48 protein-coding genes and 1 tRNA gene (1 of these 49 running past the window's edge) are annotated in these 57,671 nt (G+C 48.4%); 13 read left to right on the top strand and 36 right to left on the bottom strand.

The window, feature by feature from the left end:
• Nucleotides 1-68: 68 nt before the first annotated feature.
• The 6 genes from G8759_RS01680 to G8759_RS01655 all read right to left on the bottom strand — a co-directional run bounded on the left by G8759_RS01680 (nt 69) and on the right by G8759_RS01655 (nt 4,899).
• Nucleotides 69-488, bottom strand: coding sequence for a hypothetical protein (locus tag G8759_RS01680; protein WP_167204624.1), 420 nt, complete (start codon nt 486-488; stop codon nt 69-71).
• Nucleotides 485-934: an META domain-containing protein gene (locus G8759_RS01675; protein ID WP_167204622.1), complete on the bottom strand. Its 450-nt coding sequence runs from the start codon at nt 932-934 to the stop codon at nt 485-487. Before G8759_RS01675 ends, G8759_RS01680 begins: the two co-directional genes overlap by 4 nt.
• The gene (locus tag G8759_RS01670; RefSeq protein WP_167204619.1) at nt 931-2,172 is read right to left on the bottom strand and encodes a serpin family protein; all 1,242 of its coding nucleotides are present in this window, start codon (nt 2,170-2,172) and stop codon (nt 931-933) included. Before G8759_RS01670 ends, G8759_RS01675 begins: the two co-directional genes overlap by 4 nt.
• Before the next feature lie 77 nt (nt 2,173-2,249).
• Complete coding sequence (locus tag G8759_RS01665; RefSeq protein ID WP_167204617.1) at nt 2,250-2,720, bottom strand: hypothetical protein; 471 nt, start codon at nt 2,718-2,720, stop codon at nt 2,250-2,252.
• A gap of 11 nt (nt 2,721-2,731) precedes the next feature.
• Nucleotides 2,732-4,348 (bottom strand): hypothetical protein, encoded by a 1,617-nt coding sequence (locus tag G8759_RS01660; protein WP_167204615.1) that lies wholly within the window; start codon nt 4,346-4,348, stop codon nt 2,732-2,734.
• Nucleotides 4,348-4,899 (bottom strand): RNA polymerase sigma factor, encoded by a 552-nt coding sequence (locus G8759_RS01655; protein ID WP_167204613.1) that lies wholly within the window; start codon nt 4,897-4,899, stop codon nt 4,348-4,350. The genes G8759_RS01660 and G8759_RS01655 overlap by 1 nt, the downstream gene beginning before the upstream one ends.
• Nucleotides 4,900-5,063: 164 nt before the next feature.
• Here G8759_RS01655 and G8759_RS01650 point away from each other — a divergent pair, with 164 nt between their 5' ends.
• Nucleotides 5,064-5,921 carry a sugar phosphate isomerase/epimerase family protein gene (locus tag G8759_RS01650; protein WP_167204611.1) on the top strand — a complete coding sequence of 286 codons (858 nt, stop codon included), beginning with the start codon at nt 5,064-5,066 and terminating at the stop codon, nt 5,919-5,921.
• Nucleotides 5,922-5,929: 8 nt separating this feature from the next.
• The gene (locus G8759_RS01645) at nt 5,930-9,028 is read left to right on the top strand and encodes a PVC-type heme-binding CxxCH protein (RefSeq protein ID WP_167204609.1); all 3,099 of its coding nucleotides are present in this window, start codon (nt 5,930-5,932) and stop codon (nt 9,026-9,028) included.
• Nucleotides 9,029-9,096: 68 nt separating this feature from the next.
• On the opposite strand, the gene G8759_RS01640 is transcribed toward G8759_RS01645, so the two are convergent.
• Entirely contained in the window at nt 9,097-9,678 is a 582-nt protein-coding gene (locus tag G8759_RS01640) for a peptidylprolyl isomerase (protein ID WP_167204607.1), read from the bottom strand.
• 172 nt (nt 9,679-9,850) lie between these two features.
• Here G8759_RS01640 and G8759_RS36270 point away from each other — a divergent pair, with 172 nt between their 5' ends.
• Both G8759_RS36270 and G8759_RS36265 read left to right on the top strand, forming a co-directional pair.
• The gene (locus G8759_RS36270; RefSeq protein WP_317166751.1) at nt 9,851-13,975 is read left to right on the top strand and encodes an MG2 domain-containing protein; all 4,125 of its coding nucleotides are present in this window, start codon (nt 9,851-9,853) and stop codon (nt 13,973-13,975) included.
• Complete coding sequence (locus G8759_RS36265; RefSeq protein WP_167204603.1) at nt 13,870-16,287, top strand: alpha-2-macroglobulin family protein; 2,418 nt, start codon at nt 13,870-13,872, stop codon at nt 16,285-16,287. The genes G8759_RS36270 and G8759_RS36265 overlap by 106 nt, the downstream gene beginning before the upstream one ends.
• Nucleotides 16,288-16,307: 20 nt before the next feature.
• Here the strand turns inward: G8759_RS36265 and G8759_RS01625 are convergent, their stop codons facing one another.
• The 22 genes from G8759_RS01625 to G8759_RS01520 all read right to left on the bottom strand — a co-directional run bounded on the left by G8759_RS01625 (nt 16,308) and on the right by G8759_RS01520 (nt 36,954).
• On the bottom strand, nt 16,308-16,682 hold the full coding sequence (locus G8759_RS01625) for a RidA family protein (RefSeq protein WP_167204601.1): 375 nt from the start codon (nt 16,680-16,682) through the stop codon (nt 16,308-16,310).
• Nucleotides 16,683-16,897: 215 nt separating this feature from the next.
• Nucleotides 16,898-17,233 (bottom strand): phage holin family protein, encoded by a 336-nt coding sequence (locus G8759_RS01620; protein ID WP_162385846.1) that lies wholly within the window; start codon nt 17,231-17,233, stop codon nt 16,898-16,900.
• 87 nt (nt 17,234-17,320) lie between these two features.
• Nucleotides 17,321-17,929 carry a bifunctional phosphoribosyl-AMP cyclohydrolase/phosphoribosyl-ATP diphosphatase HisIE gene (gene hisIE, locus G8759_RS01615; protein WP_167204599.1) on the bottom strand — a complete coding sequence of 203 codons (609 nt, stop codon included), beginning with the start codon at nt 17,927-17,929 and terminating at the stop codon, nt 17,321-17,323.
• A 17-nt stretch (nt 17,930-17,946) separates the two neighbouring features.
• On the bottom strand, nt 17,947-18,738 hold the full coding sequence (gene trpA / locus G8759_RS01610) for a tryptophan synthase subunit alpha (RefSeq protein ID WP_167204597.1): 792 nt from the start codon (nt 18,736-18,738) through the stop codon (nt 17,947-17,949).
• 72 nt (nt 18,739-18,810) lie between these two features.
• A complete protein-coding gene (trpB, locus tag G8759_RS01605; RefSeq protein WP_167204595.1) occupies nt 18,811-20,010 on the bottom strand; it encodes a tryptophan synthase subunit beta in 1,200 nt (399 codons plus the stop codon).
• A gap of 5 nt (nt 20,011-20,015) precedes the next feature.
• A complete protein-coding gene (locus G8759_RS01600) occupies nt 20,016-20,423 on the bottom strand; it encodes a type II toxin-antitoxin system VapC family toxin (RefSeq protein WP_167204593.1) in 408 nt (135 codons plus the stop codon).
• Nucleotides 20,424-20,539: 116 nt separating this feature from the next.
• Nucleotides 20,540-20,755 (bottom strand): hypothetical protein, encoded by a 216-nt coding sequence (locus tag G8759_RS01595; protein WP_167204590.1) that lies wholly within the window; start codon nt 20,753-20,755, stop codon nt 20,540-20,542.
• A 57-nt stretch (nt 20,756-20,812) separates the two neighbouring features.
• A complete protein-coding gene (locus tag G8759_RS01590) occupies nt 20,813-21,457 on the bottom strand; it encodes a phosphoribosylanthranilate isomerase (RefSeq protein ID WP_167204588.1) in 645 nt (214 codons plus the stop codon).
• Nucleotides 21,454-22,278, bottom strand: a complete 825-nt coding sequence (gene trpC / locus G8759_RS01585; protein WP_167204586.1) for an indole-3-glycerol phosphate synthase TrpC — start codon at nt 22,276-22,278, stop codon at nt 21,454-21,456. The genes G8759_RS01590 and trpC overlap by 4 nt, the downstream gene beginning before the upstream one ends.
• 80 nt (nt 22,279-22,358) lie before the next feature.
• The gene (gene trpD, locus G8759_RS01580; protein WP_167204583.1) at nt 22,359-23,345 is read right to left on the bottom strand and encodes an anthranilate phosphoribosyltransferase; all 987 of its coding nucleotides are present in this window, start codon (nt 23,343-23,345) and stop codon (nt 22,359-22,361) included.
• A 26-nt stretch (nt 23,346-23,371) separates the two neighbouring features.
• Nucleotides 23,372-24,055, bottom strand: coding sequence for an SAM-dependent methyltransferase (locus G8759_RS01575; protein ID WP_167204581.1), 684 nt, complete (start codon nt 24,053-24,055; stop codon nt 23,372-23,374).
• Nucleotides 24,052-24,618, bottom strand: a complete 567-nt coding sequence (locus G8759_RS01570; RefSeq protein WP_167204579.1) for an anthranilate synthase component II — start codon at nt 24,616-24,618, stop codon at nt 24,052-24,054. The genes G8759_RS01575 and G8759_RS01570 overlap by 4 nt, the downstream gene beginning before the upstream one ends.
• A 58-nt stretch (nt 24,619-24,676) precedes the next feature.
• Nucleotides 24,677-26,113 carry an anthranilate synthase component I family protein gene (locus G8759_RS01565; RefSeq protein ID WP_167204577.1) on the bottom strand — a complete coding sequence of 479 codons (1,437 nt, stop codon included), beginning with the start codon at nt 26,111-26,113 and terminating at the stop codon, nt 24,677-24,679.
• Between the two features lie 219 nt (nt 26,114-26,332).
• Nucleotides 26,333-26,406: transfer RNA gene (locus G8759_RS01560), tRNA-Pro, on the bottom strand.
• 33 nt (nt 26,407-26,439) lie between these two features.
• Complete coding sequence (locus G8759_RS01555; RefSeq protein ID WP_167204575.1) at nt 26,440-27,219, bottom strand: alpha/beta fold hydrolase; 780 nt, start codon at nt 27,217-27,219, stop codon at nt 26,440-26,442.
• 22 nt (nt 27,220-27,241) lie between these two features.
• Nucleotides 27,242-28,582: a family 1 glycosylhydrolase gene (locus G8759_RS01550; protein WP_167204573.1), complete on the bottom strand. Its 1,341-nt coding sequence runs from the start codon at nt 28,580-28,582 to the stop codon at nt 27,242-27,244.
• Between the two features lie 62 nt (nt 28,583-28,644).
• Nucleotides 28,645-30,186, bottom strand: a complete 1,542-nt coding sequence (locus G8759_RS01545) for a GMC family oxidoreductase (protein WP_167204571.1) — start codon at nt 30,184-30,186, stop codon at nt 28,645-28,647.
• A 71-nt stretch (nt 30,187-30,257) separates the two neighbouring features.
• Complete coding sequence (locus G8759_RS01540) at nt 30,258-30,866, bottom strand: gluconate 2-dehydrogenase subunit 3 family protein (RefSeq protein ID WP_232074098.1); 609 nt, start codon at nt 30,864-30,866, stop codon at nt 30,258-30,260.
• 88 nt (nt 30,867-30,954) lie between these two features.
• Nucleotides 30,955-31,821: a glucose 1-dehydrogenase gene (locus G8759_RS01535; RefSeq protein WP_167218621.1), complete on the bottom strand. Its 867-nt coding sequence runs from the start codon at nt 31,819-31,821 to the stop codon at nt 30,955-30,957.
• A gap of 145 nt (nt 31,822-31,966) precedes the next feature.
• On the bottom strand, nt 31,967-34,369 hold the full coding sequence (locus G8759_RS01530) for an outer membrane beta-barrel protein (RefSeq protein ID WP_167204569.1): 2,403 nt from the start codon (nt 34,367-34,369) through the stop codon (nt 31,967-31,969).
• Between the two features lie 76 nt (nt 34,370-34,445).
• Nucleotides 34,446-34,901 carry a DUF2141 domain-containing protein gene (locus G8759_RS01525; RefSeq protein ID WP_167204567.1) on the bottom strand — a complete coding sequence of 152 codons (456 nt, stop codon included), beginning with the start codon at nt 34,899-34,901 and terminating at the stop codon, nt 34,446-34,448.
• Between the two features lie 175 nt (nt 34,902-35,076).
• Nucleotides 35,077-36,954, bottom strand: coding sequence for a RecQ family ATP-dependent DNA helicase (locus G8759_RS01520; RefSeq protein WP_232074097.1), 1,878 nt, complete (start codon nt 36,952-36,954; stop codon nt 35,077-35,079).
• 236 nt (nt 36,955-37,190) lie between these two features.
• Between G8759_RS01520 and msrB the strand changes: the two genes are divergently transcribed.
• The 3 genes from msrB to G8759_RS01505 all read left to right on the top strand — a co-directional run bounded on the left by msrB (nt 37,191) and on the right by G8759_RS01505 (nt 41,800).
• On the top strand, nt 37,191-37,598 hold the full coding sequence (gene msrB, locus G8759_RS01515) for a peptide-methionine (R)-S-oxide reductase MsrB (protein WP_167204563.1): 408 nt from the start codon (nt 37,191-37,193) through the stop codon (nt 37,596-37,598).
• Between the two features lie 172 nt (nt 37,599-37,770).
• Nucleotides 37,771-40,449 carry a T9SS type A sorting domain-containing protein gene (locus tag G8759_RS01510; RefSeq protein ID WP_167204561.1) on the top strand — a complete coding sequence of 893 codons (2,679 nt, stop codon included), beginning with the start codon at nt 37,771-37,773 and terminating at the stop codon, nt 40,447-40,449.
• Between the two features lie 67 nt (nt 40,450-40,516).
• A complete protein-coding gene (locus tag G8759_RS01505) occupies nt 40,517-41,800 on the top strand; it encodes a D-alanyl-D-alanine carboxypeptidase/D-alanyl-D-alanine-endopeptidase (RefSeq protein ID WP_317166750.1) in 1,284 nt (427 codons plus the stop codon).
• Nucleotides 41,801-41,848: 48 nt separating this feature from the next.
• Here the strand turns inward: G8759_RS01505 and G8759_RS01500 are convergent, their stop codons facing one another.
• The gene (locus tag G8759_RS01500; protein ID WP_167204559.1) at nt 41,849-43,153 is read right to left on the bottom strand and encodes an APC family permease; all 1,305 of its coding nucleotides are present in this window, start codon (nt 43,151-43,153) and stop codon (nt 41,849-41,851) included.
• Nucleotides 43,154-43,302: 149 nt separating this feature from the next.
• Between G8759_RS01500 and crcB the strand changes: the two genes are divergently transcribed.
• The 5 genes from crcB (at nt 43,303) to G8759_RS01475 (ending at nt 51,175) form a co-directional block, all read left to right on the top strand.
• Nucleotides 43,303-43,692, top strand: coding sequence for a fluoride efflux transporter CrcB (crcB, locus tag G8759_RS01495; RefSeq protein WP_167204557.1), 390 nt, complete (start codon nt 43,303-43,305; stop codon nt 43,690-43,692).
• Between the two features lie 100 nt (nt 43,693-43,792).
• Nucleotides 43,793-45,223 carry a M14 family zinc carboxypeptidase gene (locus G8759_RS01490; protein WP_167204555.1) on the top strand — a complete coding sequence of 477 codons (1,431 nt, stop codon included), beginning with the start codon at nt 43,793-43,795 and terminating at the stop codon, nt 45,221-45,223.
• 213 nt (nt 45,224-45,436) lie between these two features.
• The gene (locus G8759_RS01485; RefSeq protein ID WP_167204553.1) at nt 45,437-48,304 is read left to right on the top strand and encodes a TonB-dependent receptor; all 2,868 of its coding nucleotides are present in this window, start codon (nt 45,437-45,439) and stop codon (nt 48,302-48,304) included.
• A gap of 47 nt (nt 48,305-48,351) precedes the next feature.
• Entirely contained in the window at nt 48,352-50,028 is a 1,677-nt protein-coding gene (locus G8759_RS01480) for an IPT/TIG domain-containing protein (protein ID WP_167204551.1), read from the top strand.
• A gap of 652 nt (nt 50,029-50,680) precedes the next feature.
• Nucleotides 50,681-51,175 (top strand): RrF2 family transcriptional regulator, encoded by a 495-nt coding sequence (locus G8759_RS01475; protein ID WP_167204549.1) that lies wholly within the window; start codon nt 50,681-50,683, stop codon nt 51,173-51,175.
• An 87-nt stretch (nt 51,176-51,262) separates the two neighbouring features.
• Here the strand turns inward: G8759_RS01475 and G8759_RS01470 are convergent, their stop codons facing one another.
• The gene (locus G8759_RS01470) at nt 51,263-52,780 is read right to left on the bottom strand and encodes a DUF4301 family protein (protein ID WP_167204547.1); all 1,518 of its coding nucleotides are present in this window, start codon (nt 52,778-52,780) and stop codon (nt 51,263-51,265) included.
• A gap of 210 nt (nt 52,781-52,990) precedes the next feature.
• Between G8759_RS01470 and G8759_RS01465 the strand changes: the two genes are divergently transcribed.
• Nucleotides 52,991-53,698, top strand: a complete 708-nt coding sequence (locus G8759_RS01465) for an HAD family hydrolase (protein ID WP_167204545.1) — start codon at nt 52,991-52,993, stop codon at nt 53,696-53,698.
• On the opposite strand, the gene G8759_RS01460 is transcribed toward G8759_RS01465, so the two are convergent.
• The 5 genes from G8759_RS01460 to G8759_RS01440 form a co-directional block, all read right to left on the bottom strand.
• Nucleotides 53,682-54,467: an amidohydrolase gene (locus tag G8759_RS01460; protein WP_167204543.1), complete on the bottom strand. Its 786-nt coding sequence runs from the start codon at nt 54,465-54,467 to the stop codon at nt 53,682-53,684. The two genes, G8759_RS01465 and G8759_RS01460, sit on opposite strands and share 17 nt — an antisense overlap.
• A gap of 71 nt (nt 54,468-54,538) precedes the next feature.
• A complete protein-coding gene (gene def / locus G8759_RS01455; protein ID WP_162385818.1) occupies nt 54,539-55,111 on the bottom strand; it encodes a peptide deformylase in 573 nt (190 codons plus the stop codon).
• Between the two features lie 70 nt (nt 55,112-55,181).
• The gene (gene ruvX, locus G8759_RS01450) at nt 55,182-55,595 is read right to left on the bottom strand and encodes a Holliday junction resolvase RuvX (RefSeq protein ID WP_167204540.1); all 414 of its coding nucleotides are present in this window, start codon (nt 55,593-55,595) and stop codon (nt 55,182-55,184) included.
• Nucleotides 55,596-55,810: 215 nt separating this feature from the next.
• Nucleotides 55,811-56,980 carry an XdhC family protein gene (locus G8759_RS01445; protein ID WP_167204538.1) on the bottom strand — a complete coding sequence of 390 codons (1,170 nt, stop codon included), beginning with the start codon at nt 56,978-56,980 and terminating at the stop codon, nt 55,811-55,813.
• A 118-nt stretch (nt 56,981-57,098) separates the two neighbouring features.
• Nucleotides 57,099-57,671 carry the 3' portion of a xanthine dehydrogenase family protein molybdopterin-binding subunit gene (locus tag G8759_RS01440; RefSeq protein ID WP_167204536.1) on the bottom strand. It continues 1,647 nt past the right edge of the window, so the window shows 573 of its 2,220 coding nt (coding positions 1,648-2,220); its start codon lies off the right edge, out of view — the gene reads right to left on this strand; it ends in the stop codon at nt 57,099-57,101.

The following is a 57,671-nucleotide window of genomic DNA, read 5'->3' as shown; positions in this document are numbered from 1 at the left end:
TACTTAGTCAAGATTTGCCAGTTAGAAATTGCTATAAATCATGGATATTATCGGCTACTGGCCACCGATTATCGACTATATTCATACGTTGCTCCGTCAGCAATGACAACGCCCTTTGGGCTGCGTTCCGACAGAAATAATTTGTTTTCCGATAACCGAAAAGCTTGCTGTGTTGTATCGATCTGATAATAAATCAAGCCATCACTAATGCCACCATTCGGAAATGCATACGTATAAGAACTGGTTTGAACAGGAATCCCATTTCTGCTCTGCTTATAGCTACCATTAACAAACGAAATCGTTTCGGTATAACCCGCTTCGGCTGGTGTGACTGTCTTCTGGGTTAGTCCATACGTTATTTTTGTCAGGCTCCAGTCGCCTTTTAATGGCGATTCTGGAAACACGCATCCACAGACGGGTTGCTCCGAACAACTGAATACCAGCGCTATGACAACAAGCGAAGAAAAGACAAATCGTAAGCGATTCATGGGGTCAGGACTTTTTTATAGACTAAAACACCCGGCTTCGGTCCTCCGTGATAAAGACGAAGCTGCGTTTCGGTTGGTGACTCGAAACGAGCAACCGTCTTTAGGTTAGCAAAGTAGTCCTGCTCGAACTGCATCGCTGCGGGCGAACCAGCCTTTTCCGTACTTACCACTTCATTGATCTGCATGGTGCCATCAATGGTGGCAAACATGCGTGCTGAATACTCATTGACCGATGATTTTCCGCTTGCTAAATAAGGTGTAATATCAATGGGCGGGTTTCTCGTATCATAAGCAAACTGCAACGTGATGGCGTAGGAAGAATCGGGTTCGATCAGCTTCCAGGTGCCAACCAAATTTGCCAATAATGGAGCAACTTCAGTCTCCCGTTTGCCACATCCAATGGTTATGACAAGAATGAGCAGGGAGATGATCAAGCCGTTTTTCATGAATTCGTTTTTGTTGGATCCGCAATTTTTCCAACAAATAACACAGTTCCTGAGGTTTTTTCATGAATAACAAACACAAATGGTCGATCACAGAGCTTTGGCATTGGCATTGACGTTGTTGAAATGCCTCCTGTTGTAACGGCAGCCGCTTCCGTACCTTTCTCATCAACAGCAACAAACGTATTCTGCTTCACAAAGCTGAGCGTTAAGCCACCGTTTGCGTTCATTTTTGTAAAATCAGCATGATCGGTGAAGGCCGTAGGCATTCCCATACCACTCAGAACACTGTTTAATTTGACTTCATAGGTCAGCGTAAACTTTGGTAGTCCCAAATCCAGCACGCCTGCCGCCATATCCTTCTGGAGCTGAGTCCAATCTGAGCCGCTGAAATTTTGCAATAAATTATCCGCAGTACTGGATTCGGCAGGTAGCAGAACCGTCATGGCGTATTTATCATCGCCATAAGGCAGTTCAAACGCCGAATACGATTGTCGAAAAGCCTGACGTATTGTGCTGTTCAGCCGCATCATGCGTACTGTTGTTTCGCCACCCGACGCCAGCTTGAAAGGCGCATCGATAGTCTGTTCGGGCTTAAACTGAGTTTTCCAGTCACCTTTAAAATAAAGCGCATTCAGCAGAAACATAACGTTATCAGGCTGAATCTGATCAATCACTTTAGGAATTCGACCATTCGTTTTCTCGCTGGCCCAGGCATTGATTTTACCAACTGTACCCGGATCATCAAAATTCTGCGCCGAAACTTCAGCCTTAAATTCCTGTTTCAGTACATCCTGAAAAGAGGTTGCTACCTGAAACGTATTTCTATACCAGACGGAGTTCGCTAGGGAAACGGTTACTTTCGGATCGACAATGGGCAGATTTTCCATTAAATTCTGATACGTTTTGTTGGCTTCTGCCAATGTCTGCGCATCCAGATTCAAGGTTTTCTGAATCTCCTGGGCTGTCTGCCCATTCGCACCGTTCAAAATCATGCCGAGTGCGATATGAAGGCTTAGTGGAGAGATAAAAACGTTTTTAGTCTGTCCTTCCTGTGTATTTACCCGTTTCGCCAGATCGAAAGCAAACTGCGTAGTCTGATTGGCGAAAGGAGCTGATACGCGCAGATCGCCAGTTGGTGCATCAGGCGAAGGAGAAACAACGCTGTTCGTGCAACTAACGGCCGTTACTAAAACACCAGTTATAACGGTAGCCAAACTTGAAAAAAGGGTCGTTTTCATAACACATAATGATTGGTTTAAGGAATGCGTTTTTGCCCTACAGTGGCCAGTTGTAAAGCAAAATCCGCCTTTGATTATTAGTTACACTCTTTAAATGCATTTCGCTGGGCTCTTAAAGCCTCCACAAGCGGTTCAAACCCCGGAATTGTACTGTTATACTCAAATGTAACCCGGTGTTTCGAATCGCCAACCTGAAGTTCTATGTACTCGGCTCCCCCATCAGCGCAGTCGGGGCACCCAATTCGTTCGGGCTGTTTATTGAAGTTATCCACATTTGCCAGCGCTTTCAGGGCATTCCAGTCAGCCTGACTAATTGTAGTCTGACAGGTTTTGGCTGGATTTTTCGGTACCCTGCTCGATTCTTTGCGCGTTAGTGTGACTGATGTGCCACTGAGATCATAATCAGATACGCAATAGCCCACACACATCCCGAATGATGTTCCCGTACGAATCGTCAGGTCATCGGCTACCTGCTCCGTTTGCGGAGAAATGCTCGTACAACCGCCGAGAACCGCCAAGAGCACTATGTTGATGATGCGAAGTTTCATAGTCGTATGCTTTAGAAATGATAATTAAGACCAAAACTCATTCCTGCCGAAGTTGGAGAGCTCTGCACCTGTGACTGTGGTCGGGTAGCCTCTCCTAACGTGGGCTGATACATACCGGCCAGCGATGCCGACCAGCGACCTGATGGCCGGTATCGGAACCGGGCTCCCATGGATGCAGCCCAGGATACCGGTCGATAAACGCCGTCTTTCCCGGTTATAACAAGATCATCGCCAATCGTGTTGCGCATAAAAATATTGGTTAACAAACCACCCAGTAATGCCATGCTCAGGCGTTTGTGTGGGCGTAACTGGTAACCCAACTGGATCGGTAGCTGAACGAATTCAAAATTGTTGGCTAACTCTTGCTGGTATGGATTGCTATAATTCTGAAAACCGTTAGCAGCTGCCAGGTTGTCGTAATTGGCTTTGGGTACATTACTAACCGATGCACTGCTAAGCATTCCATTACTGACACTATTTCGAACCGCGTTTGCATAGAGATTACCTGCTGACGAAGCCCGGTCGGTGGCAGTTGTTACTAAACTTATAGCCGATCCGCCGGATTGACTCGGGCTTTCAACGGTTGAATGACCGGACAGATAACCAATGCCCGACTCTAGCGACCAGCGGTCCGATAGTTGAACACCTGCACCAGCCTGATAGGCTACAGAGAAGTTAGCCCGGTTGTTAATGGTAGGCTGACTGCTTTTGGCTGCATTTGAAAAAGCGGCTGTTTGCGTCGAACGAAGCCCAACCGATGGATTGAATGATCCCGGCATCATACTAACCGAAGCCCACACTTCCCGGGATTCACGCTTTGACTTGGTTTCTTCTGGCTCTAGTGGCAGTTCGGCTGGCCGGAACCACACGATCCGTTGAATTCCCGCTAACGACCGCAACTTCATGGGGCGCAGGGCGAGTTTTTCGATCATTAGCCGCTGCGCCTGATCAGCCTCGCTGACACTCATGATATTTGCCGGAGCTGACGTCGTAAAAGCCACAGAAGCAGCCTCCTGTCCCGATTGTTGGATGAAACCATTATTAATTCGGCCTGATCCCTTCGGAATAGCTCTGGAACTAAACCGTTGCTCTGGAGCTGGATTGTATGACCGATTCGATCGATTGATATGCTGAGCCACCAACGGCTGATCCGCAGCCGATTTTGTTAAGGATGGGGCCTTTTGTTGAATTGCTTGCTGATTACTTGCTCTTTCTGAATTATTCGAGCGTTTTTCTAGGGAGGCAAGCGCTCTCGCTGGTTGATCGGTAGACTTATTTACTGGTGATTTGGCCAGGTGATCAGGAGCCGTTTGCGGTTGTGCCTGCTGGATAGACCGTTGAGACCGAGCAACGGGTTGGTTCACGGGTTGGGTACCAGCCAGCCACCAGCCAACTAAAAGTACAGCCACAGCAGCCGCAACACCAAGGCCCCAGGTAAATGGTTTTGATGATAGTAAACTGCCCCCCCAGAGTGGTAGGATTCGGGAGTCTTCTGATTCATCTAACCGACGTTCGATGGCGTTCCACACACGGGGTGGTGGTGATTCGGAGGCTTCGTCGAAAGCCTTTCGCCAAAAATCGTCCGGTATGTTTTTATCTAATTCATCCATCTCATTAGTATTAGTCACTAGGGTCGACCCAATGCAGGATGCCCATCTGATTGTAGTTTCTGTTGTAGAAGACCCCGAGCGCGGGCATATTGCGACTTCGACGTTCCTTCAGCAATGTCGAGCATTTCAGCAATTTCGGGGTGGTTGTAGCCTTCAATAGCATATAAATTAAACACCGTTCGGCAACCGGGTGGCAGCTCCTGAATGAGTTGTAGCAAATACTGGTAATTCAGGGTTGGCAAACTTTCATCAGCCTGAGGAAGTACCGGAGCCAGGTCCTGCACATCAGCGGTGTTTTCCCAGGGCTTTAGCTTTCTTAGTTGCTTAAGGGCAGTATTAATAACTATACGTTTCAACCATGCTTCCAGCGGACATTCGAATCGGAATGAATCAATGTATCGGTAAATCTTTACAAACGAATCCTGCAAAACATCTTCTGCTTCATCGGGATCACGGATATACCGTTTGCAAACGACAAAGAGCTTCCCTGCGAATCGCTCATAAAGCTGTCGCTGCACAATCCGGTCCTGTCGTCGGCATCCTTCGACTAATGCGTATTCATCCTGCATATCCTGTTGACAAACCTAATGACCTCCCTCTCAATGAAACAGTTGGAATGGGAGAAAAATTTTTCCAGAATTTGAGAAAAATGACAGTAAAAACTAAAATAGGATAATTTTTACCGGATAAGTTAATAAACGTATCTTTGAAAAATCCTTACTATTGAGCCACTATGAATCGTCGCAACGCCATCCGATACTCGTTGGGTGCTGGTTTAGTGGGGCTTTCTTTCCCCTCCTGGTCAACGGATACCGCCCAAAAGAGCCGTTTCAGAATTGGTGCCTGCGACTGGTCGATTGGTCCGGCCGGTGATTCAAATTCATTTGCGATGGCCAAAAAAATTGGCCTTGATGGGGTTCAGGTTAGCTTAAACACAAAGGCTGATTATGAGCATCTTCGTCGCCCCGATGTACTGCAAGCCCATAAAGAAGCCGCTCGTCAGGCAGGCGTAGACTTCAGTGGTTTGGCTATAGGTTTGCTTAACGAAATTCCGTACAAGTCAGATCCCCGAACCGAAGCCTGGGTGCAGGATAGCATAGACGTGGCCAAATCGTTAGGGGTGAAAAATATCCTACTGGCATTTTTTTCGAATAATGACCTCAAAAACGATTCGAAAGGCACGAAAGTTGCCATTGAGCGATTGAAAGCCGTTGCGCCAAAAGCCGAAAAAGCGGGTATTGTGCTGGGTATTGAATCGTGGTTATCGGCTCCGGAGCACCTGGCCATTCTGGAGGCTGTAGGTTCTCCAGCCGTAAAAGTCTACTACGACGTTTGTAATTCATCGGTGATGGGCTACGATATTTTCAAAGAGATTAGGGATCTTGGAAAAGACCAGATCTGCGAATTTCATTTGAAAGAAAATGGCTACCTGCTCGGCAAGGGTAAAGTAGACCTGATGAAAGTCAGACAAGCGCTGGACGACATTGATTACTCGGGCTGGCTTCAACTGGAAGGGGCTGTGCCGCCGGGGAAACCAATGCTGGAAAGCTATATCGAAAATAATAAGACCGTGCGATCGCTGTTTGTGTAGAGAGTATTATGAGAACAACCTTTTCCTTTTCGGCTGGCCCACTTTTCCTGTCAACCGCTTGTTTGCTTTGTCTGGCTGGTCAATTAATTCGGAAGCCGGACTTCACAGGAGCGTCTTCGCCCGCGAGCGAACCAATTCGGCAACGTAGTATTGTTATCGCTGCCGATTCGAATACATTGTATGTACCCGATGACCTGGAAGCCACCTTGTGGGCTGAGGCTCCAATGTTCTATAATCCGACAAATATGGATATTGATGCCAGAGGCCGGGTTTGGATTACAGAGGCCGTGAATTACCGGAAATTCAATAATAAGCCGGAAAAAAGGCTCGATCACCCTGAAGGTGAGCGTGTCATGATTCTGGAAGATACCAATGGTGATGGCAAAGCGGATGCCAGTAAGGTGTTTGTGCAAGACCCGGATCTGGTATCACCGCTTGGTATTGCCATCGTTGGCAATAAAGTTATCGTATCGTGTTCGCCGAATGTAGTGGTTTACACCGATGAAAACGGAGACGACAAGCCCGATCGGAAAGAAATCTTGTTAACGGGTTTTGGCGGTTTAGATCATGACCACTCGCTTCATGCCGTAGTAGCTGGGCCCGATGGTAAATATTATTTCAATACAGGAAATGCGGGCCCGCACGTGGTAACCGACAAAGACGGATGGACACTTCGATCCGGTAGTTTATACGTCGGCGGAACGCCTTATAATAAGATCAACCATGGCAATCAGGTCAGTGATGATGGCCGTGTTTGGACGGGTGGTATGGCGCTACGCGTTAATCCCGACGGCTCTGGCCTGAAAGTTATGGCGCACAATTTCCGGAATAACTACGAAACGGCGCTCGACTCGTATGGCAACATGTGGCAGAACGATAACGACGATCAGGTGGTTGCCTGTCGCACGAGCTGGCTTATGGAAGGGGCCAATGCAGGCTATTTTAGCAGTGATGGCACTCGTTATTGGCAGGCTGACCAGCGGCCCGGCCAAACGATTCCGACAGCTCACTGGCATCAGGAAGATCCAGGTGTTATGCCTGCGGGCGACATTAGCGGGGCCGGATCACCTACCGGCGTGGTTGTTTATGAAGGCGACGAACTTGGTGCCCAATACCGGGGTATGCTGCTGAGCGCTGAAGCTGGCCGAAATGTTATTTTTGGCTATAAGCCCGAACCGTGGGGAGCCGGTTTTCGACTGCCGCGCACAGACTTTATCAGTACATTTCCCAAAGTCGACGATAATTATAAGTGGAATGATGTTGAGAAAGACACGCGTAAGTGGTTCCGACCAAGCGACGTGTCTGTTGGGCCTGATGGAGCCATCTACATTGCCGATTGGTATGATCCCATTGTGGGGGGGCACCAGATGCAGGATTCTAAAGGCTACGGGCGTATTTATCGAATTACACCCAGAGGAAAGAATCTAAAGACGCCAAAAATCGACCTCAAAACGACGCAGGGGCAAATTGCGGCATTGCTCAGTCCTGCCGTTAATGTTCGGATGCTGGGTTTTGAAGCACTTCAGGAACAAGGCGACAAAGTTGTCGAGCCAGTAATGGCCCTGTTGTCATCGCCCAATCCCTACCATCGGGCGCGGGCAATTTTCTTATTGGCTCATCTCGGCTCTGAGGGGCAATTTGAAGTTGAGCGGCTGCTAAAGGCTGTTGATGCGCCCGTTCGGCTGATAGCATTGCGGGCCTTACGCAGTATTACCCCGGAAAATTCGAAGAGTAATCCGGCATTAACGGCATCGCAACGGGCTCTCCTACCCTTGCTCGGAAACCTTTCCCGCGACCCAAGTGCCGCCGTTCGGCGTGAAGTAGCAATTGCGCTACGAGATATTCCGTATTTCGATTGTCGACTTATGTTGCTGAATCTGGTCAAAGGCTACGACGGGCAGGATCGTTGGTATCTGAATGCCTTAAGTCAGGCGGCCGATGGAAAGGAAGAAGCCCTCATGGCCGATCTGCGGCAGACCATGCCTGAGAATCCTGTTGAATGGGATCAGCGCACGGCTAATCTGGTTTGGGAACTGCACCCCGCTTCGATGGTTTCATCGCTGAAAAAACGAGCCGAAACACAAACTCTCACCGCTGATGCGCGTCGTCAGGCCATAGTCGCGTTGGGCTTCATCAAAAGCCTGCCAGCCGCCAAAGCAATGGTCGATTTAACGAAATCGGCGGATAAAGATATCGCTGATCAGGCAAACTACTGGGCTGGTTTCAGACGGGGAAACGATTGGGCTAAGCTCCTGAACTGGGATGAAGTCATGCCTATAAAAGTAGCGGCTGAGGAACAAAAGATGCTGGATAAACGGCAGCAACTACTCGATGAACATGTGACAGACGCTGAAAAGCGAAAACTCGCGATAGAAATGTCACGCGATGCAGAAGGTGCTAAGGTCCTGATTGGCCTGGCGGCCGATAATAAATTGTCGTATGACTTAATCAAAGCTGCCGGACCTGGTATTCGTACGAATAGAGACCCGTCGGTTCGTACAATGGGTAAAGAATATTTCCCCTGGAAACAGCAATCGCCAACTGCAACTGCTTCGGCCACAGCCGCCGTTGCCACCCCTTCTACACCTGTGATTTCGGCCCAGAACGAACCAGCCAAAACAACGGTAAGTGAGCCCACTGTCTCTAAAACAGCCAATGGATCAGAGCCAGATTCGCCGATTGGTAAAGTAGCCATGCTAACGGGTGACGAACGGGCAGGCCGGACGGTCTTTAGAACGAATTGTATCACCTGCCATCGGCATGGCCAGCAAGGGAATGATATTGGGCCTGACCTAACGCAGATTCACCAGAAATTCGATAAAAATGGGCTGCTGGATGCCATTATCAACCCAAGCGCTGGTATTGCATTTGGTTACGAACCCTGGCTCATTACTACTAAAGGTGGGCAAACCTACTACGGTTTTCTGGTTAGCGATGGAGAGCAGTCCGTTGTCATAAAGGGTCTTAAAGGCCAGAAACATTCGATTCCAACAAATCAGGTTTTTTCGCGTCGGCAATACAAGACCAGTCTCATGCCTGACCCTACAGCAATGGGTCTGACTAACCAGCAATTAGCTGATTTGACGGCGTTTCTATTAAAGCAATAAGTATCAGAGGCTAAAAAAGGTGATTGAAGAATTGATGATCCCAATTCTCCGATCACCTTTTTTCCTAATCACTTAACTATATAACCAAGCTTTGCCAGTTCCGGAGCGGTGAGGTTAATGACGTTGACATCCAGCTTGACCGGCGATAAAGGCGTATCGGTAGTATCGGTTTTAACCGCAACTATCGCATCGATCACCTCCATTCCTTTAAAGACCTGTCCGAATACCGTAAATTTATCATCGAGTCGGTGTTCGCCTTTTTTGTTTTGTACGATGTAAAACTGACATCCTGCCGAAAGCATTTGCGGATTGTTGTCGCGGCCAGCGCCAACGGCTCCGTAGATGTGCCGAATCGTGGGTCTGAATTCTGGCTTCAATAAATAAGGGGAGTCGGCAAAGCCAGCCGGTGTATCCGGGCAGCCACCCTGAGCCACAAAATTTTTGATTACGCGGTTAAACGTTAGTGTGTCCCAATAATTCTGATTGGCAAGCTTCATGAAACTGGCCTTATGGCTGGGGGTTTCGTCGTAAAGCCAGAATAGCACCTCGCCCATGTTGGTTTTTATCTGCCCAATCGGGTAAGTTTTGGGTGGCTTTGACGGTGTCGCCAAAGAAATGATGTAGACGAGAAGAAGCAGAACATTTGGCATAGCAAGTAAAGTTAGTGAAGCGAATTATACAGACTTTAAATATAACCAGGGAAAAGCAGGATATTAAACCCTCTCCCTCAAATCAGAATCATAGTGGCAAGCGTTGTGGAAAAACAACTGTACTTTCATCTTTCCCAACGACCTACCTTCGCTGTAAGCTATGAATCCTATTATGACTTTATTTTTTGTTCTGCTAGCACTGGCTGCTTCGGCCCAGAAAAATCAGAACACTCCGGCAAATCAGCCTGATTATGCGCGTGACTGGAAACGGGCTGATTCGCTGGCGGCTAAAGGCTTGCCCAAATCAGCGCTCGATATAGCAAACCGGATTTATAAGGAAGCTAAAGCTACCCACAATTATCCGCAAGTGGCCAAAGCGGCCATGCACCGGATGATTTTCCGGAGTTATTCCGACGAAGATGCTTACGTGGAGCTTGTACGATCACTTCAGAACGATATTCAGGATACACCCGAGCCATCGAAGTCGGTCCTGCAATCGGTGCTGGCCGACATCTATTGGCAGTATTTTCAGCAAAATCGCTACAAATTTTATGATCGTGCCACGGTAGGCCGGGCCACGACTGGCCGTACTACCAAAGGTTCAGGTAATGCTGTTTCGGATAAGCCCGAAAAAACGACTGACTCTACCGCTGATTTCAGAACATGGGATGCACAACGGCTCGTTGGCGCTGTAACGACGGCTTATCTGGCTTCCGTTCGGGCAAAAGACCTACTACAAAAAACACCGCTTGCCGAGTTTGACGCGCTTCTGGAAAAAGGCGATGCAGACGCTCGCCCACTTCGGCCAACACTTTACGACCTATTGGCGCACCGGGCTATCAGCTTCTTCCAGAATACCGAGCCTGATTTGTTGAAGCCTGTTTTCAAATTTGACCTTGATAAACCTGATTACCTGGCCGGACCAGATGTATTTGCGAAGCTGATTATTCAGAGTCAGGACTCCTTGTCTGGGCGTTATCAGGCCCTGCTCTTATACCAGCAACTCGTAGTGTTTCACTTACCGGATAGCAATCCATCCGCGCTGGCCGATGCTGATGCATTACGATTGGCGTTCGTGCACCAGCATAGTGTTGTGCCCAATAAGGATTCATTATATCGTCAAGCGCTCGAAAAACAGGTTGCCCAGTATAAAAATCAACCTGCTGAAGCTATTTATGCGTATCAATTGGCGGAGTTTTTAGCAAATTTTGGCAGCCCTATCCGGCCACTGGACAGTGAAGATGATTTAACCACTGAATCCGTCGATCCTGGCCCTTCTCGTTGGAACAATAAACACGCTTCAGACATCTGCCGGGATCTCGTCAGGCGATTTCCTAAAACATTAGCTGGGCAGCAGGCTTTTCAGTTGTTAAACCGGCTCCTTACATCTTCGTATACCGTACTGGTAGAGCGCGTAAATGCGCCGGACCAGCCATTCAGAGCCTTGGTAAATTACCAGAATGTAAGCAAAATCACCTACCGGATTATTAAGTTGTCGGTGTCCGAACTGGGTACGTATCGCATTAATAATGGGGAGGATGAGCAACGAAAAAAATTTAGTAGCTGGTTAAAGCGTCGCGTTATCGCTGAAAAATCAGTGACGTTGCCCGATGATGGAGACCTCAATCGTCATTCCGTTGAAATGCCAGTGACAGGGCTACCTGTTGGGCACTATTTACTGTTGGCTATAACCAACGAAAAGTTTCAGGAGAAAGCAGAATCGGTTCAATATTCGACCTTTTCGGTCTCCCGACTTAGTTACCTACTTCAGCCAATGAACAATGCTGAGGCATCGCAAAAACTAATTGTAACGAATCGTTTGACGGGTGCTCCGTTGCCGAACGTGTCTGTCGCCGTAGTGGAATCGGCTAAAATAGCGGCATCTGGTCAGAAACAGGTTCGAACAGATGCGAATGGCCAGGTTAGAATTTCAGTAAGTGATATGCCGGCACAAACGGCATTCTCATACCTGATAGCCGAGGGTAATGACACGCTTCTTTCAGACCAGCAATATCATTATAGTTACAATAATCGCCAGAATGGCGAGCAGCCACGTATCCAGGCGCACCTGTTCACCGATCGGGCCATCTACCGGCCAGGTCAGCTTATTTATGTGAAGGGACTATTGTATGAAGGCCAGATGAATCAATACGCTGTCGTGATGAATCGGGATGTAAAGCTTGAATTGATCGATCATAATGGCGAACGGGTAACTCAACAGACGCTGAAAACGAACGAATTTGGCACGTTCAATTCCAGTTTTACAGCTCCCGTCGGCAAATTAACGGGCACAATGACCATTCAGACTCCTTTTGGGGCGGCCAGCATTCGGGTTGAAGAATACAAACGACCAACGTTTGAGGTCAAGATTAAGCCGATCAAACAATCGTTTAAGCTCGAACAGACGGTTATCCTTACAGCAGAAGCCAAAACATTTTCCGGGGCCGTTGTCGATGGGGCCAATGTGCGCTATCGAATTGTCCGGAAACTTCGGGAACGCTGGTATTGGTGGTATCATACCCGGAGCGGAGGCTCTCGTACTACAAATCAGGCCGAAATTGCGAATGGGGTGGCTCAAACGGATGGAAAAGGTAATGTTGTCATTGTCTTCACGGCGGTGCCTGACCGACAAAAGGCGCGTCAGGATAATCCCGTTTTTGAGTTTGAGGTAACGATTGACGTAACCGACCGCGCTGGCGAAACCCGAAGCACTACCCAAACGCTTCAAATCGGTTATTCGGCTTTACAGGCAGAATTAACGATTCCGGAGCAGGTGGAGAAAGATAAGCCCGCTGCTTTTCCGGTAAAAATCACGAATCAGTCGGGCGAGAAAGTATCTGCGAAAGGGCAACTCACAGTTTACAAACTTCAGGCGCCAACGCGTCCTCTACGGAATCGGCTCTGGGCGCGTCCCGACCGTCAGTTGCTGAGTCGTGAAGAGTTTGAACGGCTCTTCCCTAATGACCTTTACGCTAATGAAAACGATCCCCGTTCGTGGCCTAAAGGCGAAGCTGTGCTGCAACAAACCATTACAACCCCGGCCGATTCACTAATTAAGCCCGATTTGAGTCGCTATGCAGTCGGAGACTATGTAGCAGAACTGACCATTAACGATTCGGCAGGGGAGACAACGAAAGAACGTGTGTTTTTTGCAGTAGTAGACGATAAGCAACCGATCGCATCGGCACGTACGGATGGATGGGTACAGGCGCGTAAAGCTACTGTTGAGCCCGGCGAGGAAGCGATCTTTCTCGTTGGTACGAATCAACCCGGTTGGGTGCTGATGACTGTCGAAGAAAATCATGTCATTGTGAGGGAGGAGTGGTTTAAAACAGATGGCCGTCCCCGGCGTGTAACCCTGCCTGTTACCGAAAAACAACGGGGTGGATTTGGCGTCTATTTTTCTATGGTACAGAACGGACGCTTATATCAGAAATCACAACCGATAACCGTTCCGTTTACCAACAAGCAACTCACCATCGAAACCCAGACATTCCGGAATAAACTTAAACCTGGCCAGCAGGAGGAGTGGATACTAACTATTGGTGGTCTTAATGGTGTGCCGGCTGAGATGGTGGCTACTCTTTATGATGCATCATTGGATGCATTCGATGTGCTTAACTGGCCAACATCAGTTTATCATTCCTATTTTCCTACGTTTTATGGCTGGCAGTCGGGAAGTTTCAGCGTACAATCAAGTGGCATCCTTATCGACACTTACCAACCGCAATCACCTGCTCCGGTCCGCCACTACGATCAGTTAGGATGGATGGGATACCAGTTTGCGCCCTATGGCAATCGGCCATTCGTTCGCAATCCTGCCGGCCCTATTGGCGTGTCAGACGATGCAATTCGGGTAACAGTTCGACGCGCTGGGAAGGCTATCAGCGGGACAATGAAACAAAAAAATGGGACGGCAGTAGAAGGGGTCAACATTTTGATCCTCGGTACGGTTAATGGGGCTGTATCCGATGCAAATGGGAATTTTGCGTTAACTGCTGACTCTGAAACGAGCGAGATCAGATTGTTATTTTCGAGGCTCGGTTATATGACCAATGAAGTGGCAATCAAGCAAAAAGCGATATCATTGCAATTGATGCCCGATGCCCGTTCGCTGAATGAAGTCGTTGTGGTGGGTTATGGAGCTCAGAAAAGAATGGAGGCTGCGGGGGAGGGCCAACTTTACGGGCCATGGCTGCTCCCGCAGCAGCTTCAATGGCCGATGGATTTGCTCCGGGGAAAGCTTTGGCAAAAGAGGCTGCTACTGAAGAAGCGCCTAAAAAGCAAACGGAGCTAATCAACCCCCGCAAGAATTTCAACGAAACAGCCTACTTCATCCCTGAAATCAAAACGGATGCTCAGGGGAGGGTTGTTCTGAAATTTACGATGCCCGAAGCACTAACCCGCTGGCGTTTGCTGGCCTTTGCTCATACGAAAGAGTTGAAGATAGGGACGCTGGAACGTGAGATCGTAACGCAGAAAGAGCTGATGATTACGGCAAATTCCCCCCGTTTCCTGCGCGAAGGCGACACTATTCGCATAACGGCCCGCATCAATAACCTAACCGGAAAGGCCATGCCTGTGTTGGCGAACCTTAGCTTGTCTGACGCATTGACGGGTGAGCCTATTGATCAGAAACTGGCGCGTACAAGCCTGCAAACGTCAGCTACGGTAGCCGCCGGGCAAGGGCAAGCCGTCGGTTGGACGCTCGTTATTCCTGCGGGACTGGAAACTGTGACCTGCCGATTGACTGCCCAATCGGGTACGTTCACTGACGGTGAGGAATTTACTGTGCCTGTATTACCCAATCGGATGCTCGTAACCGATACGCAGCCATTTTGGGTAAATGGCCGGGAAACGAAAGAATTCAAGCTAAAAGGGCTGACAAACTTAAATCCAGAATTACCCGTCCAGCATGAACGGCTAACGGTTGAGGTGACGAGCAATCCAACGTGGTATGCCCTGCAGTCGCTGCCATATCTGATGGAATACCGTTACGAATGTGCCGAACAATTGTTCAGCCGTTTATATGCTAATAGCCTGGCGGCTCATATTGTTGGTAGCAAACCGGCCTTTAAACAGGTCATTGCCGAATGGCAGAAAAATCCGCCTAAAAGCCCACTCCAATCGAATGAGGAACTCAGAGCCGTTGCCCTCGAAAATTCACCCTGGCTGGCCGACGCCCGATCAGAATCGGCTCGACAAGCGCAATTAGGCCAATTGCTCGATCAAAACCGGATGGCGGCTGAGCAGGAAAGGGCTTTCGAGAAACTGCAACAATTACAGACGTCTGGCGGAGGTTTTCGGTGGTTTGGTGGTATGGAGCCAAACCTTACTATGACCTTGCATGTTCTGGGTGGATTCGGGCATTTGCAGAAGCTGGGCGTTCATTTCCCAGACGAAATGCAGACTGACCTGAGCGAGATGCAAACGAATGCTATTCACTATGCGGATGCTGAAATGAAGCGATGGGTTCAGGAGCAGAGGAAAGACAAAGCAACCCCATTGCGGTATTTTTCGGCCATTCAGTACCTCTACGCCCGCAGTTTTTATCTCGACAAGCCAGTGGATAAAGATATGCTTGCCTTTCTGAAGCAGCGCGTGGCCGACGATTGGCTGAAGCAAAGCCTACAGGGGCAGGCGCTTTCGGCAATGGCGCTGCATCGGTTTGGTGATAAAGTGACACCGATCGCTATTTTACGATCACTGCTCGAACGGACGCGGCAATCGGAGGAGTTGGGTACCTATTGGCCCGATAATACCAGCGGATTGTACTGGTATCAGACGCCTATCGAAACACAGGCGTACCTGATCGAAGCGTTTGATGAGATCAAACAGGATCGCGCCATGGTCGATAACATGAAGCGTTGGCTCCTCCGTCAGAAACAAACGCAGTCATGGTCATCGACCAAAGCCACCACGGAGGCTATTTATGCGTTGTTGCTCCGGGGAAGCGACTGGCTCGATACAAAGCCGAATACGCAGGTAAGCCTTGGCGGACAGTCCATTGAAAGTCGGGTAACAAAAACCGAGACGATCACAGGATACCAGAAAGTGACATACGCTGCGTCTGAAATCAAACCGGAGATGGGCGTTATTCAAATCACCAAAAAGGCTGATGGTCCAGCCTGGGGTGCTTTGTATTGGCAACATTTCGAACCGCTCGATCGGGTTATGCCCGGAAGTGCCGGGCTATCGGTTCAGAAGACACTTTATGTGCAGCACGATTCACCGAAAGGCCCGGTGATAACGCCGGTAACCCCGCAAACAGCACTCAAGCCCGGCGATCTGATCAAAGTTCGGTTAATTCTAAAGACGGATCGGGCAATGGAATACGTTCACCTGAAAGATGGCAGGGCGTCTGGGTTTGAGCCTGTTGCCGCATTATCGGGCTATAAGTATCAGAATGGGTTGGGTTATTACGAATCTCCGCGTGATGCCAGTACCGATTTTTTCATGAGTCACCTTCCCGTAGGAACGCATGTGTTTGAATATGATCTTCGGGTAGCCCAAACGGGTGACTTTTCGGCGGGTGTTGCTACCGTTCAGTGTTTCTATGCGCCGGAATTTGCGGCTCATTCCGCTGGTGAACGGGTGAACGTGAAGTAACGCGTGGAAGCCATTGCTCTCTAAAGGGCGGCAATGGCTTCTAGCTCGATACCAAATCCATAATGGAGCGGTAGGACGGGCACAACCGAGCGAGCTGGCCGATGATCGCCAAAAAATTGGGTATACACCTGGTTGACGGTTCCCCAGGCGCTGATATCGGCAATAAATACGGTTACTTTTATCACTTTATCGCGGGTACTTCCAGCAGCTTGCAGAATGGCGTCCAGATTTTTCAGGATCTGCTCTGTTTGTTCCGAAAAAGTGGCGTCAGTAAGTTTTTCGCCGGAGGGCGTAATGGGTAAAATACCGGATAAATACACTAAATCACCGTGTACAACCGCCTGTGAATAGTGACCGCCTGGTTTAGGCGCATTGGGTGTTTCAATGAAGGTCATGATGAGCAGACTACGTTGTAAAAAGAGTTTGAATGTAAAAAAGCAATCCGGGCAAATTGGTTCGTTTGATACCTGTTTGCCCGGATTGCTTTTTTACTGATAGTTAGGTCTTTCGCTTCAAGCCGTGCCACGGTTGTTAATAATGCATAAAAAAACACCGTCCGCGGTTGCGGTGTCATGGCTCGAAGCGAAAGACCTAACTGTATATTTCTTGCTTAAATAATGGCATCAAGTAAGGCTGTTACCAGCGAAACAACAATACTGAAGAGTAAAGCAGCAATGAAACCGCTTACATGAAATCCACTAACGAGTGAATCAGTCAGATACACCATTAGCACATTGATAACGATCAAAAATAAGCCGAGCGTTATAATCGTAATGGGAATGGTCAAAACGGTTAAGATCGGCTTGACAAAGGCATTCAATAAGCCGAGAACGATTGCTACGACTAAATACGTGCTGGCTCCGCCCGTTACCGAGATGCCTGGAATGAATAAACTGGCGACATAAACGGCCACCGCGCTGATGAGAATACGAATAATCAGTCCCATGAAAAGAAGCTTGTGTTTGGTGAGCAACGTTGCTCAATCACCGCTCTGATGCGTGACAACGTCGAACAACAAACCGTAAACCCGAATCTATTGTTTTTGATGGCGAGACTGCAATACGGCAACAATGTCGTCTAAATGCATATTTTTCTGTTCCAGAAGAACCAGAAAATGAAACAGCAAGTCGGCTGCCTCGCCTTTAAACAAATCGTCGTTGTCGTCTTTCGCTTCAATGACCAGCTCAACAGCTTCTTCCCCTACTTTCTGAGCAATCTTATTAACTCCCCGGTTAAATAGGGTTGTTGTATACGATTTATCGGACGGATTAACCTTCCGGTCGTGAATGATGCTTTGCAAGTAGTTCAGAAACTGGCCTTTGCCTTGATTCTCTTCGTCAAAACACGTGTCGGCGCCCGTATGGCAAACGGGTCCGGCCGGGTTGGCTTTGATTAATAACGTATCACCATCGCAGTCTACCAGAATTTCGCGAACGTGTAGAAAATTGTTCGATGTTTCGCCTTTTGTCCAAAGCCGCTGTTTGCTTCGACTAAAAAAAGTTACAATCTTATCGGTAACGGTTTTATCGTATGCTTCCCGATTCATGTAGCCCAGCATCAGCACTTTGCCGGTTTCGGCATCCTGAATTACAGCGGGAAGGAGACCGTCGGACGATTTATCAAAATTTATATCAGCATTCATGCTACAAAGGTAAGGCGCTAGGCGCGAATCGTCTGCACAAAGGCCCGAATGCTCTCCGCCGAAGTACCTTTTTCTTCCAGATGTCGGATAAAAGCGCTGCCAACAATGGCACCATTGGCATATTGGCTGGCCGTATCAAAGGTTTCGTGGTTATTGATACCAAAACCGATCAGGCGCGGATTTCGTAGATTCATGGCCTGAATTCGCTCGAAATACCCCTTCATGGAGTCGCTAACACCTTTTACGGAGCCGGTAATGCTGGCCGATGAAACCATATAAATAAACCCGTCCGACTCTTCATCAATGTGCCGGATGCGGCTTTCGGAGGTTTGGGGTGTAATCAGGTTCACATTCAGAATCCCATATTCGCGGAAAATCGGTGCATACTCCGCCAGGTAAAGATCAAGCGGAAGATCAGGCAGAATAACGCCATCTACGCCAACTTCCTGGCATTTTTGGCAGAAGTTTTCCACACCAAATTGCAGAACAGGATTGATATACCCCATTAGCAGAATCGGTACGGTTATTTCGCTTCTACAACCGGCTAACTGTGTAAACAGCGTTTTTAGCGACATGCCATTATGCAGTGCTTTTCCATTGCTTTGCTGAATGGTTTCGCCATCGGCAACGGGGTCCGAATAGGGCATTCCTATTTCGACAATATCTACGCCAGCTTCCTGTAAGCCGCGTAGAACGGTTACTGTATCAGCAAGTTCCGGGAATCCGGCTGTGAAATATACATTCAACAACCGTTCGCTTTTCTGCGTAAACAGTTCGATGATGCGGTTTTGAGTCAATTCTTGTGTCATCGTAACGCGGGTGAAAACCCGTAGTTATAGGCAATTACTAACCATTGCAGATTTTCGCCCGCCCGTCAGTGGCTATAAATATTTTGAATACGTACTTAAATCTTTATCACCCCGGCCCGACAGGCAAACAACCACGACATCTGTCTGCTTTAGTCCCATTTTAGACAGGGCCGCCAGCGCATGGGCTGATTCCAGTGCGGGAATAATCCCCTCGAGCTTACTCAGTTCAAACCCAGCCTGTAGGGCTTCGTCGTCCGTGATCGCGTAAAAATCACCCCGGCCAGAATCAAACAGATGAGCATGAAGAGGGCCAATTCCGGGATAATCCAATCCGGCCGAAATGGAATATGGTTCAATAACCTGACCATCTTCGGTTTGCATCAATATCGTGCGACTTCCGTGCAGCACCCCCGGTTTACCGAGAGCTGTTGTTGCGGCCGAATGCCCCGAAGTAACACCCTGCCCTGCCGCTTCCGCTGCAACCAGACGAACCGACGGTTCATTCAGATAGTGGAAAAACGTACCGGCAGCATTACTGCCGCCACCAACACAGGCGACGACATAATCCGGATTTTCGCTACCCGTCTTGGCAAGCAGTTGTTTCTTGATTTCCTGTGATATAACCGACTGGAATCGCGCGACCATGTCAGGATAAGGGTGCGGCCCAACGACCGAGCCAATGATGTAATGCGTATCGACCGGGTTGTTGATCCAGTGCCGCATGGCTTCGTTGGTCGCATCTTTCAAAGTCTGGCTACCCGATGTGGCTGGCACAACAGTAGCGCCCAGCATCCGCATCCGGTCAACATTGGGCTTCTGGCGTTCCATATCAATGCTGCCCATGTAAACAATGCATTCCAGACCCATCAGAGCGCAAACGGTTGCCGTAGCGACACCATGCTGACCAGCGCCCGTTTCGGCCACAATTCGTTTCTTACCAAGCCGTTGTGCCACCAGAATCTGGCCGATCGTATTATTGACTTTATGCGCTCCCGTATGACACAAATCCTCACGCTTGAGGTAAATCGTTGCGCCAAGTTTCTCGGAAAGTCGTTTGGCCAGAAACAGCGGGGTTGGCCGTCCGACATAATCTTCCAGCAATTGCCAGAACTCAGCCTGAAATGCAGGATCTGCTATAATCTGAAGGTAGTTCTGCCGTAGTTCTTCGACATTTGGATAGAGCATTTCAGGAATGAATGCTCCGCCGAAATGGCCATAAAAGCCTTTCTCGGTAACCTCGAAAGAGGTTGTTGATTCAAGAGTGGTTTGCATGATAATCAATGCTTTACTAAACGCAATCCCAGAGCTGGGAGGTGATTGAAGTCATTATCGGTTGTGTGTAGTTCCAAATCCAGATAGAGCGCAGTAGCAGCAATCCAGATGTCGTTTTTGCCCATGTTGCGGGGCGACATACTAAGCTGTTTGTCTTTTAATTTTCCTTGACTAAAAGCATCTATTTGTCCATAGACCTCAGTAATGGGGAGTGTAATATCAGCAATTGGGTAGGTATTGAGCAGAAATTTCATCCGATACACTTTCTGAATGCCCCAATCTGATTTCAACGCCAGTGTTTCGAGCTCACCAGCTACTACAATTGAATGATTAGTCTGTTGGGTACAGTAAGCCCCTTCCGGATCGCTTGTAGTAAGAGATTGGTGTCGTAAACCATGGATGGATGTATTCATTTGTCGGCACAAACTTAAAGAGACTGAAATTCAGTCATGTCTACACCGATAAATTTTTCCAGGTACTATAGCCTTCAAGATAAGTAATGAACAATTATTACAAATCTCAATGTATATCATTTACGGTTTTTTTCTTCCTCCAAAATCTCATCCGTTCGCTGGTTTTCGTCCTCAGAAAAGTCAATGCCAAAGTGAAAGGGCTCCTCGGGTGAAATCTCATTTAAAAACCGCTCAACGCCCCAGCGTTTAATATCTTCTGGTTTATAGACATTTGAACCCTGCTCCTTTATGGTAGGAATGTGTTCTAATTGCTGCTTGTTCGTCGTTTCCATCGGCGTTGTTGTTTAGGCATTTGACACGAGAAACTAACTAACAGTTGCCCGTTCCGCTTAGACTGTTTCCTCCTCCTCGATTGGGCGAAGGCGGGTAATAAGTTCTTTCACTTTGGCGACATCTTTTACGCCTGGTGAGATTTCGACCTGGCTATTAACGTCTACTCCATAGAGCTTCATCCCTTTCAGAGCCGCCAACTGATCAAGATTGTCCAGACCAATGCCGCCACTAATGAAAAAGGGTTTTTCGTTGTCGTAACGGTTCAGGATACTCCAGTCGAACGTGACGCCGTTACCGCCCGGCTGATCTCCTTTGGCATCGAACAGAAAAAAGTCGCAGTGGGCTTTATAGTTATTCAGCATCGAAAAGTTGAACGACTCATCGACTCGAAACGCTTTAATGAGACTCAATCCCCGATTCCGCAGGCTGCGGCAATATTCCGGATTTTCGTTGCCGTGGAGTTGAACGTACTGAAAATCATACTTCTTAACGCTTCGAAGAATATAATCGGGACTAGCGTTCACAAACACGCCTACTTTCCGAATCGAACGGGGTAAGGCTTTCACCACTTCTTCGTTCAGATCATCACCTACGAAGCGGGGCGACTGATCGTAGAAAATAAATCCGACAAAATCAGGGCCAAGGGCGGCAATCTCTTTCAGGTTCTCAGCGTCTCTCAGACCGCACACTTTTATTTTCATGACGTAAACGAGTTTGCAAAGGTGGGCATGCGTGAAGTAAAATCGGTTACTAGCGATCGTAAAGCAGCGGCAGGGTCGGCGGTTTTCATAAATGCTTCGCCAATCAGAAACCCGTCGAAACCTGCACGAAATAATGTGTACATGGTTTCTGCGTCGTGCAGACCGCTTTCTGTTATCTTTCCAAACGTGTCTGGAATCCGCTCAACCAATCGTAATGACGTATCGATGGACGTAGTAAACGTCTTGAGATTACGATTATTTACGCCAACCAGATCGACACTGACACACAGCGTCTGGTCGAGTTCGTCCTCATCGTGAACTTCGAGTAGTACCTGCAACCCGAGATCCTGTGCCTGCTGGCTAAACTCCAATACATCAGCAGGCGTCAGACAGGCAGCAATCAATAATATAAGATCGGCTCCCCAGGCTTTGGCTTCGAGAAGTTGATACGGATCAATAATAAAGTCTTTCCGAAGAATTGGCGTCAATGGATTAGCCAGTCGGGCGGCTTGCAGATCGGCAGGAGTGCCACCGAAAAAAGGTTCGTCGGTCAAGACCGATAACACGGCAGCACCCGCCTGTATGTAACCCTGAGTCGTAATGGCTACGTCGGCCTGATCGTTAATAATGCCTTTAGAAGGAGATTTACGCTTAAATTCGGCAATGATACCCGTAGAATGCAAACCCTGAATCGCTTCACGCGCTGATAGGGGCTGCCGTTTGAAGTCGGGCATCTGTTCCAGCACAGAGGCTGGAGTGGTAGCTTTACGCTGCTCTACTTCGATTCGCTTTTGGGCAATGATTTTGTCAAGAATCGTCATATGGAGTAAGAGGGCGTAAGACGCTGGACGAAAAGCTTGCTTATCTGTCGGTTGTCTTTGTGCTTTTCTCTTGCGTCTAATTAGTTTATCAATTTCTTAAAACATGCCAACGCCCGTTTACTTTCCAGCGATTCGCGAGCCATAGCTACCGCATCTTCCCGCGTAGTAACCTGGCCAGCCGCCAGCAGTGCCATCGCCGAATTAGCCAGAACAGCCTGTTTCTGAGCTATTGTCGCTTCATCGTTAAGCACATTCATAAATATCTGTGCCGACTCATCGAGTGTTTGCCCACCTGCCAGCAATTCAGGCGATAATGTGCTCATTCCCAGGTGATCAGGCATAAGAACCTGCTCTGTCTGATTGCTGATGACCTTAAACGGACCTGTCAGCGAAATCTCATCGTAACCGTCGAGCGCATGGAGTATCATAAAGCGCTTATCGGTTTGCTGATAAAGGTACGCATATAATCGCGCCAATTCAAGGTTAAACACGCCAACGAGCTGTTTTTGAGGCCTTGCAGGGTTAATCATTGGACCCAGCACATTGAAAAATGTCTTCACTCCCAGATCCCGCCGAATAGGAGCCACGTTTTTCATCGCCGGGTGAAACAGGGGCGCATGGAGAAAACAAATACCGGCTGTTTCCATCTTACGCTGCAACTCACCCACATCATTGGTAAACTGATAGCCGAGCCGTTCCATAACAGTTGATGAGCCAACTAGCGATGATACGCCATGATTGCCATGCTTCGCCACACATTGACCGGCGCCTGCAACCACAAAAGACGATAAGGTCGATATGTTGAACGTGTCCTTGCCATCGCCCCCTGTTCCGCAAAGATCCATGGGATCATAGGCCGCAAGGTCGACCGGAAGGCAGAGTTCAAGCATGGCGTCCCGAAAACCTTCCAGCTCTTCCAGACGAAGGCTTCGCATCATATAAACAGTCAGAAACGATGCGATCTGCGCCGGATTATATTCCCCCCGACCAATGCCCAGCAATACTTCGCGGGCCTGGTCTTTGGTAAGGAATTTGTATTCAAACAAGTGGTTTAGAATGGCTTTCATAGACCAGGGGTAAAAGAGAAAAATGATTAGTCAACTCGTTTGGTTAGGCGCATCATTTGGTACGCTCCTTTTTGAAAATGATAATCAACAGGTATAATATCGACCTGAATGCCGTTGGCCCGACAGTCGGCCGAAACTCGATCCAGATAAGGTGATGGCTTTCCAGTTAGTGAAATCAGCGGGAAAATGCGGATTTCACCAGCGATTCGGCTTAGCTCGTGTATTGACTCCAGATGGAACGCTTCCGAAAGCTGTTCTGAATACAGGAAAAGCAGGTGCGAACACAACACTAAGTCAAACGACTGATTCGTAAAAGGCAGTTTGGGCAACTGATTCGACAGGTAGCGACCCTGCTGCTTTCCCTGCTCGTAATCGCTCAGAAATAGGTTCATTGCCTTCATTCGTTCACGACCTAGTTGATCGACATCTTGAAATGCTGACCAGTTATAGTGATCCGCATTTTTATGCATTTGTTCAATTACTGTCTCGTAGGTGTCGCTAATCCGTTTTTCAAGTTCCTTTGCTGAAAAGACATAAACCGGGTCAATCGAAACCACCGAATGGCCAGCCGCTGTGCTTTCGGCATTGAAACTGGCCGGTCCATCACCAACTCCCAGCATGCGTTTTGTCAAATCGCTGGCAGTCAGGTTAAACATTCGCTGGTATTCGTCGAATGTTCGGCCCCAGGGAACGATTTCATTCAGTTTCATGCCGTCAGCCAGTTCTCGATCATCTTCACACCGTTCTCGGTCAGAACGGATTCTGGATGAAATTGCAGCCCTCTCACATCGTGACGAATGTGTGTCAGGCCCATCACGCGACCATATTCGTCTACGGCCGTGATCCGGAGATCGGCAGGCATTGAATCCGGAACAACGGTCCAGGAATGGTAACGACCTACTGTTAATACATCGGGAATGTCGGTAAAGAGACGCTCTGATGAATCGGTTACGGTAGCGCGGTGGGCGACGCCATGCAAAACATCGCCGAGGTTTTCGAGTCGGGCACCATAAGCCTCGCCAATACCCTGATGGCCGAGGCAGATGCCGAGAATACTCTTGGTTGGCCCGTATTCGGTCACAAGATCCTGCATAATGCCCGCTTCAGATGGAATACCCGGCCCTGGTGAAAGTAGAATCTTGTCATACTGGCCGACGTCCTCAAGTGTAATCTTGTTGTTCCGAATCACATCCGGCTTTTCGCCCAATTCCCGCAGAATATATACGAGATTGTAGGTGAAGGAATCGTAATTATCTAGGACTAGAAGTTTCATGAGATTAAGCGTGAAGAGTAGATTTCATGTGATGAACTTATTCTACAGTCTTCATTGGTTAAAGTGTTTTTGCCTGTTCAATGGCCATCCGAAGCGCGGCCAGTTTGTTATGTACCTCCTGTAATTCACTTTCAACGACCGACTTGGCAACTACTCCAGCTCCGGCCTGATAATAAAGCGTATTGTCTTTGCTCATAAAGGTCCGTATCATGATGCAGTGGTTGAATTCGCCATCGAAACCCATATAGCCAATACTGCCCGAATAAAAGCTGCGGCTTAGGTTTTCGTAACGGTCAATCAGTTGCATCGCCATATGTTTGGGGGCTCCCGAAAGTGTTCCGGCCGGAAACGTTTCGGCCACGATTTGGAGCGGATCGGCGGTTTCGGTTAGGTTACCAACCACTTTCGAGACAAGGTGAATGACGTGCGAATAGTATTGAACCTCTTTAAACGTCTCAACTTTTACGACATCACAGTTGCGGCTAAGGTCATTGCGGGCAAGATCGACCAGCATCACATGCTCGGCCGATTCTTTCGGATCGTCATAGAGCTTCTGGGCCAGTTCGGCGTCGTGGAGGTCGTCGCCGGTGCGCCGGAAAGTCCCGGCGATGGGGTAAATGGTCGCCTTACGGTCTTTGACAACGATTTGTGATTCAGGTGATGAGCCGAAGAGTTTGTAATTGCCGTAATCGAAATAAAAGAGGTAAGGGGAGGGGTTCAACGATCGCAAGGCCCGGTAGACGTTGAACTCATCGCCCGCAAAGGGTGTCGAAAAACGGCGTGATAAAACGATCTGGAACACATCGCCCCGCTGACAATGGTCTTTCCCTTTCTGAATAACCGATCGAAACTGATCGTCGGTAAAATTCGATTGTTCGGGGCCAGCAGGCGTAAAGGAATAGGTTGGATAGTTACGGCCTGTGATCAGATCGCTGATGTAATCGAGCGTGCTCTCCGTTTGCGTATCACCGTTGCTGAGGTAGCTGTGCTCAAACAGATACAGCTCGTCTTTGAAGTGATTGATGGCCAGCACATACCGGTAAACCATAAAAACCGCTGCCGGAATCTGGTTTTCTGTCGGAATGGGTGCATGAAGGCTAATGTCCTCAAAGCTTTGTACCGCCGGATAGCCAAAGTAGCCGAACAGCCCATTGGTAATGAATGAAAAGGGAGCCTTCTCGTGCTGAAAACTATCCTTGAATTGCTGAAGCGCATCCAGCATGTCTTTCTGTTCCGGTAGTTCACGGGTCTGTTCGTCTTCGCCCGGCATTTTGACCGTCAGCTTTCCGACGTCATAGGAAAACCGGGCAACCGGATCAAAGGCGATGTAGGAAAAACTATTGTCGTTGCCGTGATAGTCGGAGCTTTCGAGCAGAATGCTGTTCAGAAAGCGGTCGCGGATGCGTAGGTAAATGCTAACCGGCGTGATAATGTCGGCTAACATCCGCTTGTGGCGGCTAATAACCTGGTAGGCGGTTGAGGTAATGGGTTCCATAGTTAATCGTTTTGTCAAAAGCTGTTGGATCGGGTAAAATAAGGGCACAAAAAAAGCTCACCGGGATGACGGTGAGCCTTACTTATATTTGTTGATCAACAACAATAGCGGCAACCCTCATCCCCCGTGAGAAGAGTGCCACCACCAAATCATGTTGTTAATCGAGTTATTCATTGCTTGTCTTGAGTATGCTTTCGATACGTTACATTCTTGCTGCTGTCGGGGTGGCGGGATTCGAACCCACGACCTCTACGTCCCGAACGTAGCACGCTACCAGGCTGCGCTACACCCCGAAGGGAGGCCACAAAGATAAAGCGATTGTTTTATTATGGCCAAATCAACGCGCATTTTTTCTGGATAAAATCCGCTAATACATCCGGAATTTCCCAGGGAAGCAAGTGGCCGGCCCCTTCGATCGTATCTAACGTGGCATTTTTTAAAAAAGGCATTACTAATCTGGTCTGAACATCAGGCGGCAACGCGCGGTCTTCAGAGCCAACAAGTATAGCAACTGGAACATGAATCAAATTCATACGAACGGAAATGTCTTCCTTACTTCCTGCCAGGAGCCAGGCGTTCCAGGCTGATTTAGATGTCCGAAGATCGTCGGTAATAATCTGTTCCTGAATCGTTTTGGAAACTGAAACCGCTGTAATATTCTTAAGCGTCTGCTCTGCCGATGAACGCTTGCCGTATCCGTCCAGCAATTTTTGACGCTCGTCGTCAGGGATTGGCTCGGGTACAGGCGGAGAAGGTGATATGAGTATCAGCGACCTAAGACCTAAAGGCTGACGAGCGGCCAGCGCCAGCGCCACTTTTCCGCTCATGGAATGACCGACCAATACGAAATCCGTTACTTGCAGAACCGCTAGCAAATCGGCAATGTCGTCGGCCATGTTGTCAATGGAATACCCCGTATCCGGTGCATCAGAATCACCGTGACCGCGCAAATCGACCGCTATGCAGCGATAATAGACAGACAAGCTGGTTAGCACAGACTTCCATTCGAGGGCAGAACCGCCGAAATAGTGCATGAAGACAAGCGTTGGCGAGCCGCTTCCCTTCTCCAGGACGTTGAGTTGGTTGTTGTTGACTGAAATACGCATTGGAACGGGCTGAATCTGACTATTAAACCTGTGTTTTAAGCCTGGCCGGTTGATCCGTTATTTCAAGCATTTCGCCGTATGGAACGATCGTAATCTGACCAAACTCCTTCAGCAGGCTTTTGTAAGCTTCGGCTACGGGCCTGGGCTTGCGGTTGAGGTCATATAGCCCGCAGGCGTTGACATTGTTGTTAACGACTGCCAGTTGAGAATCCCAGTCGATCTGATCGATCAGGCTATACCATGTGAACCCCAGTACCGGCACGCCATCCCGACGCATTCGCAGCACGCTAACCCATTGTTTATAAAGCCAGATTGGGGCCTGGTCGGCTTCAAATACATTCGTTTCCGTATGCATAACCGGCATTCGGTAGCGTTCGTAGTAATCTTTGGTGATTTCATACCATCCCAGCACGTCCATCGACGTTTTAATGGAGCCATCTGGAAGTTTAATGCGCTCATTACGACCATAATAGTCGTTGCCCATGATCTGGTAGCCGGGTGGCTTGCCTGCCATAAACCAGTTGTATTCCTCGCGCGTAAGACCGTTATCCATCATATACATCGCTACCGTAGCGGAGGGTGGATTGGCGTACAGAAGATCGAGCGACAGGAAGCGAAGTTCGTTATCTAAATTGGTTTGAAACGAAGGTGTTGCGCAGAGTTCATGTGTGTATTCGGCACTCTCGCTCTGCACAATAACGCAATCGTTTCGATGCTTGGCAATCTGTTGATTCGCCATTATACTGGCAGCTACGCAGTGTTTGAGCGCCGTGACAAAGCCTTTATCTGTCTTAAGCTGCTCGTTCCAGACACCATCTTTGCCACTGATTCGGGCCGTGACGTAAATTTCGTTAACAGGTGTATAGTAACGAACCCAGGGGTAGCGCTTGGCGACGGCTTCGGCATATTCAGCAAAATGAATCGGTAGCTCGGGATTCTGAAAATTACCAACCCAATCCGGAACGCCAAAGTGCATCAGGTCAAGAATCGGGATGATGCCGAGCCGTTTGATTTCGGCCATTGCTAGATCGGCAAAACTCCAGTCGAATTTGCCCGGACCCAGATGAATGCTGTAGTAAGGAAGGCCATAACGCAATACGTTTAGACCCATCTCTTTTACGAGCCCCAAATCTTCCTGCCAGCGATCATAATGGCCACATTCGCGGAGTTGATCGCGCCGGACCGTGCCGTTCTGAATCGTTGGATACGAGCATTCGATGCCCGTTGCAAACATGAAGTTACTCGGATTGTCGATTGGTGGGCCGCTACCATCGTGACCTCCGGCTCCGCCGAATTGATCGCCTTCGTAGTTGCCGTCACCAAACTTCTTTTTAATGTTCTCCAGAAAGCCCTTTTGTTTCATAACGTTGATGTGCGGGAGTAAGCCCACAATTGGTGCTGGTCAAGAGCGGATTTCCTGCCGCTTTATTTCCACTGTTCCAAAAAGCGATCTGCCGTTCGAAGAGCCAGCGCCATAATTGTCAGCGCCGGATTGACGCTCAGAGCGCTGGGGAATGTTGAATTATCGCTGATATACAAGTTCGGAATATCGAACGATTGCCCATTGGCATTGACCACGGCCGTGCTGGCGTCGTTTCCCATACGGCAGGTGCCAATGACGTGTGCATTTCGGGGGAAAGCCCAGACATTTCGGGCTCCGGCAGCATCCCAGATAGCCCGCATGACCTTATTGGCATGGGCAGTCATGCGTTCTTCGCTTTCACCGTTCGAAAAGTAGATACGAGGTTTGGGTAGTCCACGGATGTCTTTTTCGTCCGATAATTCCAGATAATTGTGGTCGTAGGGGAGGCAATCGCCCAGAATGTTGATGCCCGCAACGTGATTGTAAGCCAATGCCGCCCGTTTAAGATCCTGTCCCCACAAGCCCCTGCCCCGTGCCATTTGGCTTACGTACGTAACCGGCATGACACCGATGGATTGAAGCAAATAACCACCTACAAAATCAGCGTCGGCTGGTCGGTGCATGTCTTCCGAAATAAGCGCTCCGGGAATACCCTTGTACGGTCGTATATCCTCGTCAAATTCGCCCCATATTTGCAGACCCGGATGGGCCATAACATTTCGACCAACCTGTCCGCTGCTGTTGGCAAGCTCATTCAGAAGCAGCAATCGGGCTGTTTCAATCGTTCCTGCGCAGAGAAATACAAACCGGCACCGCTGCCTCTCTTCCTGTCCATTGCGCATATAAACCACCTCGCTTAGCGTACCCGCTTGACTTTTTACGAGTTGTGTCACGAAACATTCCGGCCGAATTTCGGCCCCGTAATGTACCGCCAGGGGAATATATGTTACGTCCATGCTGGCTTTGGCCCCTATGTTGCAACCCGCCTGACAAAAGCCACGGTTTGCACAAGCCGGCCTGTGTCCAACCCCTTCCTGATAATAACCCGCCGACAGAGCTGCATTGGCCGCCGGGGATGTTTTGATTCCTACCTCCTTACAACCTCGCTCCATTAACTGGCCTGCGCCATTGACAGGCAATGGACCTAAGGCATAGGCTTGTTTACGGGCTGGCCCCCAGGGGTAAGGTGATGGTCCCGAAACCCCCAGAAACTGTTCGACTTCGTCGTAGTACGGTTCGAGCTGATCAAAGCCGAGCGGCCAGTCTTCGCCCACGCCAAACTCCGTTCGAATCCGGAGGTCGTCGGGTTGTGCGCGGGGCGTGTAAGCGGTATAGTGAAGTGTGGAACCACCGACTCCTGTTCCGGAATTATTACTTCCGAATGGGAGTGGATCATTTCCAGCGCTCAGCCGCTCATCATTCCAGAAGAGTTTAGCCTGTGCTTTTTCATCGGTTGGGAAATCATGAGCCGGATTCCATTGTTTGCCCGCTTCAAGCGCAACAACTTTCAGTCCTGCTTTGGCCAGACGTGCCAGCAGGGGGGCTCCACCCGCACCAGTTCCGATCACAACGGCATCAACGATTTCAGAGGATTTATAGGGCATTGCGTAATGAATAATGTAGAATAGATCGTGGGAGGGGTATGATTAGGTGTGCTGGCAAACGTTCATGTAACTTATTCTAATCGTGGTTCGCGATCTTCCAGCTGATTCAAATCCAGGCGTTTCCAGCCGGGCGTGTCGGCCATACCAACATAGCCGATTTCTTCCTGAGCTACTGGATGACTGTAATAATTCTCGACAGCTTCGGCCAATAGCTCTTCAAAAAAACGATCCGCAGGCAGATTCTGCCAGACCTCGCCGGGGGCTTCCATCACCTGAACAGCTCTCAAAATCTGATCCTGTTGATCGCCCAATAAAGTAAGAAACGGCTGTTGGAACATAGCCAAAGCGCTTTCATTTATTCCCTTCAGCCCTAGTTTAAATGCATCCCCGTCGTTCGGCATGCTATCATACCGCCAGCCATTGGTCGTATTTTTTGACAAACGCTCGTCAATACCTTCGGCAACAGGAATACGTGTTTTCGGCTCATCCTGAGGAATAAGCCGGTTGCAAACAGCATCCAGTAACGCGAAATCGTCCGACGAAAAGAAGGTTGGCAGTCGGAGAGGTGCATTCAGCCGGTCAGTTAGAACCTGTCGCGTGGCTTCAGTGACTAAGTCGGTCGTAAGCAGGGTACGGACGGTGCCTTCAGGATAATGAGGTAGCATGTGAGCGTTCGACATGTATGGTTCAGAGAGTCTGCAAGTAGGGTGATCTTACTGATAAAAAGATCGGTAGCCGTTTACTATAGACAGAATAAGGTTAATTTTTTTAGCCCAGTTTCCCCCCTGTTACCTCAACGATGCTGCCGGTTATGAAACTCCCTTCGCTGGAAGCTAGTAGCACGTAGGCCGGAGCCAGTTCTTCGGGTTGTCCGGGCCGGGCGAGAGCTACCTCGTGTCCAAAGTTTTTAACTTCATCTTCAGGCATTGTTCCCGGAATGTTCGGTGTCCAGACGGGGCCCGGCGCGACGCAATTTACGCGGATGTTCCGTTTCCCCAACTGAATGGCCAGCGATTTGGTAAAGGCATGGATCGCTCCTTTCGATGCGGTGTAATCGATCAGGATCGGATTGCCGACAATACCGACAATACTTCCTGTGTTGACAATGGCATCACCGTCGTGCAGATGGGGGAGAGCCGCCTTAACCATAAAAAAATAACCGAAGATGTTGGTTTCGAACGTTCGGCGAAACTGCTCTTCGGTAATGTCTTCAATGTTTTCCTGCGCCATCTGGTAGGCCGCGTTGTTGATCAGAATGTTCAGTTTGCCGTACTGATCGACAGTTTGCTGTACGGCTGCCTGACAGGCGGCTGAATTACGCACGTCGGCCTTGATGATCAGGCACGATCGGCCTTTGCGCTCAACGATTCGCTGCGTGTATTTGGCATCATCCGTGTTTTCATTGTAAACAATGGCCACATCGGCTCCTTCCATGGCAAAAGCAATGGCAACCGCCCGACCAATACCCGAATCGGCTCCGGTAATAATGGCTACTTTATCGGTGAGTTTGCCCGCCGGTTTATAGTTTGACAGATCGCTGTCGGGTGCCGGGTTCATATCGGACTGCCGGGCCGGGTAGGGGAGTTGCTGGCCGGGAATATCATTTGATGCGGGTCGGAATTCTTCCTGGTTCATTGTGATGTTGAGTAGGTAAATGACAATATAAGCTGGTAGTAGAGTAACCGGATGTTCCTGCGTTTTGTTGATGGCATAAAAAAGAGTCGCTCGGTGATCCGGCAACTCCTGACAAACAAACTCGATGAAGCGTTCTGGCTGGGAACTACGAATTGGGAGGTTCAATAGTAAACATATTTACTTTTTCTTCCCGTTTACGAATGCCGAAATTGTAGCGAAGGGTTACCCCAAACCGCCGGGTATCGTTCCGACGAAGGCCATTGGCAACGACGCTTCCCTGTTGCAACGTAAATTGGTAATAATTTGTGAAGAAAAGATCGTTGGCGGTTAGCGTTACCAATAGTTTGTCCTGCATGAATTTTCGGTTCAGGCTCAGATTCAGCACCCCAAAATTGCTTAGTTCGTAGAACTGAAGCTGCCCACGGGTCCGGATAAAACCGTTCAGTGTTGCCGTCGAGCGCTTGTCGATTTTGAAGGAATGAAACGTGAAAAATGACCAGCTGCCCCGCTTGAAATTCAGCGGAGCGTTCTCATAAACACCGCTATACTCATTGTAATTGAATTGAGCCCCGACAACAAAAAAGTAGCGATTGATCGGCGGAATTGCGCCCAGAACCCGGAAATAAGTCTCCCGGTTTGTCCCCAGATTGTCGTACGTTCGATAGGCGATGCGTCGATTTTGTGGGTCCTGATACACCACATTCGTGAAAATATCCTGTGTGTGGTTTCGGCCAATGGCAAAAATCGGCCGGTCTTCCACACTAATATTCAACTCGTAGTTTTCGGTAAACTGGGGGCGCAGAGCCGGATTGCCAGCCTCATAAAGATACTGATCGACGTAACGGGCAAACGGGTTCAGGTAATCGTAGGTAGGCCGGGTTATGGACCGGCGATAAATCAGGTAACTCCTTAATTCATAACCGGCAATTTTGGCCACTTTACGACTCAGGAATATGTACGGGAAGAAATCGGTGCGATTAATCCGGAATGAGGTATCAGCCGGGATTCGCTGATGCCCATCCATATTCGTGTTTTCGAGCCGCACACCACCTTTTAGCAAAAACTGGCCAAATGTTCTGGACGCCTGAACATAAGCCGCGTTAATATTTTCCCGATAATCAAACATATTAGTTCGGGCGCGATCCGATAAACGATTATTGCCGATAAGATTGAAATAGGCTGCATCGCTGGTGAAATATTGACCGGTAGTCTTGAGGCCCGTTTCGAGGGTAACCGCTTTAAGGATTTTATACTTTAGATCAACCTGAGCCGCCAGTTGATGGCGTTGACTGGTGAAGTTGCCATCGCCAGACGTGCCTGCCCGTTCAGGAAGCAGGTATTGCGTCGAAAAGTCCTGCAAGCCGCGCGTACCATTGAAATTGTACGAGATGTCGGTGATGAGTTCAGAACCAAGCGTATCCAGTTTGTACTTGACGTTAAGTCCCTGGCTGAATGACAAAAGGCGGTTTTTGTTGGTTACCTGGTTGAGGTTCTCAGTCAGCAATCGCCCGGTGCTGATCTGGCTGATCAGGTTGTCATTACTGGCCTGAGAATTGGCCTGATTCCAGGAAAACCGACCATCGAGACTAACATCCCACTTACGGGAAAGCTCATAACTGAGGCCATAACCGACATAGACGACCTGAGCTGGATAGGTTGTATAAGCATCCTGCCGAAGTACAGAGTCGGCGGTGAAATTTCGATTGCTTTGAACCTCCTCATAGGAGTTCCGGTTGGTGTAATTCACATTTAAGTAGGCCGACCGTCCGTTTTGTGTATTGTTGATGTTTATGCCGGCAAACTGATTGCCAAAGCGCCCCTGGTTGAAGCCTGCATTGATGGAGCCCGTCAACCCAATTTTCACGCCTTTTTTCAGGATGATATTCACAATACCTCCACTCCCGCTGGCATCGTATCGGGCTGATGGTGTCCGCATGATTTCCATACGGGCAATGCTGTTGGGCGGTAAACTCTTGAGCATCGAAGCAATGTCGGCAGCACTCATTTTCTGCTCTCGTCCGTTGATATAAATCGTAGCCGGAGTCGTACTGCTTAAGTAAACATTGCCGTCGGGGTCCAGAAAAATGCCCGGTGTTTTCTCCATAATTTCGTAGGCACTTGTACTGGTGTTGGCAATGGGTTCAGGATCAACAATAGTCTTGTCGTCTTCCTGCTTCAGGAGAGGTTTGGCTGCCGTAACCGATACACCCTGAAGCATAATGTTGTCCTGCTCGGCCGTTAAGGTCAAAACGGATTGCCCGGTGGTTGGCTTGATCAGCTTGCGGATGGGCTTAAAACCAACCGATGTTGCCAGCAAGCTATACGTCCGGGTAAGGGAAAGCTGAAACGTGGCAGAGCCTAAGGTGTCGGTTAATGCGTATAAGTGTCGTGTGGTATCGATGCGATCTGTTAACTGGAGCGTAGCCCCCACCACGGGTTGCTGACGGGATTCCTGCAAGCGAATACGTAGTGGAATAGTCTGTGCCTGAAGAGTGGGAAAGAATGCAAAGCTTACGAAAACAATACTAATTATGCGATGGATTGACATGGTGCCGGAATTTGTAACACAAAGTTATAGGCAGAACAGGCCACGATCCATCTATTTATCAGTAAGATAAATTTAATTACATTTCCATCATACTTATTCGAATCGCTTTATTTTCAGTAAGCTCAAAGGAGCACTGATCGAAGCTGGGCGGTCCCATTAGTCTTGTGACGTTCGAAAAGCCGAATGGTTCGGCAGGCATCTGACCAGAAAAGTCCAGTTTCTGGTTACTATTAAGATCCTGGTACAATCGGATGGCATAGCGGCCTGGTGTCAGACCGTCAAAGATTACCGTGATTTCGCCCGAAGCGGGCACATCAATCGCTATATTCTTAATGGATTGTCCTTTGAAGGTAGCCTCATTGTTTGCCAGACCAATGTATAATTTACCGCTTCGATTGTTGACGTCCGATAAGACAACCGTCAGTTTATAGGTTGCCGAGTCGGCGGTAGGGTTGATACCTGTGATGCCCTTGGCGAACATGCCTGTAACCATGCTGATAACCAGAACGAAGATAGCGATTGTCGTTTTCATTGTGTGCAGGATTTGACGTTATGTATCTGAGTCGTTGTTTGACAGAACAAACATAGTAACTCTCGAAAGCCTCCTGCAACTGGAAGGGACGTACAGCACGAATCTGGGACAAATGGCAATGAATAGGCTAATTGGGAGCGAATGAGGGGTAGTTGATACCCAGTTAGCAACCTAGCTATTCACCGCTATTCAACGTAAGATTCCCGTTTTTTGTGTACCGGATTTCTTCTTCCGCCAGCATCTGTTTTAAGGTTTGGGCAAGCGCATCGGCATCTGTTTGCGAAAAATGATGAGCCAGCTGTTTAGGTGATACGCCCGGACCATTCGCTAAGGCAACATACTCGCGCACCTGTTCCCGCACAACCGACGAAACAACTTCCTGGCTCTTTTTCTTTTTGATGCAGTTATCGCAGATGCCGCAGGCTTCACCGGGTTTTTCCCCAAAATAGGACTGTAAAAGCCGGGTGCGGCATTGGGTCGGATGTTCGGTGTAAATAATGGCCGATTGCACTTTTCGCAAGGCTAATTCTTTCCGACGATTGAGTTCCTGTACGTTGATCGGCAGGGTTGGCGCGTCGAAGCGCGGTGTCAGGAATGTTAGCTGCGGTTTGTCTTTCTGCTTTTCGTAGACAACCACATTTCGCTCGTGGAGTTGTTCCAGCAGTGCCACAATTTCACGCTGATTGACCAGAAACGTTCGGGCGAGTGCCGACTCGGAAATGGTGATAAAATCGGTGAATACTTCACCACCATACATGCGCAGAATCAATTTGAGAAAAGGATCAAAACGCGGATTCAATACCTGAAACTCATACAACTGCCGGTTATCCAGCACCATCAGTAATCGGGATGGGTGAAAATAATTTTCGCTTAGCTGAATAAACCCTTCTAACTGAAGTTGTTTCAGTGCATAATGCGTTTCCTGGGCAGGAAGATTGAACGTATTGGTAAATGCGTTTAGGTCGAAGTCGTAACTATTGAATAAACCACCCCCAACCGGTACGGCCGTATAGTTTGCCAGTCCCTGATAGACCCGGCGCAGCATGTCGACGGGTTGGTAGAGCTGCTCGGTTCGGAAGCGCAGGTTGTCCAGATCACTGTTCGAATAGAGCATGACCGCATAGGCTTTCTGACCATCGCGCCCGGCCCGTCCGGCTTCCTGATAGTAGGCTTCGAGCGAATCGGGTACATCTAAATGCACGACGACCCGTACATCGGGTTTATCGATCCCCATGCCAAAAGCGTTGGTTGCTACCATGACCCGAATTTGGTTCTGAATCCATCCATCCTGCTTATCGGCGCGCTGTTGGGTAGTTAAGCCTGCATGATAGAAATCGGCCGAAATGCCTTGTCTATAAAGCAATTGGGCTATCTGCTGCGTTTGCTTACGACTGCGCACATACACGATGGCACTGCCGGGTACATTCTGCAATACCTTAAACAGCCGGGATTCTTTGTTTTCTTCGAGAACGGCTGAATAAGACAGATTGGGTCGGGCAAATGTCTGCCGAAATACCTGGACCGGGCCGCCATTACTGCCGCGCAGGGCCAGTTTCTCCTGAATATCAGCCTGGACATCTGGCGTGGCCGACGCTGTCAGGGCAATAATGGGCGTTTCTGGAATGAGCTCCCGAAACTCCGCAATTTGCAGATAAGGTGGACGAAAATCATAGCCCCAGGCCGAAATGCAGTGCGCTTCGTCAACGGCTAGCAGGCAAACCGTCATTTGTTTGGCACGCTCAATGACAATCTCGGTCCGGAGCCGCTCCGGGGATACATACAGGAATTTAGTATTCCCATAGATGCAATTATCGAGAGCCGTATCAATCTCGCGATAATGCATCCCCGAATAGATGGCGGTTGCCGGAATGCCTCGTTTGCGCAGCTGTTCGACCTGATCTTTCATGAGCGCAATCAAGGGTGTAACAACGATACAGACACCCTTCATTGCCAGAGCAGGCACCTGAAAGCAGATTGATTTTCCTCCGCCCGTTGGCATCAGCACTAGCGTGTCCTGCCGATCCAGCACGGTATTAACTACCTCTTCCTGCATGGGTCGGAAAGTAGAATAGCCCCAAAATTGCTGTAAAATCTGTCGGACAGTCAATGAGTTTATCGTTTATAGCATATGGGTTTCCGCATTTGGACTTTGGTTCATACACCGAAAACCAAAACCAACAGGCCGTAAAACCTCAATCCAGTTGCGAATTTACGGTGTAGTAAAGACAAATCGGATAAGATGATGTTTTACGTTTATAGCTATGTATTCAACTAAAACTAAAAACAGGTATGATTCACAAGGTTATTAAGTCCGACGAAGAATGGCGTCAAATCCTGACGCCGGAGCAATATCGTGTGGCGAGGGGGAAAGGGACTGAGCGTGCCTTTTCGGGAGAGTACTGCGAAGCGCATGATCCTGGTTTGTATGCCTGTGTGTGCTGTGGAACGGAATTATTTGAATCCAAAACCAAATTTGAATCAGGAACGGGCTGGCCAAGTTTTACGGAGCCTATTGACGAAGAACGCATTAGGCTCGAAAAAGACTATAGTTATGGTATGTTTCGGGTTGAGGTTTTGTGTAACATCTGCGATGCTCACCTGGGCCATGTTTTTAATGACGGACCTCAACCAACGGGACTGCGCTACTGCCTTAATTCGGTGTCACTGGTCTTGAAACGAACGGCTGATACAGAGTAAGTAAACCGAACGGTAGATAGGATGGACTTTTTTTCTAGCGATCTGATGGCTACTTTGGTCGCTGGAAGAAAAAGATAGTGTTCAGCCAGCCGTATTCTGTCGGCAAGTGCCATTTGCTGACAGAATACGGACTATTAAATGCAACTAATTGACTTGTAATTCTATTGTTCGCATGCGTTTACGGAAATCGTCAGTACGCGTCCTCGCGGCTGGTATAGCATTGGCTGGTTCGTTGCTGGCCAATTCAGTAATTGCGCAAAAAAATACAGCTTCATCAACGGCTTATGGTCAATTTGTGCAACGAATTCGAACCAACTTACCTGCTCCTAAAACCATTTGCTATAAGTCGGATCAGGATTTCTTTACACGAATAGCTGCACCCGAAGCTTTTCTGAAAGCGCGCCAGAACCCCAACCTGCGGAAGACCGCTACCTCCAGCTTTATCGTTTCGTACAACAACTTCACACCCGAAGCGCAAAAAGCATTTCAGTATGCAGTCGACATCTGGGCGAGCCTGATTTCGTCACCTGTTCCGATTCGGATCAGAGCAAACTGGATTACCCAGAGTCCGGGTGTTCTGGGCGCGGCTGGTCCGGCCGAAATCCGGTTAGGGGCCGAATTGGATTCGGGTGGAGCGCAAAAAGCATATGCACTTTATCCTATTGCTTTAGCCGAAAAAATAGCCCGGCACGAAATTAATAGCCCTACCGATCCGGATATTACGGCCGATTTTAACCGAAATAATAACTGGTATTACGGTACAGATCAGAAAACCCCCGCCGGACAGACTGATCTGGTAACCGTTGTTTTGCATGAAATTGCGCACGGGCTTGGCTTTATCGGCTATTTTGCGACGAATGGTCCTGAAGGCATATATCGCACAGACCCGTATCTTGCTGTTTACGACCACTTTATTGAGAACGGACAGGGCCAGAAGCCAGCCATTGAAACCACGACTTTTCCGGTCAATACGAACAAATTATTCCAGCAATTGACCGGTAATAATCTGTTTTTAAACGGCCCAATTATGCAGCGAAAAGTAGGAAAACGTGCCAAGCTGTATGTTCCGTCATCATTCGACTTAGGATCTAGTCTCTACCATCTCGACGAGAACACCTATCCGCAGAAAGATACCAATTCACTCATGACGCCCAGGGTCGGCAATGCTGAAGCGATTCATTCGCCTGGTCCACTGGTGATGAATTTTCTGTACGATATTGAATGGAAAACGACCTCTTTGCTACACCAGAAACCAGTCAATAGCGAAGACGAAAAAGACGTAGTTTTTCAGGTAAAACTGGTCAGTGACACAACCGTAACGCCTGGGTCTGTTCGGCTGTATTACCGGAAAAGTGCACCGACGGGTACTGATACGACCTTTACAATGGTTACGCCCACGCTCATGGCCGGGAGCACCTCTGTATATGCCTATACGATGCCTGCGAGCGTAGCAAAAGGAGATATCTGGTATTACTTTAGGGCACAGGACGCATCGGGACGAACGTTTACAAACCCCGGTCGTACGACCAGTAACACACAGTTGCTTCATACGGTCCGGTTTGGTGCTGATCGATTACCCCCAACCATTTCGTTTAGTCCGGCCAAAAATTTTATTTACAACCCAGCCCTAGTCGATAGCCTTCCCATTTATGCCCGGATATCAGACGATCGGAGTGTGGCTTTTGTGAGTGCCAATATCGATTCGGCTTATGTTGATTATCAGATAAATGGTGTTGCTCAGCCAAAACTGATGTTACGACCTGGTTCGCTAACGGTTAATGGTGTTCAGTACGACAGCATCTATAGCAACCGGATTACAATTCCGGCCAATTCGCTAAAAGCTGGCGACAAGATTAGCTACCGAATTGTTGCCCGAGATGCGTCGAAGGCGAAAAATCAGACCATTAGCCCTCAAACGGGTTTTTATGAATTAACGGTCGTAACGCCTAAAGCGGCTGTTGATCGGTATACCAACACATTTACTAATGCCGCTACTGCCAGCGATTTTGCCGGTTTTCGGTTTGGACTGGCAACGCCATCGGGTTTTGCCGATCCCGCTATTCATTCTGAACATCCCTACCAGAACGGATCGGATTTCAAATCCCAGAGCAATTCTGAATATGTGCTGTTATCGCCCATTAAGATTAAAGCCAATCCGGATAGTGCGGTGATGCGCTTTGACGAGATTGTGCTGGTCGAGCCAAGTGAAGCGGGTAGTGGGTTCGGCAGTTCGGGTTTCTATGATTACGCCGTGGTTGAAGGGTCGAGCGATAATGGGCAAACCTGGAAACCTCTGGTAACCGGTTATAATTCGAATAGTCAGTATGATTGGTATGCGGCTTATACAAATAATCTTGTAGCAGGTTCAACCGCAGATGAGAAAAATTCAGCGGCCGTAGGGTCGCCTGCGCTGTTTAAACGTCATGAAATTTCGTTAGTGGGAAACGGCGCATTTAAAGCCGGTGACCAGATCCTGATTCGCTTCCGGTTGTTTGCCGATCAGTTGGCGCATGGCTGGGGTTGGGCCATCGATAATTTACAGATTCAGGTGCCACCCCCTCCGCCGGTTCTGGCCAATGAGCCAATTAGTGCCGGAACGTTTTCGGTCTACCCAAACCCCGTCAGTAGTGGTACGATCAAGATTGAAGCTGAACTGACCCGATCCGTCGCCGAAGCAGGCCTTTCCATCGTGGGAACGGCTGGCCAGCTACATCGGCAGCTAACGCTAAAAGTAGGAGGGCGGAAGATAAGCGAACAGGTTGATCTAAGTCAGTTACCTACTGGTTTATACTTCCTACAGCTTAAGGCGGGCGATTCCATACTGACTCAGAAAGTTATTATTGCCCGTTAGTTTGTAGGTTTACAGTATTCGGTCTTGGGTTGTATCACCTAACTTATGGCCCGGATACTGTAAATCAATGAACATACTGAAGACAATAGCCCTGTTTCTGCTTATCGTTGGACTGCAAGTCGCTTGCTCCCCAGCTCATCGCATCACCCGCGATCTGCAAAAAAAATCGACGTATATCGATCATTTTACCGGCGTTGCCCTCTACGACCCGATACGACAACGGACGTTGATTCAGTACAACGCCGATAAACCATTCACGCCCGCGTCGAACACCAAGTTGTTTAGTTTTTATGCTGGATTACTTTCGTTGCGTGATTCATTACCGGCGTTTCGCTACACCATTCGGCCTAATGCTGCTCAGGGCGATTCGCTGATTTTTTGGGGAACGGGTAATCCCCTGCTTCTCCATCCCGATTTGTCAGACACAACCCTACTGGCCTTTTTACGCAATCGTCCGGAGCGATTATATTTCTCACCGGCAAACTACACGGGTCCGCGTTTCGGATCGGGCTGGTCCTGGGACGATTATAACGATGATTATTCACCCGAATTGGCCCCACTACCCATTTACGGTAATGTTGTTCGGTCGGCCAATAAAAAGGTTAGCCCCCGCCGGTTTGCTGATAGTATTCGGGTTGTCAATAATGCCAGACCGGGCTTACGTCGAAATGAATTCAACAATCAGTTTGTGCGCCCGGATAGCGATCGGCCTACACGACAGGATGTGCCATTTCGATGGGTGCCGGAACTGGTCGCCCAATTATTGGCCGATACATTGCATCGTCCGGTAGGAATCGTACATCTGCCCGTAACAGCAGATGCCCGGCTGGTGCGCGGCACGCCAACCGATTCGCTTTACAAACGGATGCTTCAGGTGAGCGATAATCAGTTTGCTGAGCAAGTGCTGTTTATGGCTTCTGCCGAACGAACTGTGGCTATGCTTGAGCCAATTACCGAGCTACAACGCACGGCCGATAGCCTACGTTATCCAGCTGCTTCGGCCAAATGGGTCGACGGTTCTGGTTTATCACGGTATAATCTTTTTACACCCAATGTGCTCATCGACCTACTGAAAAAAATTGCCCAGAAAGTACCGCAGAAGCGATTATTCGCGCTGTTGCCAGCAGCGGGTCAGTCGGGTACATTGCGTTCAATTCCTTCTGCCGATAAACCCTATATTTTTGCCAAATCGGGTTCCATGAGCGGGGTCTATAACCTGAGCGGTTATGTGTTGACGAAGCGTAATAAGGTGCTTTATTTTAGCATCATGCATAACAATTTCACACAGCCCGTTAGTGAAATGCGTCGGCGGACGGCAGAATTAGTAAAAGAGATTCACCAAAATTTTTAAAATCTAATCAGGAGCGTGTTAATGCCTTGTTGGTTGATTTTCAGGATGTTATTTCTTTATCAACAAATAAGCCGGGTAACTAACCGCAATGAAACCAATGGCATACAGGCTACTGGAAAAATCACCGATGACAACGCCTGCCAGAAAAGCCAGCGAAGCAACAAGGAGTGACCAGGTAGTGAAGGGATAGCCCCAGGCCCGCACGGGTCGGGGAAGTTCCGGCTCTGTTTTCCGCAAACGGATCAGTGCGGCAAAACTCGACGCATAACATAACACGAAGAAAAACGTAGCGATATCCGACAGTTTACTATACGTGTTGGTTAGAATCAGTATAATAGAGGTTACTGCGGTCAGGATTGTCGCGTTGAGGGGCGTACCTCCCTCATTGACTTGCGTAACAAAAGGGAAAAATAATCCATCGCGGCCCATCGCAAAAATAACCCGCGGGTTAAACATAATCTGGGCGTTGATAATACCCATAATTGAAATCATCAGCAGGAACGTAACGACCTGTGCGCTGCCTGGCCCAAACAGCACCTGAACGGCATCGGCAGCCGGGAGCTTCGACCCTGCCAGCGCCGATACGGGCAGAATATACAGCAGTGCCAGATTGACCAGAATATAAATGCCAATGATCAGCAAGACACCACTAATCATGGAACGCGGCAGGTTACGGCTTGGGTCTACGTCTTCTTCGGTGAAGTAAGCGGCTGTGTGCCACCCGTCATACGTATAGAAGACAGATTGCAAAGCGGCCAGAATACCGAGCCAAACGCCACCCTCGGCCACCGGCCGGATTGCATCGGCTGAAATGGCTACGGGTTTGTCAGGGGTTATAACAAAGCAAACTACCACAAAAGCCAGAAGTCCAACCGCTTTCAAGACACTCATGACCTCCTGCGCGCGACTGGCCAATCGAACGCCGATCGAATGAAAGGCCACAAAGGCAACCAAAATGCCAATGGCTATGGCTTTCTGATAGGGAACGAGCGAAGGTGAGAGCAATCCCGTATATTCACTCATAACAGCAGCGCCGAAAGCCATAGCCGACACACTGCCGAGCCAGCTACTTATGCCGATAATGAAACCGGCGTAGTTGCCAAAGGCTCGTCGGGCGTATACGTACCAGGCGCCGGCTTTAGGGAGCATGGTTCCCAGCTCCATGACAGACAGTGATCCAATCAGGGCGTATAAGCCAACCGCCAGCCAAACGACAATAATAAGCGTAGGGTTACCAATATCCTGCGCAATCGGGCCGGGTTTGCGTAAAATGCCGGTGCCAACCGTACCGCCGATGGTTACGGCCACGCCGAAGCCGACGCCTAAGAGTTTTTTAAGTTGGTTCTGAGCCATAGGAAGGCGGAGCAACGAGGTGCTGGGTCTGCAACGGCAGACCGTGCTGGAGTGGGTTATCTTACAATGATAGCAAAAAAAAGGCTTATTGGGGCTGCTCGCACGAGTTTGGCCTGATCGCATAGGCGTTTTTTCGTAAGTTTGTCCACATGAGAACCTTGCTGACTCACCCTTATGTGCTGGTCTTCGCGGGTGGTGGCGCAGGAAGTCTGGCTCGCTATCTTGCCGGGCGATTTATTGCCTCCACCTTATTGGGCTTCCCGTTTCCAACCGCTATTCTGATCGTAAACATTGTGGCTAGCGCTATTCTGGGCGCAGTGGTTGGTTGGGGATTGGTGAGGACAACCGGCGAAGAGGCTCGCCTGCTTATTGGGGTCGGTTTTTGCGGAGGCCTTAGTACGTTTTCAAGTTTTAGTTTCGATACTGTCGTTTTGTTGCAAAATGGCCGGACGGGTGTCGCTTTACTCAACATTATGTTAAATGTAATTCTATGTCTCCTGGCGTCGATGGGAGGTTTATTGATTGGACAGAAACTATAAATTGCCTGAAATACGGATGTATTGATATGAATAGGCTTTTAGCCGTATCGGTTAACTAGCTATTCAGCTTACTGCATCTGCATTTCTAGTATTACTGCGGATGATTTCAACTGATTCACAAGCTCAGAATGTCGCGCGTCGGCTCCATGACGCGCACGAGACGTATAAAGAAAAGACCTTCACTGTACGTCGATTCAAGCACAAAGATATTGTCCCGTTAGTAAATGCGCTGGATCGGCAGAACCCCTTCGAAGTCAGTCAGATCGGCGAATCGCTTGAGAAACGGGCAATTTATCAGGTTAAGGCCGGAACAGGGCCAAACAAGATTCTGTTCTGGTCGCAAATGCACGGCGACGAAGCCACGGCGACTATGGCGCTGTTCGATATTTTTAACTTCCTGAAAGCTAGTAACGATGAATTTGATGCGCTCCGGCAGTCGATTCTTACCCACACAACGCTGTATTTTGTGCCGATGCTCAATCCGGATGGGGCCGAACGATTTCAGCGCCGAACCGCAACAGACATTGACATGAATCGGGATGCGCTACGGCTCCAAACGCCGGAGGGTGCGCTGCTCAAAAAGTTACAACAGACATTGCAGCCGTTGGTTGGCTTCAATCTCCACGACCAAAATCCGCGCTATAGCGTGGGCAATACCGGAAAGCAGGCCGTAATGTCCTTTCTGGCAACCGCTTACGATGAAGACCGGAACATTAATGAGGTACGCGAACGATCAATGCAACTCATCGTAGGCATGAACCGGGTTTTGCAGCAATTTATCCCGGAACAGGTCGGACGTTTCGACGACGAGTTTGAGCCGAGGGCGTTTGGCGACAATATACAGAAGTGGGGGACAACCTTGGTTTTGATTGAGTCGGGGGGCTTCAAAGGCGACGTAGAGAAAATGACAATCCGGCGCCTGAACTTTGTTGCCATTCTAACGGCACTGGTAGCTATTGCCGATGGGTCGTATAAACGAGACAATCCGGCCGATTATCAGGCTATTCCCGAAAATGGCCCTCTACTTTTCGATGTACTGATACGGAATGCAACGGTTATTCGCGAAGGCCATTCTATAACGATCGATGTAGGCATCAGGCAAATTGAGGTCAATTCAGAGGATGGAGGGTTTCGCTATAAAAGTGTGATCGATGATATCGGTGACCTTTCTATTTTTTATGGATTGGAGGAAATCGATGCGACCGGTTTAACGTTGACCCCTGCTCATATTTACACGGATACGCTTGACTCGGTTGATGGAATCGCTCAATTAGATTTACCCGCGCTGCGGAATCAGGGTATCGTTGCGTTTAAGGTGCGTCAGTTGCCTGAAAATAGCTTTCATGATCAGCCGGTTCATATCCTATATGCCGGTGATTTGCCTGCACAGCCGTTACAGGTCGATCAGATTCCAACGTTCCTGTTGATGAAAGACAACGAAATTTTGTACTATTTTGTGAATGGATTTTGGGAGTTCACTCCTGATAACGCCAGAAGGCAGGGAAAGATGTTTAATGGCGTAGCCGAATAAGTTCGATTAGGATGCTGATTTTAACCAAATTGTATAGACTCTTTCAGGGTTGGAACAGAATTAAAATCAGTTCTAATGATGTTTTGTAAAATATTGATTTTTAGTAAGTTATGGATTTTGGCAAATATAATCCAAGCGTAACATTGGGGTAACGTTGGCGTAATATTGGACTGGTAGCTTTGCGACGCTTAAAAGCGACTCCAATCTACCAATATGAACCGAAACGTATTACTTATTCTCTTCTCACTCTTCTCGACCGCTGTTCTGGCGCAGACTGGTACCGTTAGAGGTATCATTAAAGACAGTAAGACAAAAGAAGCCCTTATCGGCTGTACCGTGCGAATTGACGGTACCCAACTTGGCGGTACTACTGATGTTGAAGGAAGTTTTTCCATTGCAAATGTTCCCGCTGGTACGCAGAAAGTTGTTATCTCCTACATTTCGTATCAAACGAAAGAAATTCCAAATGTTCGGATTGAGTCGGGGAACACCACGGCCATTGAAACCGAACTGGACGAAGAAGGTAAATCTTTACAGGAGGTTGTGGTTCGGGCCAACCGGGCAACCAACACTGAAGTAGCGGTTATCACCGAAATCAAACAGCTGAAACCGATAGCCGTTGGTATTTCAGCTCAACAGATCGTGAAATCGCAGGATCGCGATGCGGCAGCGGCCATTCGCCGGGTTCCGGGTGTAAGTATTGTCGATAACCGCTTCGTACTGATTCGCGGTCTGGCCGCCCGGTATAATTCGGTGTTAATCAACGATGTGATCACACCATCGACCGAAGTAGATACGCGGTCGTTCTCGTTTGATCTGGTGCCTAGTAACATCATCGACCGGATGATTGTCTTTAAATCCGGTTCAGCTGACCTTCCCGGCGACTTCGCGGGAGGTATCGTTAAAATATATACAAAGCGCAGGCCCGAACAGAATTTTACGGATGTGGCCTTAACGGTCGGTTATCGTCCAAACACGACCTTTCAAGGCGTTCAGTCTCATTCTCGGGGCGGTTTAAATGCATTAGGTTTCTGGAGTGCCGACCAGCAGCTCCCAAGTAGCTTTCCTAAAAGTGCTGGGACCTTTGATGCATTAAACCCGGCTCAACGGGCAGCTTATGCGCGACTACTACCGAATACGTGGGGTTTGAATACTGTTTCGGTAATGCCCGATATTCGGTTTGCGCTCAATACCGGGCGCCGGTTCGACATTGGCAATGTACGCGTCAGTAACCTGACCAGCATTAACTATGCCGTTACAAACCAGTTTGCCAACATTGATTTCAAACTGTATGATAATGGTACAGTTGCCAACTCGGTCGCATCGCAATACAATGATGCTAACTATGCACGTGGCACTCGTTTGGGTATCCTACACAACTGGTCAGCTCGTTTTTCGCCAGGTTTCAATTTAGAGTGGAAAACACTCTTTAATCAACTTAGTACAACCGAAACCGTTATTCGTACGGGGCAGGATATCGCCAACAACAACGATGTACAGAGTTTCTCGGAGCGGTTTGAAAACCGGAGCATATTAACGACACAGTTAGCCGGCGAGCATACCATCAGTGAGCTGACTAAGATTAACTGGGTTGGTAGCTTCGGGTATACCGGACGTTGGGAGCCAGACTGGAAACGGGCTCGTTACACACGACAATTGGCTTCAACCGGGCCATACACAATCGTAGCTCCCAATGACCCAACGCCAAGTGAGGTAGGTCGCTTCTATTCAAAATTACATGAATACGTCGTGTCGGCCGTTGCTAATGGTGAGCATACATTTGGTAATCCAACGGATCGTGAACCCAATCGTATTCGGTTCGGGGTCTATGGCGAACGCAAAAATCGGGATTATGCCGCTCGTTTTTATGGCTATTTATCCCCTTCCTTAACTGCCCGGCAGCGGAGTGTCGGTACGGCTTTTTCGCCTGAATATGTGAATGGCCAGGGTGGGGAGAATGGTGGTTTTACCATTCTGGATGGAACAAGAGATCTGGATTCGTACCGGGGCATCAATAGTTATGCAGCGGGTTATGTCAGTGGTGATGTCTATTTCGGCCCAAAGGCGAACCTAACGGTTGGCTTTCGGGGTGAGTATAACGACCAGAGTATACGGGCAACCGTTCAGGGCGTCGATAAACTGTTAGCATCGAACAAAATTTTTAGCCCGCTACCTTCCGTTAATTTCACGTACAAGCTAAGCGAACGGACAAATCTTCGTCTTGCTTACTCATCGTCGGTTAACCGTCCGGAAATTAGAGAGTTAGCCCCTTTCCGTTACTACGACTTTAATCTGCTGGCCGATATTCAGGGAAATACCACACTAACGACCGCAAAAATCCAGAATATCGATGCGAAATGGGAGTTTTACCCATCGCCCAATGAACTGATCTCGGTTACGGGTTTCTATAAGCATTTCAAAAATCCGATTGAAGCGTTATTGCTGGTTCAAACCAATACGCTGGCCTATACCTACTTCAATAGCCAGTCGGCTCAGAACTACGGTGTCGAAATTGAAGTACGCAAAGGATTCACAAATTCGTCCAGCCTCTTCCTGCAAAACCTGTCGGTTGTTGGTAATCTATCGCTCATCAAAAGTAAGGTCACTGTTGGGGACGTTATTACTGCTCCCGACTTGAGCGGACAGATTAATCCCTACAGAAATGCTACTGATTCTGAGCGCCCCCTGGCTGGTCAGTCGCCTTACCTGATCAACCTGGGGGCCTACTATACTGCTCCAAACTCGGGCTGGCAGGGCAACATTCTGTATAACGTATTTGGCCAGCGAATTTTTACAGTTGGTAACATTCAGAATCCGACGATTTATGAGATGCCACGCCATGTGGTTGACATAAACGTAACGAAGCAAGTTGGCAAGAAAATCGAATTGCGATTGGGTATTCAGGATATCTTAAATCAACCCGTTCGTTTTGCTCAGGATTTCAATCGTGACGGTAAAATTGGTAGTGACGTAACCTCACAAACTGCTAATGCCGATCAGAATATCCGTCGGTTTAAACGAGGTAGCTACTACACGCTCACTGCTGTTTACACATTTGGTCGTCGAACAATAATCCCTTAACCAACACGAATCACCAACAATCAACGAGTTAATTAACCCAATCAATTATGAAATTTCTCAAAAACTGGCAGTATTCATTGCTGCTTTTGTTAGGGCTTACAGTAACGTTCACCGCGTGTAAAAACGACGATGAGCCAGCGGCCGTGTTGAGTGTCACAGGCATTAATCCAACGTCGGCTCCAGTTAGTAGCACTATTACCATTACAGGAACACTGTTCAACTCAACACCAGCCAGCAATACTGTAACCTTCACGGGTAATGCAGTGGCTACAGTTGTTTCGGCAACACCAACCCAATTAGTAGTAACGGTTCCAGCCGGCGCACAAAACGGAACGATTACGGTTACAACGGGTGGCCAGACCGCAACCAGTTCGCAGGCATTTTCGCTGAGCGCCCGTACGGTAGTGACTGTAACAGGCAGCCTTACTGCAAACACAAATTGGACCTCTGATAATATTTATTTGTTGAAAGGCTTTGTGATTGTCGATAACAACTCAACGCTGAACATCCAGGCCGGAACCATCATCAAAGGGGCTGGTAAAGCGGATGATCCGTCTGGGCAACAGCGCGGAGCTACGCTTATCATTCGCCCAGGCTCTAAAATCAATGCCGTAGGTACGGCCTCGGCGCCAATCGTTTTCACATCGAATCAACCCGCTGGTTCACGCAATTATGGTGACTGGGGTGGTATTGCCATCTTCGGTAAAGCACCGATCAACCAGCCGAGTGCAACCACATTTGAAGGTGGTCTTCCAGGAACGGTTGGTACGTTTAGTGATGCCGCCGACAATTCAGGTACGATGCAGTATGTACGGGTTGAGTTCGGTGGTATCGCTCTGCTGGCTAACAGTGAAATTAACGGTATATCGCTCTATGGCGTAGGATCGGGTACCACATTGGATCATATTCAGGTTTCCTACTCTGGCGACGATTCATACGAATGGTTTGGTGGTACGGTAAATGCTAAATATCTAATTGCTTACCGTGGTTTCGATGACGATTGGGATACTGACTGGGGTTTTTCAGGAAAAGTACAATATGGTTTGTCACTCCGTGATCCGAACGTAGCTGACCAGTCAGGTTCGAACGGTTTCGAGTCGGATAATTTTAACCCCGGCGCACCCGCTACGGGTCCTAATGCTGGTCTGCCATTAACGGCTGCAGTCTTTGCAAACATGAGTAACTTCCTGACGAGTGGCACACCACCAACCGGAAATACATCGGGCGGTAGTGGTCCTTACCAGTCGGCGATGCACCTACGTCGGAATACGAGCATTAGCATTTTCAATTCGGTCATGGTTGGTTATCCAGAAGGTCTGCGTTTAGATGCTCAGACAGGAACGACCAATACGCTGGATAATGCAACGAGTGGCGCATTACAATTGCATGGTGTTGTAATTGCTAATTCAACGACTCCCGTTCGCGGAGCACAAGCTATCACCGACGCTCAGGCGACAACGTTCTTCAATACAGCCGCTTATAAGAATCAGATCATTCCTAGCGCTAGCCTGGCTACTCTATTGTTGAACGCTCAAACGTTCAACCTGAGCGGTACGCCAAACTTCTTACCACAGACAGGATCACCGTTGCTAACGGGCGCCATCTGGGATGGTAAAGGAGCTGATGCTTTATTCACGAAAGAAACCTTCATTGGTGCCTTTGGTACCACAGATTGGACGCAAGGCTGGGCTAATTGGAACCCCCAGACCACGTCTTATAACTAAGCAGTTAAGTTAATTTTCATATTGGTGTCGCACGAAAGGGCCGGGGCTTTGCACCGGCTTTTTTCTTGTTATAACCGTATCGAATTCTTCAACGCTGATTCTACTATTGGATAAAAAGACAAAGTACAGCCAAAGGTGCCAGATGAAGCCGTATATAGTAATACGTAAGGACGTAAACAACTACACAGGTTAAGGGTATTTCATCTGATGAGTGACTTCTATAAAAATGAATACACTGACTTTTAGACTGTTGCATGCCTGATCTATGATAGATAATAACGAATTTTATTCGGAGAATTGATCTGATTCATTGTATAACATACCCAAAAGTTCGTACGTTTGCATGAATTACTTACTATTATCCATCAAAATAGGATAGATAGTATATAAATAAGCCATTTATTGTGTTACTTGGAAACTCAATACTCGTCTAACAGCCAATTAATCCTATTGAACTCTGAGACAGAGTAGTTAAGCGATTGAGTAATCAGTTGATCACCTACAGGATAGTTGATGGTAAAGTAGATTGACGCAATTTTGGTATCGAGCACTGAAAACGCCAAACCTTTAGCGCTTACCAAGTTGTATTAATCTAGTAAAGGTCATACAGTTATCCAGGTAACATTGTCAAACCCTAAAGTCACCGTAACAGATGATTTCAAAAAAAGCTAAGTACGCTATTAAAGCCCTTAAGGTTTTAACCGAAGAGTATGGGAAAGGCCCTGTGCTGATCTCCTATGTTTCTGCTAAAGAGAATATACCTAAGAAATTTCTGGAAGCTATCCTGCTTGAACTCCGTAACCATGGAATTCTTCAGAGTCAGAAAGGCAAAGGAGGAGGGTATCTATTGCGTATTGATCCAAGCCGGGTTAATCTGGCCCAGGTCTTGCGGGTTATTGATGGACCGATTGCGCCAACGCCTTGTGTATCATTTAATTTCTACGTGAAATGCGATGATTGTAACGATGAAGTAACTTGTGCGCTAAAGCCAATTATGGAACGGGTTCGGGATGCAAACCTGGACGTTTATGAAAATACAACGTTGCTGACGTTCCAGAAAACAGAGTCAAATCCAACAAAAGAAATTTCCATTGGCGCAGAAAATGGTGAGCTCGCTGAAGTGTCGGGTAACCGGATCTCTGCTTAATATTATTGTTCTATAAAACCGTCGGGTTATATAAGGGTAAAGATCTGGCCTCTTTATCCATATATAACCCGATAAGTTTTAATACCTTTAGCTCGGCTGGTGTTCTTTACGGAGCAGATCGTTTACCGTTTTGACCGGGTTGAACGTTATCAACGGGACCTCCACAAAAATAGTATTCCAGTCGGCCATTGCACCGTTCCAAAGGCCGGGCAACTCCTGAGCTTTGAGGTCTTTCCCATCTTTCGATTTCGCCGTAATAAATCCGGTGAGAGGATCGCGATAATTTGTCAGATCATACTTCCGGCCATGATGGTCTTTCAGGCCGCAAATTAAATCTACTGGATTAAAATGCGTTGCTTCGTCGAAGATGGCTTTCTGATCACCATCGGCCAAATCGATTTGAGCTGATTCTACCACTTGCAGGGATACGGAACCATCCTGGTTTTTGGCCCAGAAAGGTCCTCCACCGGGTTCACCTACATTCTTGACCATACCGCAAACCCGTACCGGACGATCTAATTTCTTCCGGAAGTAAGCCAGTTTTCCCTCTTTCGAGAGACTGTCGAAGCCATCGGGCGGGAGTGTGAATAACGTCCGGCGGAACAGTTCGTCGGCTTCGGCCAGATAGCCTTCGCTCACATCGCTGGACTGGCTTTCCAATAGACCCTGCAAACGGGCAATCTGTTGCTGGGCGTCGAGAAGGACAGCAGCCAATACTTTCTTATAGGTAATCGTCTGTTCTTTAATATCATCCGGAACAACATTGTCGATATTCTTAATGAAAACGATATCGGCATCAATGTCGTTAAGATTCTCAATCAAGGCACCATGACCCGCTGGCCGGAAAAGCAGTGAACCATCGGCATTACGGAACGGTGAATTGTCAGGATTGACGGAGATGGTGTCCGTCGATTTTTTCTGCTCCGAAAAGCTAATATCGAACGTTACCCCAAGCCAGGCTTCATAGTCCGCTTTTTGTTCTTCGATCAGTTTCTCAAAACGGTCGCGGTGTTCGGGCGAAACCGTAAAGTGTATCTTAACCAGCCCATCCGAATTCGCATATGCGGCTCCTTCAACGAGATGCTCTTCAACGGGAGTCCGTGGGCCATCCATATAGCGGTGAAATTTCAATAGACCTTTGGGCAGACTGCCGTATTCCAGCCCTTCTTCCGTCAGTAGAAATCGCAACACTGTTTGCCGTTCATTGGCGGCCACGGCTTTATCCAGATCCTGACCTTTGGCAGCCATGGCCGCTTTCAGATCTTCATAAAAGGCGAAGTCGGTCAATCGGGCAAATACTTCATCCGTTGATTTATCGGATTTCCCATCAAGTGCTGCAAACAGCGACTTGAACATACGCGTAGCGGCTCCGGAAGCGGGTACGAATTTAACCAGATCGCGTTCGTGAGCCGCAGCATCGAAACGATGAATGTAATCCGGCAACTGATCTTCATTAATCCGTACAATGCCATCGCCTATTGTAGCCGCTTTGATGACGTTGAGGTAGGGAAAACCATTTACAAAGTACTGTATCTGCTTGTCGATCTGCTCAGGGGTAACGCCCTGCGCCAGAATCTGGTCGTGATCTTGCTTGGAAAATTGCATAAGGTAATGGAAATAATAGCGTTAGGAACGGGCGGCAAATTGGCTATTTCGACAATGTGACGCAAATCAAATTTTAAGGAAGTCTGCCAATTTAGTAATTGGCCAATTAAGTAAACCTGAAATTGAGGTCAGTTATCAAATCGGAAATTTAGTAAAGAGACATTTTTTTAATTAGCCAGTTACCTTTGTTCCCAAACTTATGCTACAACTATGAAACTGATAGCTTTCGATGCGGACGACACACTTTGGGTAAATGAGCCCAACTATGTCAATGTTAAGGAAAAACTATGCGAACTGCTGTCGCATCATATTGATCAAACAACACTGTCGCAGCGGTTTTATGACGCACAAATGCGTAACCTTCGGGTGTTTGGTTATGGAGCCAAGAGCTTTATTCTTTCCATGATTGAGACTGCCATTGAGTTGACCAACGGAGCCATTACCGGATCAGAAATTCAGCAAATCATTGACGTTGGAAGAGAGTTAGTGGAATTTCCAATTGAAGTGTTCGACGGGATTCATGAAGTGCTGGAAACGCTTTCCCAACAGTTCGATTTAATGGTGTTGACAAAAGGGGATCTGTTCGATCAGGAGAGTAAAATTGCCCGCTCCGGCTTAGGACATTATTTTAAGCACGTCGAAATTGTCAGCGAAAAGAACGAGCAGGCCTATCTGGGAATACTCAAAAAATACAATCTTCAACCCAGCGAGTTTATCATGATCGGTAATTCACTGAAATCAGATATACTTCCTGTGGTGCATATTGGTGCACGAGCGATACACATCCCCTATGCCATTACGTGGGAGCATGAACGGGTAGGAGAGGAGCATCTGGAAGGGAAATCCTTTACAACGGTCGACAACGCCCGCGAACTTGTAGGTTTATTAGAGAAAGCTAAAACTAGAGAGATAGCGTAAAATCATCGGCATCCAGATTGGCCGGAAACTTTTCGCGAAAGGCGCGCAGGTCATCTAATGATAAATGCTGCTGATGACTGATTTCTGTGTCTGCCTGCCGGAATAGAACGTCACCTTTAAAATCAATAACAGCCGAGTCGCCGGAGTAGGGATGCTGATTGCCGTCGTTACCAACCCGATTGACGCCAATCACATAACTTAGATTTTCGATCGCCCGTGCCTGGAGGAGTGTATTCCAGGCATTACGCCGGGGAGCTGGCCAGTTGGCAACGTAGAGTAACAGATCGTAGTCAAAATCGGTCGATACCAGGCTACGATTGCGGCTCCAGACCGGGAAACGAAGGTCATAGCAGATAAGCGGACAAATTCGCCAGCCTTTCCATTCTTTGATAATTCGCCGGGTTCCGGCGGTGTAAACACCATCTTCGCCCGCCATACGGAAGAGATGGCGTTTGTCATAGGTATCAAACTGTCCATCGGGTTGCATCCAGATGAGCCGATTGAAATAATTACCCTTTTCCTGAATGACATAACTCCCCGTAACAACGGCCCCGGTTTGGGCCGCCATCTGCTTCAGCCACCGAAAGGTGGTGAGGTTCATTGGCTCCGCTACAGCACGTGCATCCATCGTAAAGCCAGTGGTGAACATTTCGGGCAGAACGATGAGATCCGTCGATTCTGGCAGAGAAAAAATACGCTCCTCCAGCATAGCCCGATTAGCCACAGGATCATGCCAGTACAAATTAGGTTGGAGGAGGGTGATGTGCACAGGAGATGAATAATATGGAATGAACAATGCAGAATGACATGAACTATTACTTATTCATTCTACAGTCCTCATTACTTGGGAAACTTCATTCGATACTCTGCGTCTGTCTTGCCTTTGGTAATGTCGGCCAGCTTTTTCTTGATAAGCTGACGGCGCAACGTAGGTAAATAGTCCGTAAAGAGTTTTCCTTCCAGGTGATCGTATTCGTGTTGAATAATACGAGCGGCCATGCCTTCATACTCTTCTTCGTGCTCGTTCCAGTCGGTGTCGAAATAACGGATTACAATGATCTCTGGCCGGAAGACTTCGCCCCGAATGCCGGGAATGCTCAGGCAACCTTCCTCAAAACCCCAGTCATCACCAGCCTCTTCAATGATTTCGGGATTGATAAAGACTTTCTTGAAACCAACCAGACTTTGATCGATGTCTTCCTCTGGCTCGTCTTCGTTCAACGGTTCACCATCCACTACAAACATGCGAATGCTCTGGCCAATCTGTGGTGCCGCCAATCCGACACCCGAGGCCGCATACATGGTTTCGAACATATTTTCACTCAACGTCTTGACGTCAAGGCTACCGGGCTCAATGTTCTTAGCCCTTTTTCGCAGCACTGGGTCGCCGTAGGCAATTATTGGGAGAATCATAATTCAGTTTCCAGTATCCAGTACGTAATTTCTGCTCAACAACTGAAGGCAGAAAACTATATACTCGATACTATTTTTTGCTTTCCATATATGATTGGAGAATGATAGCCGCACTGACTTTGTCGATGTTGCCCTTCTCGCGTCGATCTTTTTTACTGCTTCCGCTGGCAATCATGGCTTGCAGGGCCATGGCGGATGTAAAGCGTTCATCATGCCAATAAACCGGAATCTCGGGCAAAGCGTTCTGCAAATGCGTGACGAACTTGCGGACACGGGGTGTATTATCCGTATCGGTTCCGTCTAATCGTTTAGGTAGCCCAACAACAAAAGCGTCTACGGGTTCTCGTTGAACATACGCTCTGAGGTATTTTAACAGCTCATGAGAGGGTACCGTTTCCAGCGCCGAAGCAATGATTTGCAACGGATCGGTTACGGCAATGCCGGTTCGTTTTGCGCCATAATCGATTGCCAGGAGTCGTGCCATATCAGATACAAAGGTATAACATTGAGAACAGTTTGGCGTCTTTTTGTGGTGTAAACGGAATTACGGTCTGCCCCGAATCGATTGATAGCTGCTTTGGAGACCGAAATACGAGGTAGAATAAACAAATACCCTCAGACGATAGCGTCGGGTTGGATTCCTGAATCCGGCCCGACGCTATCGTCTGAGGGTAGCTTTGAGAAGTTTATAAACCAGTCTTAAACGGATTCAATTGTAGAGTTGGCAAACGTTGTCGGTTGGCTGGCACTTGTCTGGATGTTGGTTAGGCGCTCATGAATTGGTCCAGATTTATCTTTAAGGAAACCGCCCGAGCCTTTCGTGAAAAAGGCCTTTATTTCGGCCATAATTGACAAGGCAATCTCATCGGGAGTCTCTGCGCCCAGATCGAGGCCGATAGGCGCATGGACCCTATTGAGAGCTACTTCTGAGAAATTCAAACCATCTTTCTCAAATTCAGCCTGCATTTTATCAAATCGTTTGCGTGGCCCTAAAATACCAATATAGGGCACATCGGTCGCCAACAAAGCCTGTAAAACAGCTCGGTCGTAATTGAAATTATGGGACATCAGGACGGCTGCTGTTCGGCTCGTAATGGTGATCTGATCAAGAACGGCCTGACGGTCGGCATAAAGAACGCAGGTCGCGATCGGAAAACGCTTTGGCGACAAATGCGCAATGCAATCGTCGGTAACGGTAACCTGCCAGCCAAGATCACGGGCAAGTTTGGCCACCGGAATGACATCATACCCAGCTCCGAAAATAACTAACTCAATACCAGGATCAATTCGCTCAATAAACACCTCGGCACTTCCTGATTCGACAAAATAGGTCTGCGTGAGTGGCTTGCCGGTTTTGAACGTAAGCTGCATGTCATCCTGCAACCAGTCGGGCAAAAGACTTGCTGATTGATCGGTCAGAACAAACCGATTGCCCGGAATAAAACCTGTTGCCTCGTCGCTTTTCAGAATCGTAGCCAATACACGTACATCCCGTTTCTGGATAAACTCATGTAATAAGGCCACAGGATTCTTTGGATCGGCCGGATCAATTGGTTCGATCAGAATGTCAATGATACCGTTGCAGCCTAATCCTACGCCGAAGCTATTGGCTCCATCGTCCATTGTGTCGTATGTAACAACGATCGGTACGCCATCGAGCATGACCTGCCGGGCTTTTCGGAGTGCATCGCCTTCCAGGCAGCCACCGCTGATGGCCCCTTCCCAGCGGCCATCATCAGTGATGAGCATCCGTGCTCCTGGCCGACGATACGACGAGCCTTCAACCCACACCACAGTTGCCAGAGCTACCTTGCGCTGTGAGAAGTCAATTTGCTCAAAAACCTCAACGATGCGGGCTATTTCTTTCATGCTATAATCGATATACGGCCTCGTGGTTTTCGGGATTCGGTCCTATAAACTCGTTCAGGAGCCGTTCCGTGCTGAACAGCCCAATCAAATAGTTTAAACCATAAACCGTGGCCGCTGTTTATACTTTCGCTAAATCAAAGGGTAGTCGTCGGATGCGTTTGCCTGTAGCGGCAAAAACTGCGTTGGCTAAAGCCGGAGCCAAAGGCGGTAATCCGGGCTCACCAACACCTTTGATCTTGGGTCCTCCTTCGGCTAAAATAAGCACTTCGACTTCAGGCATCTCGTTAATTCGAAGCATCCGGTTTTTGTCGAAATTAGCCTGAACTGCACGACCTTGTTCAAATGTAATTCCATCTTTAGTCGCAGCTGTTAGGGCCATGGCAATAGCGCCTTCAACCTGCGCTTTGACCGTGTCTGGATTAACAACCGTACCAAGGTCAATGACACAATAGACTTTGTCGACTTTTACGCCACCATTTTCTGTTTTGGAAACTTCGACCACCTGACCCGCTAAACCGGCAAAGAACTCCCATTGTGCCACTCCCCGACCTTTTCCGGCGGGCAGCGGTTTATCCCAGCCCGAGAATTCTTTTAGTTTGGTCAATACCCGCTTGGTGTCTGATTCTTTCGTTAACATGGCCAGCCGGAACGCTATCGGGTCCTGGCCTGCTTTATGAGCCATTTCGTCCAG

This window comes from Spirosoma aureum (genome assembly GCF_011604685.1).
Lineage (GTDB): Bacteria > Bacteroidota > Bacteroidia > Cytophagales > Spirosomataceae > Spirosoma > Spirosoma aureum.
This window is presented reverse-complemented; position numbering and strand designations above follow the sequence as displayed.

Bases quoted from the DNA above. Each gene is read 5' to 3' on its own strand.
- G8759_RS01540 (WP_232074098.1), bottom strand. From the start codon at position 30,866: ATGTCGAACGCTCACATGCTACCTCATTATCCTGAAGGCACCGTCCGT.
- G8759_RS01550 (WP_167204573.1), bottom strand. From the start codon at position 28,582: ATGAAACAAAAGGGCTTTCTGGAGAACATTAAAAAGAAGTTTGGTGAC.
- G8759_RS01500 (WP_167204559.1), bottom strand. From the start codon at position 43,153: ATGGCTCAGAACCAACTTAAAAAACTCTTAGGCGTCGGCTTCGGCGTG.
- G8759_RS01545 (WP_167204571.1), bottom strand. From the start codon at position 30,186: ATGCCCTATAAATCCTCTGAAATCGTTGATGCCGTTGTGATCGGAACT.
- hisIE (WP_167204599.1), bottom strand. From the start codon at position 17,929: ATGAATGCTGATATAAATTTTGATAAATCGTCCGACGGTCTCCTTCCC.
- G8759_RS01485 (WP_167204553.1), top strand. From the start codon at position 45,437: ATGAACCGAAACGTATTACTTATTCTCTTCTCACTCTTCTCGACCGCT.
- crcB (WP_167204557.1), top strand. From the start codon at position 43,303: ATGAGAACCTTGCTGACTCACCCTTATGTGCTGGTCTTCGCGGGTGGT.
- def (WP_162385818.1), bottom strand. From the start codon at position 55,111: ATGATTCTCCCAATAATTGCCTACGGCGACCCAGTGCTGCGAAAAAGG.
- G8759_RS01490 (WP_167204555.1), top strand. From the start codon at position 43,793: ATGATTTCAACTGATTCACAAGCTCAGAATGTCGCGCGTCGGCTCCAT.
- G8759_RS01510 (WP_167204561.1), top strand. From the start codon at position 37,771: ATGCGTTTACGGAAATCGTCAGTACGCGTCCTCGCGGCTGGTATAGCA.
- G8759_RS01650 (WP_167204611.1), top strand. From the start codon at position 5,064: ATGAATCGTCGCAACGCCATCCGATACTCGTTGGGTGCTGGTTTAGTG.
- G8759_RS01565 (WP_167204577.1), bottom strand. From the start codon at position 26,113: ATGGAACCCATTACCTCAACCGCCTACCAGGTTATTAGCCGCCACAAG.
- G8759_RS01645 (WP_167204609.1), top strand. From the start codon at position 5,930: ATGAGAACAACCTTTTCCTTTTCGGCTGGCCCACTTTTCCTGTCAACC.
- G8759_RS01570 (WP_167204579.1), bottom strand. From the start codon at position 24,618: ATGAAACTTCTAGTCCTAGATAATTACGATTCCTTCACCTACAATCTC.
- trpA (WP_167204597.1), bottom strand. From the start codon at position 18,738: ATGACACAAGAATTGACTCAAAACCGCATCATCGAACTGTTTACGCAG.
- G8759_RS01465 (WP_167204545.1), top strand. From the start codon at position 52,991: ATGAAACTGATAGCTTTCGATGCGGACGACACACTTTGGGTAAATGAG.
- G8759_RS01595 (WP_167204590.1), bottom strand. From the start codon at position 20,755: ATGGAAACGACGAACAAGCAGCAATTAGAACACATTCCTACCATAAAG.
- G8759_RS01470 (WP_167204547.1), bottom strand. From the start codon at position 52,780: ATGCAATTTTCCAAGCAAGATCACGACCAGATTCTGGCGCAGGGCGTT.
- G8759_RS01535 (WP_167218621.1), bottom strand. From the start codon at position 31,821: ATGAACCAGGAAGAATTCCGACCCGCATCAAATGATATTCCCGGCCAG.
- msrB (WP_167204563.1), top strand. From the start codon at position 37,191: ATGATTCACAAGGTTATTAAGTCCGACGAAGAATGGCGTCAAATCCTG.
- trpB (WP_167204595.1), bottom strand. From the start codon at position 20,010: ATGCAAACCACTCTTGAATCAACAACCTCTTTCGAGGTTACCGAGAAA.
- G8759_RS01600 (WP_167204593.1), bottom strand. From the start codon at position 20,423: ATGAATACATCCATCCATGGTTTACGACACCAATCTCTTACTACAAGC.
- G8759_RS01480 (WP_167204551.1), top strand. From the start codon at position 48,352: ATGAAATTTCTCAAAAACTGGCAGTATTCATTGCTGCTTTTGTTAGGG.
- G8759_RS01505 (WP_317166750.1), top strand. From the start codon at position 40,517: ATGAACATACTGAAGACAATAGCCCTGTTTCTGCTTATCGTTGGACTG.
- G8759_RS01530 (WP_167204569.1), bottom strand. From the start codon at position 34,369: ATGTCAATCCATCGCATAATTAGTATTGTTTTCGTAAGCTTTGCATTC.
- G8759_RS01445 (WP_167204538.1), bottom strand. From the start codon at position 56,980: ATGAAAGAAATAGCCCGCATCGTTGAGGTTTTTGAGCAAATTGACTTC.
- G8759_RS01665 (WP_167204617.1), bottom strand. From the start codon at position 2,720: ATGAAACTTCGCATCATCAACATAGTGCTCTTGGCGGTTCTCGGCGGT.
- G8759_RS01620 (WP_162385846.1), bottom strand. From the start codon at position 17,233: ATGGGACTGATTATTCGTATTCTCATCAGCGCGGTGGCCGTTTATGTC.
- G8759_RS36265 (WP_167204603.1), top strand. From the start codon at position 13,870: ATGGCTGCTCCCGCAGCAGCTTCAATGGCCGATGGATTTGCTCCGGGG.
- G8759_RS01475 (WP_167204549.1), top strand. From the start codon at position 50,681: ATGATTTCAAAAAAAGCTAAGTACGCTATTAAAGCCCTTAAGGTTTTA.
- G8759_RS01680 (WP_167204624.1), bottom strand. From the start codon at position 488: ATGAATCGCTTACGATTTGTCTTTTCTTCGCTTGTTGTCATAGCGCTG.
- G8759_RS01675 (WP_167204622.1), bottom strand. From the start codon at position 934: ATGAAAAACGGCTTGATCATCTCCCTGCTCATTCTTGTCATAACCATT.
- G8759_RS01525 (WP_167204567.1), bottom strand. From the start codon at position 34,901: ATGAAAACGACAATCGCTATCTTCGTTCTGGTTATCAGCATGGTTACA.
- G8759_RS01640 (WP_167204607.1), bottom strand. From the start codon at position 9,678: ATGCCAAATGTTCTGCTTCTTCTCGTCTACATCATTTCTTTGGCGACA.
- G8759_RS01555 (WP_167204575.1), bottom strand. From the start codon at position 27,219: ATGCGTATTTCAGTCAACAACAACCAACTCAACGTCCTGGAGAAGGGA.
- trpD (WP_167204583.1), bottom strand. From the start codon at position 23,345: ATGAAAGCCATTCTAAACCACTTGTTTGAATACAAATTCCTTACCAAA.
- G8759_RS01590 (WP_167204588.1), bottom strand. From the start codon at position 21,457: ATGAAAATAAAAGTGTGCGGTCTGAGAGACGCTGAGAACCTGAAAGAG.
- G8759_RS01575 (WP_167204581.1), bottom strand. From the start codon at position 24,055: ATGAAACTGAATGAAATCGTTCCCTGGGGCCGAACATTCGACGAATAC.
- trpC (WP_167204586.1), bottom strand. From the start codon at position 22,278: ATGACGATTCTTGACAAAATCATTGCCCAAAAGCGAATCGAAGTAGAG.
- G8759_RS01670 (WP_167204619.1), bottom strand. From the start codon at position 2,172: ATGAAAACGACCCTTTTTTCAAGTTTGGCTACCGTTATAACTGGTGTT.
- G8759_RS36270 (WP_317166751.1), top strand. From the start codon at position 9,851: ATGACTTTATTTTTTGTTCTGCTAGCACTGGCTGCTTCGGCCCAGAAA.
- G8759_RS01655 (WP_167204613.1), bottom strand. From the start codon at position 4,899: ATGCAGGATGAATACGCATTAGTCGAAGGATGCCGACGACAGGACCGG.
- G8759_RS01520 (WP_232074097.1), bottom strand. From the start codon at position 36,954: ATGCAGGAAGAGGTAGTTAATACCGTGCTGGATCGGCAGGACACGCTA.
- G8759_RS01625 (WP_167204601.1), bottom strand. From the start codon at position 16,682: ATGACCTTCATTGAAACACCCAATGCGCCTAAACCAGGCGGTCACTAT.
- ruvX (WP_167204540.1), bottom strand. From the start codon at position 55,595: ATGGCACGACTCCTGGCAATCGATTATGGCGCAAAACGAACCGGCATT.